45 protein-coding genes, 1 pseudogene and 1 riboswitch are annotated in these 40,962 nt (G+C 46.7%); of the genes and pseudogenes, 8 read left to right on the top strand and 38 right to left on the bottom strand.

Annotated features, from left to right (window positions below):
* Positions 1-44: 44 nt before the first annotated feature.
* Both GBH70_RS00780 and GBH70_RS00775 read right to left on the bottom strand, forming a co-directional pair.
* Positions 45-602 carry a YpmS family protein gene (locus GBH70_RS00780; protein WP_151679234.1) on the bottom strand — a complete coding sequence of 186 codons (558 nt, stop codon included), beginning with the start codon at positions 600-602 and terminating at the stop codon, positions 45-47.
* 43 nt (positions 603-645) lie between these two features.
* Complete coding sequence (locus tag GBH70_RS00775; protein ID WP_151679233.1) at positions 646-1,419, bottom strand: SGNH/GDSL hydrolase family protein; 774 nt, start codon at positions 1,417-1,419, stop codon at positions 646-648.
* A 198-nt stretch (positions 1,420-1,617) separates the two neighbouring features.
* Between GBH70_RS00775 and trhA the strand changes: the two genes are divergently transcribed.
* Positions 1,618-2,256, top strand: coding sequence for a PAQR family membrane homeostasis protein TrhA (gene trhA / locus GBH70_RS00770; RefSeq protein ID WP_151679232.1), 639 nt, complete (start codon positions 1,618-1,620; stop codon positions 2,254-2,256).
* 43 nt (positions 2,257-2,299) lie between these two features.
* Here the strand turns inward: trhA and GBH70_RS00765 are convergent, their stop codons facing one another.
* The 10 genes from GBH70_RS00765 to mntR form a co-directional block, all read right to left on the bottom strand.
* On the bottom strand, positions 2,300-2,788 hold the full coding sequence (locus GBH70_RS00765; protein ID WP_151679231.1) for a dihydrofolate reductase: 489 nt from the start codon (positions 2,786-2,788) through the stop codon (positions 2,300-2,302).
* Positions 2,785-3,579: a thymidylate synthase gene (locus tag GBH70_RS00760; protein WP_151679230.1), complete on the bottom strand. Its 795-nt coding sequence runs from the start codon at positions 3,577-3,579 to the stop codon at positions 2,785-2,787. The genes GBH70_RS00765 and GBH70_RS00760 overlap by 4 nt, the downstream gene beginning before the upstream one ends.
* Before the next feature lie 33 nt (positions 3,580-3,612).
* A complete protein-coding gene (locus tag GBH70_RS00755; RefSeq protein WP_151679229.1) occupies positions 3,613-4,218 on the bottom strand; it encodes a YpjP family protein in 606 nt (201 codons plus the stop codon).
* 143 nt (positions 4,219-4,361) lie between these two features.
* Positions 4,362-4,796, bottom strand: coding sequence for a BrxA/BrxB family bacilliredoxin (locus GBH70_RS00750; RefSeq protein ID WP_151679228.1), 435 nt, complete (start codon positions 4,794-4,796; stop codon positions 4,362-4,364).
* A 22-nt stretch (positions 4,797-4,818) separates the two neighbouring features.
* Positions 4,819-5,943: a conserved virulence factor C family protein gene (locus tag GBH70_RS00745; protein WP_151679227.1), complete on the bottom strand. Its 1,125-nt coding sequence runs from the start codon at positions 5,941-5,943 to the stop codon at positions 4,819-4,821.
* Positions 5,944-6,006: 63 nt separating this feature from the next.
* Entirely contained in the window at positions 6,007-7,896 is a 1,890-nt protein-coding gene (locus GBH70_RS00740; RefSeq protein ID WP_151679226.1) for an ABC-F family ATP-binding cassette domain-containing protein, read from the bottom strand.
* On the bottom strand, positions 7,893-8,543 hold the full coding sequence (locus tag GBH70_RS00735) for an HD domain-containing protein (protein WP_151679225.1): 651 nt from the start codon (positions 8,541-8,543) through the stop codon (positions 7,893-7,895). The genes GBH70_RS00740 and GBH70_RS00735 overlap by 4 nt, the downstream gene beginning before the upstream one ends.
* Before the next feature lie 84 nt (positions 8,544-8,627).
* On the bottom strand, positions 8,628-9,125 hold the full coding sequence (locus tag GBH70_RS00730; protein ID WP_151679224.1) for a hypothetical protein: 498 nt from the start codon (positions 9,123-9,125) through the stop codon (positions 8,628-8,630).
* A 13-nt stretch (positions 9,126-9,138) separates the two neighbouring features.
* On the bottom strand, positions 9,139-10,824 hold the full coding sequence (locus GBH70_RS00725; RefSeq protein ID WP_151679223.1) for a formate--tetrahydrofolate ligase: 1,686 nt from the start codon (positions 10,822-10,824) through the stop codon (positions 9,139-9,141).
* A 401-nt stretch (positions 10,825-11,225) separates the two neighbouring features.
* On the bottom strand, positions 11,226-11,645 hold the full coding sequence (gene mntR / locus GBH70_RS00720) for a transcriptional regulator MntR (RefSeq protein WP_151679222.1): 420 nt from the start codon (positions 11,643-11,645) through the stop codon (positions 11,226-11,228).
* Between the two features lie 309 nt (positions 11,646-11,954).
* Between mntR and cspD the strand changes: the two genes are divergently transcribed.
* On the top strand, positions 11,955-12,158 hold the full coding sequence (gene cspD / locus GBH70_RS00715) for a cold-shock protein CspD (protein WP_013859190.1): 204 nt from the start codon (positions 11,955-11,957) through the stop codon (positions 12,156-12,158).
* Between the two features lie 66 nt (positions 12,159-12,224).
* Here the strand turns inward: cspD and GBH70_RS00710 are convergent, their stop codons facing one another.
* The 3 genes from GBH70_RS00710 to GBH70_RS16585 form a co-directional block, all read right to left on the bottom strand.
* Positions 12,225-12,401: a zinc-finger domain-containing protein gene (locus GBH70_RS00710; protein WP_151679221.1), complete on the bottom strand. Its 177-nt coding sequence runs from the start codon at positions 12,399-12,401 to the stop codon at positions 12,225-12,227.
* A gap of 233 nt (positions 12,402-12,634) precedes the next feature.
* On the bottom strand, positions 12,635-12,763 hold the full coding sequence (locus GBH70_RS17475) for a hypothetical protein (RefSeq protein WP_259370066.1): 129 nt from the start codon (positions 12,761-12,763) through the stop codon (positions 12,635-12,637).
* A gap of 14 nt (positions 12,764-12,777) precedes the next feature.
* Positions 12,778-12,918 carry a hypothetical protein gene (locus GBH70_RS16585; protein ID WP_172967562.1) on the bottom strand — a complete coding sequence of 47 codons (141 nt, stop codon included), beginning with the start codon at positions 12,916-12,918 and terminating at the stop codon, positions 12,778-12,780.
* A 315-nt stretch (positions 12,919-13,233) separates the two neighbouring features.
* Here GBH70_RS16585 and GBH70_RS00705 point away from each other — a divergent pair, with 315 nt between their 5' ends.
* Entirely contained in the window at positions 13,234-14,157 is a 924-nt protein-coding gene (locus GBH70_RS00705; protein ID WP_151679220.1) for a DMT family transporter, read from the top strand.
* On the opposite strand, the gene GBH70_RS00700 is transcribed toward GBH70_RS00705, so the two are convergent.
* Entirely contained in the window at positions 14,154-14,423 is a 270-nt protein-coding gene (locus GBH70_RS00700) for a DUF6123 family protein (RefSeq protein WP_151679219.1), read from the bottom strand. The genes GBH70_RS00705 and GBH70_RS00700 overlap by 4 nt on opposite strands.
* A 98-nt stretch (positions 14,424-14,521) precedes the next feature.
* On the opposite strand from GBH70_RS00700, the gene sspL reads away from it, so the two are divergent.
* A complete protein-coding gene (gene sspL / locus GBH70_RS00695; RefSeq protein ID WP_151679218.1) occupies positions 14,522-14,662 on the top strand; it encodes a small, acid-soluble spore protein L in 141 nt (46 codons plus the stop codon).
* Positions 14,663-14,807: 145 nt separating this feature from the next.
* On the opposite strand, the gene GBH70_RS00690 is transcribed toward sspL, so the two are convergent.
* The 5 genes and pseudogenes from GBH70_RS00690 to miaA all read right to left on the bottom strand — a co-directional run.
* Positions 14,808-15,707, bottom strand: coding sequence for a 5'-3' exonuclease (locus GBH70_RS00690; RefSeq protein ID WP_151679217.1), 900 nt, complete (start codon positions 15,705-15,707; stop codon positions 14,808-14,810).
* Between the two features lie 66 nt (positions 15,708-15,773).
* A complete protein-coding gene (locus GBH70_RS00685) occupies positions 15,774-17,036 on the bottom strand; it encodes a methionine gamma-lyase family protein (protein ID WP_151679216.1) in 1,263 nt (420 codons plus the stop codon).
* 252 nt (positions 17,037-17,288) lie between these two features.
* The gene (spoVK, locus tag GBH70_RS00680; protein ID WP_151679215.1) at positions 17,289-18,230 is read right to left on the bottom strand and encodes a stage V sporulation protein K; all 942 of its coding nucleotides are present in this window, start codon (positions 18,228-18,230) and stop codon (positions 17,289-17,291) included.
* 285 nt (positions 18,231-18,515) lie between these two features.
* Complete coding sequence (gene hfq / locus GBH70_RS00675) at positions 18,516-18,743, bottom strand: RNA chaperone Hfq (protein ID WP_151679214.1); 228 nt, start codon at positions 18,741-18,743, stop codon at positions 18,516-18,518.
* A gap of 27 nt (positions 18,744-18,770) precedes the next feature.
* Positions 18,771-19,507 (bottom strand): annotated as a pseudogene (miaA, locus tag GBH70_RS00670) (tRNA (adenosine(37)-N6)-dimethylallyltransferase MiaA); the annotation flags it as partial.
* 162 nt (positions 19,508-19,669) lie between these two features.
* Here miaA and GBH70_RS00665 point away from each other — a divergent pair.
* The 4 genes from GBH70_RS00665 to GBH70_RS16570 all read left to right on the top strand — a co-directional run bounded on the left by GBH70_RS00665 (position 19,670) and on the right by GBH70_RS16570 (position 21,175).
* On the top strand, positions 19,670-20,290 hold the full coding sequence (locus GBH70_RS00665) for a hypothetical protein (RefSeq protein ID WP_151679213.1): 621 nt from the start codon (positions 19,670-19,672) through the stop codon (positions 20,288-20,290).
* Positions 20,291-20,468: 178 nt separating this feature from the next.
* Positions 20,469-20,645, top strand: a complete 177-nt coding sequence (locus GBH70_RS16575; RefSeq protein ID WP_172967425.1) for a hypothetical protein — start codon at positions 20,469-20,471, stop codon at positions 20,643-20,645.
* 106 nt (positions 20,646-20,751) lie between these two features.
* The gene (locus GBH70_RS00660; RefSeq protein ID WP_151679212.1) at positions 20,752-20,961 is read left to right on the top strand and encodes an aspartyl-phosphate phosphatase Spo0E family protein; all 210 of its coding nucleotides are present in this window, start codon (positions 20,752-20,754) and stop codon (positions 20,959-20,961) included.
* Positions 20,962-21,037: 76 nt separating this feature from the next.
* A complete protein-coding gene (locus tag GBH70_RS16570) occupies positions 21,038-21,175 on the top strand; it encodes a hypothetical protein (RefSeq protein WP_172968264.1) in 138 nt (45 codons plus the stop codon).
* A gap of 30 nt (positions 21,176-21,205) precedes the next feature.
* On the opposite strand, the gene GBH70_RS00655 is transcribed toward GBH70_RS16570, so the two are convergent.
* The 17 genes from GBH70_RS00655 to GBH70_RS00575 all read right to left on the bottom strand — a co-directional run bounded on the left by GBH70_RS00655 (position 21,206) and on the right by GBH70_RS00575 (position 40,956).
* A complete protein-coding gene (locus tag GBH70_RS00655) occupies positions 21,206-21,415 on the bottom strand; it encodes a Fur-regulated basic protein FbpA (RefSeq protein WP_151679211.1) in 210 nt (69 codons plus the stop codon).
* A gap of 80 nt (positions 21,416-21,495) precedes the next feature.
* Positions 21,496-21,598, bottom strand: a riboswitch (SAM riboswitch).
* Between the two features lie 103 nt (positions 21,599-21,701).
* Complete coding sequence (gene mutL, locus GBH70_RS00650) at positions 21,702-23,603, bottom strand: DNA mismatch repair endonuclease MutL (protein WP_151679210.1); 1,902 nt, start codon at positions 23,601-23,603, stop codon at positions 21,702-21,704.
* A 15-nt stretch (positions 23,604-23,618) separates the two neighbouring features.
* On the bottom strand, positions 23,619-26,216 hold the full coding sequence (gene mutS / locus GBH70_RS00645; RefSeq protein WP_151679209.1) for a DNA mismatch repair protein MutS: 2,598 nt from the start codon (positions 26,214-26,216) through the stop codon (positions 23,619-23,621).
* Positions 26,217-26,352: 136 nt separating this feature from the next.
* On the bottom strand, positions 26,353-26,892 hold the full coding sequence (locus GBH70_RS00640; protein WP_151679208.1) for an outer spore coat protein CotE: 540 nt from the start codon (positions 26,890-26,892) through the stop codon (positions 26,353-26,355).
* A 235-nt stretch (positions 26,893-27,127) separates the two neighbouring features.
* Positions 27,128-27,556, bottom strand: coding sequence for a regulatory iron-sulfur-containing complex subunit RicA (gene ricA / locus GBH70_RS00635; protein ID WP_151679207.1), 429 nt, complete (start codon positions 27,554-27,556; stop codon positions 27,128-27,130).
* A complete protein-coding gene (gene miaB / locus GBH70_RS00630) occupies positions 27,556-29,103 on the bottom strand; it encodes a tRNA (N6-isopentenyl adenosine(37)-C2)-methylthiotransferase MiaB (protein ID WP_151679206.1) in 1,548 nt (515 codons plus the stop codon). Before miaB ends, ricA begins: the two co-directional genes overlap by 1 nt.
* Positions 29,104-29,228: 125 nt before the next feature.
* Complete coding sequence (locus GBH70_RS00625; RefSeq protein WP_151679205.1) at positions 29,229-30,479, bottom strand: peptidase U32 family protein; 1,251 nt, start codon at positions 30,477-30,479, stop codon at positions 29,229-29,231.
* A gap of 12 nt (positions 30,480-30,491) precedes the next feature.
* Entirely contained in the window at positions 30,492-31,400 is a 909-nt protein-coding gene (locus GBH70_RS00620) for a peptidase U32 family protein (protein ID WP_253693296.1), read from the bottom strand.
* Between the two features lie 306 nt (positions 31,401-31,706).
* Complete coding sequence (gene spoVS / locus GBH70_RS00615; RefSeq protein WP_013859169.1) at positions 31,707-31,967, bottom strand: stage V sporulation protein SpoVS; 261 nt, start codon at positions 31,965-31,967, stop codon at positions 31,707-31,709.
* Between the two features lie 386 nt (positions 31,968-32,353).
* Positions 32,354-33,154 (bottom strand): TIGR00282 family metallophosphoesterase, encoded by an 801-nt coding sequence (locus GBH70_RS00610; protein ID WP_151679203.1) that lies wholly within the window; start codon positions 33,152-33,154, stop codon positions 32,354-32,356.
* A 189-nt stretch (positions 33,155-33,343) separates the two neighbouring features.
* Positions 33,344-34,906, bottom strand: coding sequence for a ribonuclease Y (rny, locus tag GBH70_RS00605; RefSeq protein ID WP_151679202.1), 1,563 nt, complete (start codon positions 34,904-34,906; stop codon positions 33,344-33,346).
* 461 nt (positions 34,907-35,367) lie between these two features.
* The gene (recA, locus tag GBH70_RS00600) at positions 35,368-36,414 is read right to left on the bottom strand and encodes a recombinase RecA (protein WP_151679201.1); all 1,047 of its coding nucleotides are present in this window, start codon (positions 36,412-36,414) and stop codon (positions 35,368-35,370) included.
* 281 nt (positions 36,415-36,695) lie between these two features.
* A complete protein-coding gene (locus tag GBH70_RS00595; protein WP_151679200.1) occupies positions 36,696-37,934 on the bottom strand; it encodes a competence/damage-inducible protein A in 1,239 nt (412 codons plus the stop codon).
* Positions 37,935-38,118: 184 nt separating this feature from the next.
* On the bottom strand, positions 38,119-38,697 hold the full coding sequence (pgsA, locus tag GBH70_RS00590) for a CDP-diacylglycerol--glycerol-3-phosphate 3-phosphatidyltransferase (protein WP_151679199.1): 579 nt from the start codon (positions 38,695-38,697) through the stop codon (positions 38,119-38,121).
* A 64-nt stretch (positions 38,698-38,761) separates the two neighbouring features.
* Complete coding sequence (locus tag GBH70_RS00585) at positions 38,762-39,670, bottom strand: helix-turn-helix domain-containing protein (RefSeq protein ID WP_151679198.1); 909 nt, start codon at positions 39,668-39,670, stop codon at positions 38,762-38,764.
* A gap of 16 nt (positions 39,671-39,686) precedes the next feature.
* Entirely contained in the window at positions 39,687-40,478 is a 792-nt protein-coding gene (locus tag GBH70_RS00580; RefSeq protein WP_151679197.1) for a DUF3388 domain-containing protein, read from the bottom strand.
* 217 nt (positions 40,479-40,695) lie between these two features.
* A complete protein-coding gene (locus GBH70_RS00575; RefSeq protein WP_151679196.1) occupies positions 40,696-40,956 on the bottom strand; it encodes a DUF3243 domain-containing protein in 261 nt (86 codons plus the stop codon).
* Positions 40,957-40,962 lie beyond the last annotated feature (6 nt).

The raw sequence follows: 40,962 nt of genomic DNA, 5'->3' as shown, positions 1-40,962 counted from the left end.
GTAAATGGCCGGCTGTGCATTTTTTGCAAGCCGGCCTTTGGCTGTTATTTTGGAAAACTAAGCGTAAACGATATATCGTTGTTCTTTAAATCAAATTTGTCGGCTTTGATCCGGGCATCATTCTCCAATTCCATCTTTTGCAATTGGATATATACCAATTTTTCACTTGGCTTGATAATCACCCATTCCGGCAGTTTGTACGTTGTTTTCACAAATTTTAAAATATATGATACCGGCAGATGAATGGAACCGAGGGATACGGATTTCTGTTTTAAAACCAAATCCCCGTTTTTTAAAGCTTCCGGCTCAAAAGTCATCGTATATCCCAGTTTTTCGGAAAACACGCTGACCGTTCCGTAAAAAACAACTTCATTATCCAGAAACACTTTTTCTTTCATCTTTTTTTCCTGCAAAAAACGGTTGACCAGCGCCGTTAAGTCAGCTTTATCCGTTTCTACATGGAAGTCGACTGTTTTGCCGGGCCTTGGCTGTTTCGGCACATGTCCGTCCGGCACAAAAAGGAAAAATGCCAGCAAAACGGCTATTGCCGCCACCGCGGCAGCCAGCGCAAAAAAGGCGGTTTTCCATGGATTTTTTTTCATTCCATATCAATCCTTTAATCCTGTACTGTTTTACAGCAGGTTCTTATTTTGGTATGCCCAAAAAATTGCCTTTCAGCAAATAATGGTAAATCCTTTTGGACATCAGTTTATAACCTTGATCATTCGGATGGAAATGGTCGTCGTAAAGAAGATCCTCTTCCTTGCGGTCAAAAATATCCGAAACCGGAATAAATATCGTGTTTTTATATTTTCCTGCCACCTTTTTGCTTGCCGCATTCCAATCCGCTAAAATATCATCAACTTCTTTAATATCCGAAAACCATTTGGAAAAAGGATTATAAATGCCGACAAGCGCAATTTTTACGTTCGGGTTGATTTTGCGGATCTGCCGGAAAATTTCATTCAAACGCTGCTCATATCCGGGGATCGCAATCTGGAATGCCTGTTTATTCAAGTTGGGGATGTTTTCGCGGAAAACTTTCATAATATCATTTCCGCCAATGGTTATAATAACAGCATCGGATTCCCGGATGGACTTTTGGATATTTTTATCCTGAAGCCGGGCCAGCAGCTGGTCTGTCCGGTTCCCTTTTACGCCGTAGTTTGTAATGGTGGTTTTTTTTACCCCTTTCAGGCCATCGAGCTCATTTTTCAAATAATACGTGTAACCGCCGCGCCCTTTGCTGTCCCCAACTCCCTCTGTCAAGGAATCGCCGATCGAAACAATGCGTACGGGAACCGGCACCACCTTTTTTTCACCACTTGCCGGTTTGAATAAAAGGTTATGAATGCCGATTGAACATCCCGACATAGCGAGGGACACAGCGGCAATAAGAGGAATGAACCATTTTTTCACTTTTGACACCACTTTTATTAGACTTCTGTTTTCGCAATGCTTCCATTATATCATGAAAAAAATGCACCGGGTGTTGATTTGTGCTCAAATTTTGCAGCCGGTTTTTCCTGAAAAGGGGCCATCACCGTTTCCATTGCACATCTTTTACCCTGGCACTATAATAAGAAGAAGTACGCACTTGAAGGTGGGATATTTATTTTGGCAACTTCAACATACTCACACAGTTGGAAACAGGAACTCGCCAATGCGATTACGCACGGCATCGGATTTTTGCTCAGCATTCCGGCAATGGTCATGCTGATTATGTTTGCCGCGCAGAAAAACAGCCCGCTTTATATGGCAAGTTTCCTTGTTTTCGGCATTTCCATGCTGCTCCTTTACTTGTTTTCGACTTTACTCCACAGCTTTTATTGGACAAAAATCAAAACATTTTTGGCGATTTTGGATCATTCCGCCATATTCCTGCTTATTGCGGGCACATACACCCCAATCGTGCTGATTACCCTGCACGGAACTTTGGGCTGGATCTTGTTTTCCATCGTGTGGAGCATGGCTGTGATCGGCATTGCCGGCAAATGTTTTCTCATCCACCGCTTTAAACTTTTATCCACGATTCTTTACTTGATGATGGGCTGGTTTGTCATCATCGCCATTAAGCCTCTGTACACCGGCTTGTCCGCTACAGGATTCTGGCTCCTGCTCACGGGCGGCATCTGCTACTCTGTCGGAGCCGTGTTTTACACTTGGAAAAACCTTCCTTATTCCCATGCGGTTTGGCATTTGTTCGTCATCGCCGGCAGCGCATTTATGTATTTCTGTATTTTATTTTACGTTTAGTATTTCCGCAGTGAAAAAACCATGGAGCCAGCCTCCATGGTTTTTAAGGTTTGCGTACAAACACTTGGAATTCGTAGTCGTACGGGTTGTTTTCATCTTTTACCCCTTTTGTGCAGGAAACCATTTCCCATTCGTCCCAGTTCATGGGCGGAAAATATGTATCACCTTCTATATCCGCATATATTTTTGTGCGGTACAGCTTGCCGGCCTCTTCCAGCAGAAGTGCAAAAATTTCGGCGCCGCCCGTCACAAAAATTTCACTGTTGTGCGTATCTGCCCATTTCAAGAGGCCTGCCTTTCCTGAAACAACAACGCATCCTTCCGCTTTAAAATCCGGATCCCTCGTCATGATGATATTCGTCCTCCCGGGAAGCGGCCTGCCGATAGATTCAAATGTCCTTCTTCCCATGACAACAGGGTGCCCCATCGTCAGTTTTTTAAAATACTTGAGGTCTTCAGGAAGATGCCACGGCAGGCGGTTGTTTTTCCCAATTACGCCTTTCTCATCTTCCGCCCATAAAAACGAGATCATACGCTCACCACTCCCGGAATATGCGGATGCGGACGATAATCTTTTAACGTAAAATCTTCATATTTGAAATCAAAAATATCTTTCACTTCAGGATTCAACACCATTTTCGGCAGCTTCCGCGGCTTGCGCGTCAGCTGCAGTTTTACCTGCTCGATATGATTCAAGTAAATATGGGCATCGCCGAGCGTATGCACAAACTCCCCGGGTTTAACCCCGCAAACCTGCGCGATCATCATTGTCAGCAGCGCATAAGAAGCAATGTTAAAAGGCACGCCGAGAAAAATATCGGCAGAACGCTGGTAAAGCTGGCAGGACAGTTTGCCGTTTGAAACATAAAACTGGAATAAACAATGGCATGGCGGAAGCGCCATCTCATCGATTTCCCCGACATTCCATGCATTGACAATTAACCGCCTCGAATTTGGGTTGTGTTTGATCTGGTCAATTACTTGGGCAATCTGGTCTATCGTCCTCCCGTCGCGTGTTTTCCACGACCGCCACTGCTCCCCGTAAACAGGGCCCAAATCGCCGTTTTCATCCGCCCATTCATTCCAAATGCGGACACCGTTTTCCTGCAAATATTTTACGTTCGTGTCCCCTTTCAGCATCCAGAGAAGTTCATAAATGATGGATTTCAAGTGCAGCTTTTTTGTCGTCAAAAGCGGAAAACCATCCTGCAGATTAAATCGCATCTGGTAACCGAAAATGCTGATCGTCCCGGTACCGGTGCGGTCTTCTTTCTTCACGCCGTTTTCAAGTACATTCCGGCAAAGATCCAAATATTGCTTCATAATTTGATTCCACCCTTTTTAAACATTCAAATATTATACTTTCATCCATTGCGGCGGCATGTTTTTATCCCAATAAATCGTGCCAAGATGGCGGTGCGTTTGGAAATTGTCGAAGGCGACATGGTAGTGGAAGTTGAAATAGTATCCGTCACCGGGCGGATGTTCGCGCCGTACGTGGAAGCGAATCACATCTTCTTTTGTTTCTGTATTGTATATATGGAAAATTTTTTCACCGGTGCCGGCGCTCGGCTGGTCCGAAACCGCTAAAAGAGGCAGTTTTTCCTGGGGATAATTGCGTACAGTTTCTGCAATCGCCGTTTCAATATTCGGCAATATCACTGCACAAAATTCATCTTCAATCACCGGCCTGATTTTCGCCCCGAATTTCCGGTAAGCCTGCTCTTCCGCTTCATCTAAAAATTCGCTGACCAACTGGCTGCTATATTCTTCATCGGTAAGTTTCCGTTCCGTAACAGCATTCGAGCGACTTGATAGATTGGCGGCTGTTTCCGTGCTTCCCTGCTCAATATTATTGTCGGCCTTGTATAAATAGTTCCAAATGGCATGGGAAGGAGGCACCAAACCAAATGTTAAAACAGAAACAAGGACCACAGCCGATTTTTTCAGCCACTTTTTCATCATTTTCCCCTCCCTCAGCCTTAAGATTCCGATATGAATTTATTATATAATATTTAATTGGCACTTGCATTAAGCAGGTGCAGAAAAAAGCAGACCCCTTTGCGCATGCCGGGGATGCCGCACAGAAAGAGGCCTGCTTTTTTTCAGCAGTACTGCCTGAAAGCCGTATGCAGATTTTCAATGATTTCTTCCACTTCATGCCCTTCGATATCGCTTCTCGGGATAAAATGGACGACTTCTTTCCCTTGAAGGAGCGCAACAGACGGGGAAGAAGGCTCAATACCGGTAAAATATTCGCGCATTTTTGCCGTTGCTTCTTTATCCTGCCCTGCAAAAACGGTCACCAAATGGGCCGGTTTCTTTTCGGATGTCCGGATTGCTTCCACAATTGCCGGGCGCGCCAGGCCGGCTGCACAACCGCAAACGGAGTTCACGACAACCAAAGTCGTGCCCTCTGCCTTTTCCATATATGTTTCCACTTCTTCCAAGGTGCGCAGTTCTGTAAAACCGTTGCTTGTCAGTTCTTCCCTCATCGGCGCGATCAACGCCTTCATGTATTCTTCATATGCCATCGACATCTTTCATTTTCCTCCTTTATCTTTAAGATTGGGACTGCCTTGCTTCCGTCATTTGCTTCCAGACCGAACCTTTTGCTTTCTCACCTTTTGTAATCCTTTCGATCGCCATTTTGACCTGGAGCCTGACCTCAAATTCAGGGTCATTCTCGGCTTCTCTTAAAGCAGGCAGGACCGTTTCATCGCCTTCTTCATACAAAAACATCGCGGCACGCCAGCGGACGATTTTGCTGCTGTCTTTTAACGCTTTTGCCATCTCATCGCACGCTTCTTTAAAGCCGAGGTCGCTTAAGGCATCCCCCGCAGTCCGCCGAACGCTTGCATTTGCATCGTGCAGGCCTCGGTACAATAGCGGCAGCACTTTTTTGTCTTTCACCATGCCCAAATAAACGACGGCTAGCCTTCTGATCGATGGTTTTTCATCCGAAAGAGCTTTTTTAAGCACCGGGAGATCAGAAAGTTCCGGATCTTCCATTTCTTCAAGCAGCCGGTATCTCTCCCTCCAGTCATCCGTTTCAAGCATATCGGATGTCAATTTCAGCCGTTTTTTGGCCCCGGGCTGCGGCGCCTGATGCTTCGCCTCATTGACAAGCCTGTCAAGCTTTTCTTTCGGGTAAGCGGCAATGATTTCTTCCGTGACATCACGGCCGATCTCGTCAAGATCTCCGTAACGTATGCCAAAATCTTTCCATTTCCGCAGGAAGACATAATTTTCGCCTTCAAGCTGTGCAGCTGCGAGCGCCTCGGCAAAATAAGCCGGGAGCCCGAAACGTTTTTCCTGTTCGCCGTCGGTACATTTCACTTGGATGGGAATGCCCTTAAACATTTGCACGACTACCTGGATTTCGCCGTAATGTTCATTAACAAGCGCACCGCTTCCGCTTTCCCCCTCCGTTTCTCCGAAAACTTCGCGCACTTTCGGCAGTATATCCTGCCAGTCAGTTTTCCCGTTCCGCTCCACCGCAAGAAAATCGGCGACATGGTAAACGCCCTTGACGCCGTCAATATTTAAAATTTCGCGGATCAACGGGGGCACGCCTTCTTCCTGCCCTTTTTTATAATTGTTGCGGGAGCCGTCTGGGAGCTCCTCAGTCAAAATGACTTTCATCGTATTCGGGCTCGGCGTCGGTTCGATCGCTTTAATTTTCATGTCCACACCGCCTTTCCCAATCAATCTACTAGCATTTTACCATATTTACGGTGGATACACGAATTAGATGTTTCCATCCTGCAGCTCTGACAGGTAGCTCCAGCGTTCAATCAAATATTCCAGCTTTTCATTTTCAGCTTCAAGCGCCTTCATCATTTCCTGCGCTTTCACAAAGTCCGACCCCGCTTTTTCAAGTTCTGCGTTTAAAGCAGCAATTTTTTGCTCGCACGCTTCAATCTTCCCGTCAAGTTCTTCCCATTCCCGCTGTTCTTTGTACGAAAGTTTTTTTCGTTTTGTTTCCTTTTTCGGCTGCGGGCCGGGATGCTCTTTCAGCTTTGCTTCCGGTTTTTGCACGTCAAGTGTACTTTCAAGGTAATCGCTGTAAGAACCGAAAAACCGGCTGATTTTTCCGCTTCTTTCAAAAATGAGCAGCTGCTCTGCCGTTTTATCCAAAAAATAGCGGTCATGCGAAACGGAAATGACAACGCCCGGAAACTGCTCAAAATAGTCCTCAAGAACGGTCAGCGTCTCGGTATCCAGATCATTTGTCGGTTCGTCCAAAAGCAGCACATTGGGGTGTGTCATCAACAATTTCAGCAAATACAGCCTGCGTTTCTCGCCGCCTGAAAGCTTCCGGATCGGAGTGCCGTGCGTGTGCATGCCGAAAAGGAATTTTTCAAGCATCTGCGCAGCGGAAATCGTTTCCCCGTCTTTTGTCGTTACCGCGTCACCGGCTTCGCGGATATACTCAATCATCCGCTTGTTTTCATCCATATCAGACGTTTCCTGCCGGTAATATGCAATTTTTACGGTTTGCCCGGTTACGAGTTCCCCGCTGTCAAGCGGAACCACCCCTGCCAAAATATTCATCAGCGTCGATTTTCCGCTTCCGTTTTTCCCTGTGATCCCGATCCGGTCGCCCGGTTTGACAAGCAGATTGAAATCTTTAAGAATCGCCTCATTTTCGAACGCTTTATAAGCATGCTTCAGTTCAAAAACCTGCTTGCCTAGCCGGCTTCCGGCAAGCGCCATATCCACTTCATTTTGCTGTGGAACTTTACCAAGGTTCGATTCAAGTTCTTCAAAGCGCTGGATCCTCGCTTTTTGTTTAGTCGAGCGCGCTTTTGCCCCGCGCCTTATCCAGGCGAGTTCACGACGGTATAAGTTTTTCAGCTTTTCTTCCTGCAGCTGCATTTCTTCTTCCCGCCGCGCTTTAGCTTCAATAAAATCCTGATAATTTCCTCTATAGCTGTAAAGTTTCCCACGGTCGAGCTCGAAAATCCGGTTTGCCGTCCGATCCAGGAAATACCGGTCGTGCGTCACAAATAAAACGGAATAGGGGTATTTCGCGATAAACTCTTCCAGCCACTTCACCGCCGGATAATCGAGATGGTTGGTTGGTTCGTCCAAAATGAGCAGATCAGGCGTTTCAATCAGCACCTGGGCAAGGGCTGCCCGCTTTTTCTGACCGCCTGATAAGCTCGAAATTTTCTTTTCAAAATCGCGGATACCGAGTTTCGAAAGGATCGCTTGCGCATTGGCGCCCGCTTCCCAAGCGCTATGAGCATCCATTTCTTTTTGCAGCCGGAACAGTTTTTCCTGTAAGACAGCATTTCCCGGATCCTTTTGCATTTCAATCAGCGCCTCTTCATACGATTGCAAAAGCGCCATCAAAGGGGATCCGCTATGATACACCTGTTCAAGCACCGTTAAATCGGGCTGAAGCTCGGGATCCTGTGGCAAATAACCGATCGTGTAATCATTCGGGCGCGTCAAATCCCCGAGGTCTGCATCGTCATGCCCGGCAATGATTTTTAAAAGGCTCGATTTTCCCGACCCATTGACACCGACAAGGCCGATCCGTTCCTGCTCCCCGATACGGAAAGACAGATGGTCAAACAGCACTTTATCTCCGTATGATTTTGAAAGCCCTTCGACTGATAACATTTTCATTGTCCAACATTCCATTCTTTATAAAAATGCTGTAAAAACTGCTTCATAAACCGGTGGCGCTCCTCCGCAAGGCTTTTGGCCGTTTCGGTATGGAGCCTGTCTTTTAGAAGCAATAGTTTTTCATAGAAATGATGGATCGACGATGTTTTCCCGTTCCGGTATTCTACAACCGTCATCGCGCTTCTGACAGGAAGAGCCGGTTCATAGAGCGGCTGGCCCTTTTTCCCGCCGTATGCGAATGCGCGGGCAATTCCGATGGCGCCGATCGCATCAAGGCGGTCGGCATCCCGGACAGCCATCGCTTCAAAACTTGTCAGTTCCGCTTCGTTTCCACCTTTAAAAGAAATGGAAAAAACGATCTCGGCGATATGTTTTTTTGTCTCCTCCACTAGCGGAAGCCCGCCCAAAAAACGGTGCAGTATTTCTTCACCTTCTTTTTTGCCGGCATGCATTTTTTCATCAGGGATATCGTGCAAAAGGGCGGCCGCTTCAATGATAAACCGGTCCCCTTTTCCTTCTTTTTCCGCAATATATAATGCGAGCCGGCGGACGCGGTCAATATGGTGCCAGTCGTGCCCGGAAGCATCCCCGCTGTGGAAAGTGCGGGCAAACTGTTCAATATGTATTAAAATTGAATTTCCTTGCATATGCGCTCCTTTCTTCGTGCTTTTTATTTTACCATGTTTTTATCTGGCGAATAAAAAAGCTGCACGGTGCAGGGTGCAGCTTTTTTACGGGCTGGATTTCAAATGGTGCAAAGTTTTGACGGCATGGTGGAGCATTTCCAGCAAATCATCCATCAGATCTTCCGTAATCAGCCGGTTAAAATCAATGATGACTTCTTCTGACGTGCCGGAGAATGATGAATAAACGGACCTTTCTTCAAAATGGCGGCCACCCCACAGCGAGCGGATGATGCTTTTATAGGCGTCAGATTTTTTCGTGTTTTGCCACGAAAAAGTAATCCAGGCATAAGCACCTGCTCCATTCCCGGAAAACCCGTCCAAAATTTCCGCCGCCAGCTGTGCAAACGGTGCAAAAAGCCGGACCGTTGCGCTTGCCTCCCTCCAGGCGGGAAGCGTAAGCGTAATCCTATAGTCCCGCGACATCCCGGCCAAATCGACGATATCGTTCCGCCCGATAATGGCTGCTTCCCCGCTTAAATCGAGGTCATAAGCCGCCCCTTCAAAAACCGTCTTCATATTTTCAAAAGCAGTGGGGTCAAACATCGCTTTTCCCCCATTAAAAGAGTCCGATTGCCCTGCCGTTTTCATCGACATCCATCTGGTAAGCAGCCGGCTCTATCGGCAGCCCGGGCATCGTCAATACGTCCCCCGTTAAAGCAACAATAAAGCCGGCGCCAAGCTTCGGCACAAGCTCGCGGACATGGATGGCAAAATCAACCGGGCGCCCGGTTTTTTTCGGGTCATCGGACAAAGAATACTGCGTTTTAGCGATGCAAACCGGGAGATGCCCCCAGCCGAAGCGTTTAAAATCTTCCATTTGCCTGAGCGCTTTCGTTGAAAATTCCACACCTGTTCCGCCGTATACTTTCCGGACAATCGTTTCGATTTTTTCTTCAATGGTTGACTCAAGCGGATAAATCGGACGGAAATTGTTCCGTTGTTTTGCGGCTTCAAGCAATTTGTTTGCAAGGTCGATTCCTCCAGCGCTCCCTTTTTCCCACACTTCCGTAAGCGATACCGGGATGTCCCGTTCGCTGCACCAATTTTTTAAAACCGCAATTTCCGCTTCTGTATCTGAAGCAAACCGGTTGATCGCCACAACAAACGGAAGCCCGAATGCCACAATCGTTTCCACATGTTTTTGCAGATTTAAAAGGCCTGCTTGAAGCGCAGCAGTATTTTCAACCGCCAACTCTTCTTTGCGTACACCGCCGTGCATTTTTAAAGCACGGATCGTGGCAACAATCACGACGCCGTCCGGTTTAAGGCCGGCTGTCCTTGCCTTTATATCAAGAAATTTTTCCGCGCCGAGGTCCGCACCGAATCCTGCCTCTGTCACAACATAGTCCGCCAGTTTTAATGCCGTCTTTGTCGCCATTACGCTGTTGCAGCCGTGTGCGATATTGGCAAACGGGCCGCCGTGGACGATCGCCGGCGTATGTTCAATCGTCTGGACAAGATTCGGTTTCAGGGCATCTTTTAATAAAAGTGCAATTGCCCCTTCCACGCCGAGGTCGCCGACGGTAACAGGTTTTTTTTCGTAATTATAGGCAACCACGATTTTGGCAATCCGCTGTTTTAAGTCATTCAGATCTTCCGCAAGGCATAAGACCGCCATCAGTTCAGAAGCAACTGTGATGTCAAACCCGTCTTCGCGCGGAACACCGTTGCCTGGTCCGCCAAGCCCGACAACAACATGGCGGAGCGCCCGGTCGTTTAAATCAACAGCCCGTTTCCAGACGACGCGGCGCGGGTCAATCTGCAGAAAATTCCCCTGGTGGATATGGTTATCAAGCAGCGCGGAAATCGCATTATTGGCAGCCGTGAGCGCATGAAAATCGCCTGTAAAATGAAGATTGATATCTTCCATCGGCACGACCTGGGCATAGCCTCCGCCGGTTGCGCCCCCTTTCAGTCCCATGACCGGACCGAGCGAAGGTTCCCTTAGAGCAATCACCGTTTTGTGCCCGAGCCTTTTCAGGGCATCCCCGAGGCCGATCGTCACCGTCGATTTTCCTTCGCCGGCCGGTGTCGGATTAATGGACGTGACGAGAAAAAGCTTTCCGTCTTTTTTTGTTTTTAACGCATTGATTTTATCGTATGTAATTTTTGCTTTGTATTTTCCGTAATACTCAAGATCATCTTCTTCAAGCTGCAAGTTTTTCGCGACGTCTTTGATGGGTTTTAGCACTGCATGCTGTGCGATTTCAATGTCAGTCTTTCCGGTTGAATGGCTTGGCAATGTCAGATCCCTCACTTTGTCAAAATCAGCATACACTTTTTATCATACATGGCTATTGATGCAATTGCACCTATAAAATGAATTTTTTTACCATAAAAAACACGAAATGTTCGGATTTTCGCCAAGGTTTCGGCCGGATTTCAGAGAATTCGCGGAACTGCTCCGGGAAAAGCAGGCAGGGCGAGGCGTCCCAGATTGGTACGCAAAAATTGAAGCATTGCAAAAAAGAAAAATACAGTTGGGAATAAAATGGATCAGGGAGGGAATTTCAGGGCGGAGTATATGGTTGCGACGTTTTTGATAAAAGCATAGGTTACTGGTGCAGCCATTGTATAATGTCCATACCCGCCTGCAAATGTACGGGATGCAGACGGGATAGACAGAAAAACAGCCCGGGAAGCTTAATCTCCGTTTTGGGCCTGCAGCCGGTTCAGCGCATCAATCCTGCTCGGGTCCTCCTCAAAATACTGCACCAAATCCCCGATGCGGTCAATGGAATTCCAGCTTAAGTGGTGTTCAATACCTTCCACATCTTTATATATATTGTCTTCGTCCACCCCGATGATCCGCAAAAACTGCTCAAGCAAATGGTGGCGGTCGACAAGCCTCTTTCCGATTTTTTTGCCTTTTGGGGTGAGGACTAAACCACGGTATTTTTCGTAAACAAGGTAATCATCTTTATCAAGCTTCTGTACCATTTTTGTCACAGAAGAGGGATGGACGGAAAGCGCTTCGGCAATATCGGAAACACGCGCATATCCTTTGCTTTCAATTAAAATAAAAATTTGTTCAATGTAGTCTTCCATACTAGGTGTCGGCATCCCCGGGCCCCCATTCTCACTGCTATTTATTGTATGCTTTTCCCATACAATACCATCAGTTTACTATAATCGCGGACGATATACAAGAAATCGTTTGACCACGGGTAAGTTTTAAACCGCTTGCAAATTTAAGAATTCACAACCATTTTCCATAATTTTGATTGTCTAAATCTTGACTCCAGATGCCGGTTGGAGTATATTTATTATAACATTAAACAAGTGATTTCATCGACCTTGATGGCGGTTTTTCATCTGTTTAATGCAACATTTTTTGGCACGAATGTGCTTTTGATTTAGGAGGATTAAGAAATGCAAAACGGTAAAGTAAAATGGTTCAATAACGAGAAAGGCTATGGTTTTATCGAAGTTGAAGGCGGAGACGACGTTTTCGTTCACTTCACCGCTATTCAAGGCGAAGGGTTCAAAACATTGGAAGAAGGCCAAGCAGTTTCTTTCGATATTGTTGAAGGCAACCGCGGGCCGCAAGCTGCGAATGTAACGAAACTCTCATAATGATAGAATGCAATAAGGCTGGCCGTCCGCGTCAGCCTTTTATTTCATTCTCGATTGTGAAAGGGATCACGATAATTGATCCCCGTATTTTTTCAACTGCTCACCGACTGTGCATTGGCGGATGCAAAACTGGTGGGCATATTTTTTTCCGCGCGTTTTCCTGAAATGGGATTTTATGAAACAGCCTTTGCAATACGTATTCAAAATCTCATCCACTTCCCGGACCAGTTGTTTCCTTTCCATTTGAACCTACCTTTCTGCTAACCCAGTATATACGAAAAAATTTTTCCCGTAAATAAATTTCTCTGGTCGTTCCAATTTAACATGACTGTGGATGAACGTGCCGTTTAATGCCTGGCCCGCCAGTTTATTCGCTTCTTTATTTTTGTTTTCTCGGAACCGGTTCATATTCCGGCTTGATGCCAAGTTTTTTAGCGAGCGCTTTAATTTTGTCCAGCCACCTGTTGTGAGCTTCGTCATAACAGTTCCCAGACCAATTGCATCAGCACGCCTTGAACGTCACCCCTTACGGCAACAGGATGCGTTTTACGGATAGTAATATAAAGCGCCGCGTATTTCGCTTCGCTGTTCGGTTTCAGCTCCAATATCCGTTTTTCCCTCACATGGTACATTTTTCATCATACACAGCAACCCCAATCCCTGCACGGTTTGTTGTTTGATCAAACCTGCCGTCAAAATAGATGGTGACATTCCCCGTTTTCATTTTGATTTCTTTTTTCAACTTTTGCGGCCCATCCATTCCCTATCTCATCGTGGACGGCCAAAGCGCCTGTCTTGCAGTTTTTTTGAATTTCCAAAATAATGCTTTTGATCGTTTCCCCGTCTGCCCATTCCGACTCAAACAGGAGCACCGGCCCGTTACGCGGCCTGTATTGCCAAATGCTCTTAAAAATTCATATCACCACTCTTTCTCCATTACTTACGCGCATTCCTATTGTCATGCCCTATATAAATGATTATAGTTAAATTATGCCGAAAATTGCATCTTTATAAACAAAAATGAACAAAAAACCAAATGATACATAGTGCTAAAACCATTTAGGGGGTATAAGCATTGAATAAAAAAAGATTTTCCGAAATTGCACTTTTATTTGTCGCCTTTGTATGGGGATCAACATTTGTGGTCGTACAAGATGCCATCCAATCGCTGCCGCCGTTTATCTTTAATGCCGTCCGCTTTGGGCTCGCCGGCCTGTTTTTGCTCGCCGTATCCTTTTGGAAAGGGGCAGGCGGAAAAGGAAGTGTTGGCAAATCGGTTGCAGCCGGCGCCATTTTGGGATGCTGCCTGTTTATCGGATATACGTTCCAAACGGTCGGCCTGTTGTACACGACCCCGGCAAAAGCGGGTTTTATAACCGGGCTAAGCGTTGTGATGGTTCCGCTGTTATCCGTTTTTTTTCTCAAAAAACGGCCGGGGGCCTTGTCAGCAGCGGGATCCGTATTTGCCGGCTGCGGCCTTTATTTATTGGCTGCCAAAGATGCGTCAGGGCTGTCTGCGGGTGACTTGCTTGTATTGATATGTGCCGTCGGGTTTGCTTTTCATATCATCATCACCGACCGGTTTGCCCAACAAATATCACCTTTGCTTGCTACAACCGTTCAGTTGCTGGTGGTTTCGGCATTCAGCTGGATCGGAGCCATCTTTTTCGAAAACTGGAAAGCCGCGCTCGTACCCCGTACCCTGTTCAGCCCGAAAACCGTTTTTGCGTTGTTTGTGACTGCATTTTTAGCGACAGCCGCAGCCTTTTTTATCCAGACGGCCGCCCAGCGCTATACTTCCCCGACAAGGGTTGCGCTCATTTTAACCATGGAACCGGTTTTCGCTGCTCTGACTTCATTTTTTTGGGTACACGAACGGCTTACCCCTTTGGCTGAATTTGGCTGCCTGTTCATTTTTGCAGGCATGGTGCTTGCGGAGCTGCCGAACGTTTTCAAGACGAAAAAAGCGCTGCTTGCCGGAAGCAAAGGAAAAAGTTAAATTTTTTCAAGAAGCCCGAACCTTTCAATACAGGCATAGGCTTCTTTTTTTGTCCCCACTTTATGCTGTTTAAATGTTTCAAGCAATGAAATATAAAAACTGCCGTCAAATGCTTTCTGCACCTTCAGCGTGATTTCGACCGCCGCTTCGGCAACCGCATCAGGCGCGTTCGCGTACTGTTTGCCGAAATAAATGAAATGGATGGCATCGTTTTGAAACTTAAATCCTTTACCCTTTAAAAATAAAAGATATTCCCCTAAAGACATCTGTTTTTCCTCCATTGCATTTATCGAACATTTTTTGTTAGCCGGCGTGGTGAAAACTTACCCTAAAAGTTGGGCATCCTAATGCTTGGGGTGATAAGATGGTAAAGAAAAATAACCTGAACCTCGGAAAAACGGCAAATTCCGTAACACCGCAGGGCATTGCGCAAGATGCGGGTTTCGCTCCGGACCCGAAAACGCAGCTTGAAAACCGTGCAAAAAAGTCGAATACGAGAATTTAAGGGCACTTTTTGTACGGAAAAACAGCGTTCAGGATTTGAATGCTGTTTTTCCTTCAGTTTTATTGCCGCATATTGTTCATAATAAGCGAAATCCATACGCGGCAAATTCTACGGCTACCAGCATCAATACGCACAGGACTGCCTTTTAAGAAATTAAGCTCGTATTCATTCCGGCGGTAATCAAATGGCGTTTCACCGTTTTCAGTTCAAGTTCATCAATCAGTTGCATAAACGTTTCCGGGATCCGGCCGAACCGTGCTTCTTCCAAGGAAAACGCCACCGGCACATTGCAATGGATTTCAGCAAGTTTCCGGGAAAGATGCAGCATATCGAGATCTGCTTCAATTTTTTTACGCTGCGATGTCGTAAGGTCCCCGAGATGTTCCAAAATACCGCCAACACTGCCATATTGGCCAATCAGTTTGAACGCCGTTTTTTCGCCGATCCCTTTTACACCTGGATAACCATCGCTCATATCGCCCATCAGCGCCTTTACATCAATAAACTGGCGCGGCGTCACCCCATACTCTGCGGTAAAAGCGTCTTTTGTATAACTTTTATAATTTCCATACCCTTTTTGAAGAAGATGGACTTCGATATGGTCGTCAAGCAACTGCAACATATCGCGATCGCCGGTTAAGATCGATACATCAGCGTCTTCCTGGAACCGCTTCGCAAGTGTACCGAGGCAGTCATCCGCTTCATACCCGCTCACGCCGACATTCGGTATTTCGAAAGCTTCCACCGTTTCTTTCGCAATGTCAAATTGCGGAATCATCTCAACAGGCGGCGCTTCCCGGTTCGCCTTATAGCCGCCGAACATCTCATTCCGGAATGTTTTACTCCCCATATCCCAGCAGACCGCAACATGCGTCGGCTTTTTATTTTCAAAAGCGAGCAGCAAATGGCGCAGGAAACCCTGCACACCGTTTGTCGGCATACCCTTTGAATTTACCATATACTGACCGGTTACCGCCGTGGCATAAAAAGCGCGGAAAAGAAGCGCCATCCCGTCTATTAAAAGCAAACGCGGCCTTTCATCCATATGATCACCTCTTATGACGTCATTTTTTATTATAACATGCTGGAACCCTGCGGCATTGGAAAAATGCTAGACGAGATTGTGCTCCATCATCCGGTCCAACGCCAGCAATACGGCCATTTTGACATGCGCATATGTCAGCCCTCCCTGCACATAAGCGGTATACGGCGGGCGGAGCGGACCGTCGGCGGACAATTCAATGCTTGCCCCCTGGATAAACGTGCCGGCCGCCATAATTACATCGTCCTCATAACCCGGCATATAACTCGGATACGGCGTCACATACGAATTGACCGGTGAGGCGGATTGGACAGCCTGGCAGAATGCCACCATTTTATCCGGATCCCCGAATTCGACAGACTGGATGAGATCTGTCCGGCGCGCATTCCATTTCGGATGGGTATTCATCCCAAATTTTTCGAGCATCGCCGAAGTAAACACCGCGCCTTTTAACGCCTCAGCGACGACATGCGGCGCCAAAAAGAATCCCTGGTACATTTCCAGCAGGCTGTACAGCGACGCACCTGCTTCACGGCCGATGCCGGGGGAAGTCATCCGATAGCTACAGGCATCGACCCACTTTTTCTTCCCGACAATATAGCCGCCGGTTTTGGCGAGCCCGCCGCCCGGGTTTTTGATAAGCGAACCGGCCAACAGATCGGCGCCGACATGGCATGGCTCTTTTTCTTCCACAAATTCGCCGTAACAGTTGTCGACAAACACGATAACATCCGGCTTGATTTCTTTCACAAAACGGACCATCTCCCCGATTTCACCCACGGAAAATGACGGCCTCGTTGCATATCCTTTTGAACGCTGGATGGCGACCATTTTTGTATTCGGGTTGATCGCTTTTTTCACCGCTTCAAAATCGACATTGTCGCCTTCTTTTAAGTTTACATAATTAAATATTATGTTAAACTCTTTCAGCGAGCCGCTTCCATTGCCGCGTATGCCTGTAATTTCATCCAGCGTATCATAAGGTTTTCCTGTTATGTATAACAGTTCATCCCCCGGGCGGAGGATACCGAAAAGCGCAATGGTAATCGCATGCGTGCCGGAAATGATCTGCGGGCGGACAAGACCGGCTTCCGCGCCGAATACATCGGCATAAATTTCTTCCAGCGTATCCCTGCCGATGTCATCATAGCCGTATCCGGTTGACGGGTAAAAATGCGTATCGCTGACCCGGTGCTTTTGAAAACTTTGCAGAACCCGGAACTGGTTTGTTTCCGCCCGCCTTTCGATCGCTTCGTGGACCGGCCGTATTTGTCGTTCGACTTCTTCCGCAACCGGCTGGAGTTTCGCGCCGTGTTTTAAATACTGAAACATATTGTACACCTTTCTATTTTTATATTGTTCCAACGCACCCAAAACCGGGTGCCCCGGGAGCACATAACCACTGCATTGGTATGTCTCTGCTTCTTCCTTAAAAATAAGCTCCCTTAAGATTGTATCACTTTTTAAAACAGACAGCAGCTTTCCTTCTTTCGAACGGGCCCGCTGCTTCTATGGTGATCAACAGTAACCGCCAATACAGCAAAAAAGGCACCATGCAGCAAGCCGCAGGTGGCGCCCGGTATGTCAGTCCGGAAAAACGAGGTCGCTGCTGCGGAGCGTCATCAACTCATGGCGGTCATATGTGGCCTGCATCAAAAGCCGCATGGCCTGGGCCCGCACCGATTTTTCAATGACGTTCCGGACATACCGCCCGTTAGAGAAACTGGCCGGGTTGCTCGTTGTTTTGACAAAAGCAAGATGGTCGCGAAGCTTTCTCTCCGCATCAATGCTGAGCGTATACTCTTTTTCTTTCAGCATTCTTTTCCCGATATCCATTAATTCATCAACCGTATAGTCGGGGAAATTGAACACGATCGGAAACCGCGAATGGAGCCCCGGATTCAAGCTTAAAAAATAGTCCATTTCATTCGAATAGCCGGCCAAAATTAAAATAAATTCATGCTGCTTGTCTTCCATATGTTTTACAAGAGTGTCGATTGCTTCTTTGCCAAAGTCCTTTTCACCGCCGCGTCCGAGTGAGTAGGCTTCATCTATAAATAAAATGCCGCCGATTGCTTTTTTGATCAAATCCCTCGTTTTTTGCGCCGTATGGCCGATATATTCCCCGACAAGGTCTGCCCTTTCTGCTTCAATCAAATGCCCCTTTGACAGCACATTCATTTTATGGAATAATTTCCCGATTAAACGGGCAACAGTCGTTTTCCCTGTACCGGGGTTACCTTTAAACATCATGTGTAATGCCTGTTTGCCCGTCTTTAACCCTGCCGCTTCCCTTTTTTTGTTAATGTAGATCCAGGCATAAACTTCCTTCACCATTTTCTTGATCTCTTCCATCCCCACCAGTGCGCCTAGCTCATCTTCGATTTCTTTTAAAATTTCGTGTTCCGCTGATAAATCCTTTTTGGTTATTTCTTTTTTCGGCTGGGGAATCACGGCCTCCCTTTGGCCCGCATTCAGGACAATATTAATTTGACCATTATTTTTCATACGAATCGGTTGATCCATAACCGCCACCTCGCAATCTACACACAATATACGCGAATTGGGCCGGGAGTGTGACAAATGCCCAAGTGCAGGAAATATTTGCAAAACCGCCCAGGTATACCCTGTTTTTCCCGAAGAGTATGGATCCAGAAGCAAAAACAGAGATTGGGGGTTTACGGGGGATTTTGTCGGTTTTTGCGCTTTCCCAAGAAATAAATCATCTGTACCAGTTTATGCACATAATAAGCAAAACAGTACGCGGGGCATATTAAAAATGCCCGGCGGCCGCCGGGCAATTATTTCCATTTATTCTTCAAAATTGATCTGAACATTTTTTTGCGGCTGGAACGTAGAAATGGCGTGTTTAAAAACAAGCTGCTGCTTGCCGTCCGTCTCAATCAGAACCGTAAAATTATCAAATCCTTTTACCTGGCCACGAAGCTGGAACCCATTCATCAAAAAGACCGTAACAACGGTACCGTCTTTCCGCAATTGATTCAAATACTGGTCCTGAATATTGATGGCCTTGTTCATCTCGCATCCTCCTCCTCTTTCTCTCCATTATAAACTATTCGATTTTATTTGTAGCTTTCCTGCTATAAAAGCGGAAATTTCTTCAAACTTTTTTCCTTTTCGGCCTCGTTTGTTATATCAAACCATTCAATCTCCATTTTGTTGCGGAACCAGGTAAGCTGCCTTTTCGCAAAACGCCGCGTATTTTGTTTTAACCGGGCTATCGCCTCATCAAGGGTTATGAGCCCATCAAAATAATCATACAGCTCTTTGTAGCCGATCGCCTGGATTGACTGGGCACCGCGCAAATGTTGGCCAGCAATTTTTCCACTTCGGCTATTAATCCCTGTTCAATCATTTTATCGACCCGTTGATTAATGCGCGCGTACAATTTTTCCCTTTCCAGTGTGAGGCCGACCAAAGCGGCATCATACAACATCTCCTCTTTTTGCTCCTTGCGGTATTCATGCATCATTTTGCCGGAAAAATGGTATATTTCCAGCGCCCAGATCACTCTTCTTACATTGTGCGGATGGATCTTGCCGGCGGTTTCCGGATCGAGTTCTTCCAGCATCTTGTAGAGCATCCCGGCCCCTTCCCGCTCCGCCAGTAATTCCAGCTCCCTGCGGTATTTAGCGTCGCCGGAAATGTCCGAAAAACGATAATCATATAAAACCGATTGTATGTAAAGCCCAGTGCCGCCGACAATCATGGGCAATTTGCCCCGGGATGCAATTTCGATAAATTTTTCCCCGCACCAATTGCTGAAACTCGGCAACCGAAAAGGGAACATCCCTTTCTTTATCCTACCATAAAGCATTCAAACAGAACATTTATATATTTTCCCCTTCTGAATAAATTTTATTCATTTCCTTCCAGCGGTCATAGAAAGCAGGGGAAAGGGAAAACTATTCAGGCATAAATTAAAAAAAGGAGGGTATTTTTAGATGAATAGAAAACAAACATGGACAGGCTTGACCGCTATTTTGATATTGGCATTTTTTGCCGTACCTTCCGCATACGCCCAGCACGGCGGAAAGCCTTACACCCATCACCAAATGGCGCCGGTTCAAAATATGCAGAAATGGTTGCAGGAGGGATACACCAAAAAAGAGGTTTACCATGCCGCCTTCATCGCCGAACATAGCGGCAAAAAAATGGAGGCAGTCCTGCAATACTATAAAAAACACAAATCATGGAAAGAAACCGCTACACACTTCGGCGTGGACGTTGGAAAAATCCGGGCCGAACACCATGAGGCAAAAGAACATTTTTATGCGGCAAACAAAGAAAACATCATCCGGTATCTAGCCCAGTATAACGGAAGAAGCCGGGCAGATATTGAAAAATATGCTCGGCGTGAAGAAGACCGCCACTTTCTTATTCTAGCATCGGCGTTGGCCAAGCTGGGGCATAAAAATCTGGATACAGTCATGAAGATGCACCGCAGCGGGAATGATCCACAAGAAATCATCGAAAGCTTAAAAGTGGACCGGCATGCGCTATTTAAAGAAGTGAGGAGCATACACGAGGCCATTCAAGGAACCTCCACAAGACCGCCCAATTAAACAAGCTGCAGCAGCCTTTTCGGGTTGCGGCTGTTAATGCTGGAAAAAGTGCCCCAAAATGGTGCCGTCCAAACTTTTTTGTAAAAATTCCCATAATACAAAAATCCTGCTTCACATTTGGTCCATTTATACTATATAATAAGGGTTGATCACAAATGATAGGCAGGTATTATGATAGATGGTCAAAGAGGAAGAAACCTTATTATTCATTATTGAATTGGGGCGCCTTCTGGATGATTACCGGAAATGCCCATATGAAAGCGTAAAAAAGAGTATTTATGAAGATATTCTTTTGATTGGGTGCGTCATCCATCCCGATCATGACGAAATTCCTCTCGGCCGATCCGAAGAATAGCCTCTTTCCAATCCGCAAACATTCTCCAAAACGGATCTGATTGTCCCGCTCCGTGAAAATTTTTGCTTAATTGTTTCCCCCCATATTTCCGGAAAGGAACGTTTGTATGCCAAAAAACAACCGTAAACCAAACCAAAAAACTTCTAATTTGTCCCGCAACATCAACATAATCCGGAAAAAGATGATGCAATTTGCCGTGCAAAAAGGTTTTAACCACCCGGAAACCATCCGCCAGAGCCAGCTCCTGGACAAGCTCATTTATGAATACCAGCTGTACATGCTCCAAAAAGGCAAAGATGCTTCGTTCTCCGATTAAAACGTCTCCATTTCCGCCGGATATTTCCCGTTTTTACGGCAACACTATGGGCAGCTGAATGAAAGGAGGCGAGATTGTGAAAAAGGGCATAAATGGTTCAACCCGCGTTCTTATTATAAAATCCGCGGGAAATACCTTGGAGGAAAAAGGAATTTCCGAAACGCACAGGCAGCTCAATGCCGCCTATTTTGAAATGGAACGGTTGACCGCCTAAGGGAACAGGATTTAAAATGACCTTTCCGGTTTATTTTTTCCGTTTCCAATGGATCGATTCCCAGCCGCTGTGGGGATGCACCTGCGATTGGATATGCCGGTATTCCTGTTCAAGTTCGTGAAGCGTGAGTTCAAACAGGTGCTTCCCTCCTTTTTTATAAATATGGAAGGCAATCAGCCGGTCAATCAGTTCATTCCTCCTTTTTTCAGCTGCCAATTCCCTGTCTTTTATATTGCCCATTTGTATCGCTCCTTTTATTTAAAAATAAAACCCCGCTTCAAAAATAAGAAGAGGGGTTCTTCAAATGGGCATGTCACCTCAACTTATCTTCAAAGCCTCAGGCTTATTGGAATTAGCACCGTGCCGTGCAGGCCGGTTGCTGAGGTTTCATCGGGCCAATCCCTCCACCTCTCTGGATAAGTTAATCGATGTAAATGTATGTTGGTTTTATTATATGCATATTAATCCGATGTGTCAAGTGCGATTTAATATCCTCCCCCAATTTCATAAGGGGATTTTGCTCAAACTACATCACCCTCTTAAACATCTTCTCAAGATCGTAAACCGAGTAATGAATGATAATCGGGCGACCGTGCGGGCATGTGAACGGGTCGGACGACATCCGGAGGGCGTCCAGAAGCGCCTGGATTTCGTCATTGCGCAAGTGCCGGTTTGCCTTAATCGAGCCTTTGCAGCTCATCATGATGGCCGCTTCTTCGCGCAATTTTTTGATATCCACTTTTTTCACCAAAAGGACCTGTTCAATCATTTCTTCAATGACTTCTTTTTCCTCGTTTTTCGGGAACCATGTCGGATGCGAACGGACGATAAAGCTGTTATGCCCGAACGGTTCCAAAAAAACGCCGACTTCTTTCAGCGCATCAAGGTTTTCCTGAATTTTAATCGCCTCGTCCGTCGAGTATTCAAGCGTCAGTGGCACAAGCATATCCTGCAGTTCTTTTTTGACCTCTCCCACTTTTTCGCGGAAATATTCGTATTTGACCCTTTCCTGGGCGGCGTGCTGGTCAATGATGTACAGGCCGTTTTCATTTTGCGCGAAAATATATGTGCCGTGCATCTGGCCGATCGGATACATTGGCGGAACGCGCGGCGCCGGATTCTCAACGGCAATCGTCTGTTCTGCTTCTTTATAATCGAATGCCGTATCCGTTTCCCGGACCGTTTCCGGAAAAACCGGATCCTCTGGCGGCTTTGAAAGCGGAGAAGGAGTTTCCGGACTTTGTCCAGGGTTCGGCATATACAGTTTTTTCATTTCTTGTTCGGGCAGCAAAGCATCTTTATGCGAATAAATCGGAAAACTTGGTTTTACGGGGGCTTCCACATTTTTCGGCCCCTCTTTTTCCGGCAGATGGTCAAGCCGGAATGAAACCTGCTCCTGCTTTGGCTTCTCCGCTGCCCGGATCATGCCGGTAGGGATCAATTCCTGCTTCTTAAATGCGGCTTTGATCGTTTCCGAAATGATTTGGCAAAGCTCTTTTTCTTTGCTGAGACGCACTTCAAGCTTTGCAGGGTGGACATTGGCATCTACGAGAACCGGATCCATTCTCACCGAAAGCAGCGCAATCGGATAACGGCCGATCGGAAGCAGCGTATGGTACCCTTCCAAAATCGCCTTGGCAAGCGGGTAATTTTTTATGAACCGGCCGTTGACCATCGTAGAAATATAATTGCGCGACGCCCTTGTGATTTCCGGAAGGGCAATATAACCGTTGAGTTCAAAATCAAGCGTTTCCGCATGGATTGGAATCATCTTTTTTGCAATATTGACCCCGTAAATGGCAGCGAGCACCTGGCGCACATCGCCGTTTCCATTTGTCTGCAAAAGCATCTTCCCCCCATGGCGGAGGCGGATTGACACTTCCGGATGGGCAAGCGCCAGGCGATTGACGACATCGGTAATATTGCCGAGCTCGGTGTGGATCGATTTCATATATTTTAGCCGTGCCGGGGTGTTGAAAAATAAATCCGTGACTGTCATTTCCGTCCCTTTCCGGCTTGGCGCCGTTTCGTGAGAAAGCCATTTTCCTCCTTCTATTATGGCTTTTATGCCCGGCCCTTCACCGGTTGACGTTACGATTTCCACGCGAGCAACGGACGCAATGCTCGGCAGTGCCTCACCGCGGAAACCAAGCGAACGAATACGGAATAAATCATGCTCGTTTTTAATTTTACTTGTCGCATGGCGCGAAAATGCTAGCTCCACATCATCCGCTTCAATGCCAGTGCCGTTGTCGATGACATGGATTTTCTGGAGGCCGGCTTCTTCCACATCGATTTCAATCACGGTGCTTTGTGCATCAATCGCGTTTTCCACCAACTCCTTGACAACAGATGCTGGCCGTTCCACCACTTCTCCGGCAGCAATCCTGTTGGAAAGCCACTCGTCCAATTGGGCAATTTTCCCCATCGCGGACAACACCACCTATTTTTTTAATTTTTTCTGGATCTCATATAGGGCGTTCATCGCCTGCAGCGGCGTCATTTCAAGCAAATCCAGTTCTTTGATTTGCTGGATCACTTTTCTTTCCTTTAAAACAGGCTCCTTATGCCTGATTTCTTCCGGCTCTTCAAAAAATGACAGCTGGGCCGGCGCTTCATGGGCAGCAGCCGTTTCGCGAGCAGGCAATTGCTTTTCGCCCCCGTCGTGGTTCTCAAATTCATGCAAAATTTTCTCGGCACGCTTGATCACGCCATCCGGTAGGCCGGCCAATTGGGCAACATGGATCCCGTAGCTTTTATCGGCCGGGCCTTCTTTGATTTTATGGAGAAAAACGACTCTTCCGTTTTGCTCCATGGCACTGACATGGATATTTTGCAGTTTGTCCAATTCTTCGGAAAGCGCGGTCAGCTCATGGTAATGGGTGGAGAAAAGCGTTTTTGCCCCGATTTTATCATGGATATATTCGATCATGGCCTGTGCAAGCGCCATACCGTCATATGTAGAGGTTCCGCGGCCTATTTCATCAAATAAAATCAAACTGTTTTTTGTCGCGTGGGCAATGGCATTTTTCGCTTCGAGCATTTCCACCATAAACGTGCTCTGCCCGGAAATTAAATCATCCGCAGCACCAATTCTTGTAAAAATTTGGTCAAAGATCGGCAGTTCCGCTTCGTCAGCCGGCACAAAGCAACCCATTTGCGCGAGGATCACTGTCAACGCAATCTGCCGCATATATGTGCTTTTCCCCGACATATTCGGCCCAGTAATCAAAAGGATTTCACGTCGGCCATCCATCAGGCAGTCGTTCGGCACATAGCTTTGTGAATCGAGCACTTTTTCGACAACCGGGTGGCGGCCGTCTGTGATTTTCAATACGCCGTCTTCACGGAAAACAGGTTTCGTATAATGGCGGTTTTCACTTACGGTTGCAAAACTTTGGAGCACATCAATCATGCTGACCGCTTTGGCAAGGCTTTGCAGGCGCGGAATAAACTCTTTTACGTGTCCGCGAATTTCCGTAAACAGCTCGTATTCAAGATCAATGATCCTTTCTTCCGCCTGCAAAATGAGCGCTTCTTTTTCTTTGAGCTCGGGGGTAATAAACCTTTCGGCGTTTGCAAGCGTCTGCTTACGTTCGTAGCGTCCTTCTTCCAGCAGGTGGAGATTCGCTTTTGTCACCTCAATATAATAGCCGAACACACGGTTGTAACCAACTTTCAGCGACTTAATCCCGGTCCGTTCCCGCTCCTCCTGTTCGAGGCTTGCAATCCACTGCTTGCCGTTTTTGCTCGCGTCCCGGTAACGGTCGAGCTCTTCATCGTAGCCGTCGCGGATCATGCCGCCTTCTTTAACGGAGACAGGGGGATTGTCTGCAATCGCGCGTTCAAGCAGATCTGTCAGTTCCTCGCACGGATCAAGAAGCGAGGCAAGTTTTTCGCTTTCCGCATTCCCTAAGCTTTCAATCAACGCGCGGATACCCGGAACCTGCTGGAGCGAGCATTTTAGCTGAATGAGGTCGCGCGCATTCACATTGCCGAACGCAACCCGGCCGGCAAGCCTTTCCAAATCGTACACTTCTTTCAGCCGTTCCCGGATATCCTGCCTTTCAAAGTAATGGTTGAGGAAGGTTTCAACCATGGCGAGCCGCGCTTCGATTTTTTCACGTTTCAAAAGCGGGCGGTCGATCCATTGCTTTAAAAGGCGTGCGCCCATAGCCGTCATCGTTTCATCAAGCAGCCAAAGGAGTGACCCCTTCTTCCCCTGTGCGCGGATTGTTTCTGTCAGTTCAAGATTGCGCTTTGAGTAATAGTCGATTTTTAAATACTGGCGGACTTCATACACTTCTACCGGCTGCAAATGGTCAAGGCTTCTTTTCTGTGTCCGGTATAAATAGTTTAATAACCTTGTAACAGACAGCCTCAGATTTTCTGTGCCCGCACCGGCCAAAAGCTTTGTAAAATCTTCCTTTTCCGTTGTGTCCGTTTCATATGAAATCGTAATATTCCCGCTGTTCTTCATCAATTTACAAAAATCTTCAGGGAAATCCGGATCAACAACCGCTTCTTTTGCCCCGATCGAATTAAGTTCATTGAAGGTCTCTTCAAATGGGCCATCCAACACCGTTGCGCGGCTCTCGCCTGTCGATAAATCAATATAAGCAAGCGCAAACCCCCCATTTGGGATGGCGGCAATAGACGCGATATAATGATTCTCCTTCTCGGAAAGGGATTTTCCTTCCATCATCGTCCCCGGGGTAATCAGCTGGATCACTTCCCGTTTGATAACCCCTTTTGCCAGTTTCGGGTCTTCCATTTGCTCGCAAATCGCCACTTTATAGCCTTTTCCGACCAGTTGCTCAATATAGGCAGTTGCTGAATGGTACGGTACCCCGCACATCGGGATTCTCTCTTCGCCGCCGCCGTCCCTGCTTGTCAACGTAATTTCTAATTCCTGGGAAGCCTTGATGGCATCTTCGAAAAACATTTCGTAAAAATCGCCGAGGCGGAAAAACAAAAAGGCATCCTGATATTCCGCCTTCACTTGTAAATACTGCTGAATCATTGGGGTATACGCAGCCATTCTTACCAAATTCCTTTCCTGCTTTCAACTTCGTTTATTTCAATACTGTTTATTATAACATATTTGCATGTGTACCTTCATAAATTGAATATACAAGAAAAAACTAGGAGTGCGATGATCTCCTAGTTGAATGCTTTTATTCTTCTTCGCTGCCCACTAAAAAGTCTGGATTCAGTTCTTCAAATTCATCGCCGGATTCTTCTTCCCATTCATCATCGCCGCCGCAGCCGTCCGGATGGATAGCGACACAAACTTTTGTTTCCCCGATCACTTCAACGAGGAATTCTCTTTCAACACTCACAATAATTTTATTCCCGTTTGGCGAAATGACCGCTTCGATGCAATTTGGCTGCTGCAAGACGCTTGCGATGACTTCTTTGTCGTCAAGGCAATCTGGGTCCCGGTAATTTAATTTGACGGTATCGGTGTATTCAACTTTTTCCGTCATCACCGATGTCCGCGTATTATCGTTATGGGAATACCAAATGTTGACATCGTAAGAGCCGCGGATTTCAACTTCTTTATCCACTTTCTTAGCTTCGTACTTATGGTTGATAATCCAGCAGCCTAAAATGCTCGAAGGATGATGCGGCGGGCATATCGTATGGTTGGACTGCGTAAATTTGCGCCCTTTCGCAACAACTGCTTTTGTAATGATTTCTCTATATTCTGCCATTCGAGCGAACCCTCCTCAATTATTTTCAATTCATCCTATGCTTTTACCCAGGCCGGTGTGCCAAACTTTTTTCCTGTCCCGGATATAAAGGTATTTTTAAGTTATGCAGAAGTTTTGGGGAGGTGCCCGGAAGTTTTAAAAAGAAAGATAGATTACATCAACCGCTCTGCGCCGGTTCTCCAAGAGGCTGCGTTAAAAAAAGCGGTGAGCACCGAAAAAGGCGCGCACCGCTTTTTTAGTGGATTTTGCCGGAAGAATATTTCACCTGTGAACCGGTCTGCCCTTTTAAAAGGTCTCCTCCCGTAGAGATAATGATTTCGTCCGTCACCGTATTGGAAATCGTATTCGCAACCAACTGGAGAAGATCATTCACATCCACCTGGGATTGCTTAAATTCCTGGACAACCGGGATATCGTTCAACTTTTCTTCCAGCGTATCAATTTTTTCTTCCACCTGTTTTAATGCTTCTGTTTTTCCATAATGCTGCAAGTTTACGGCCTGCTTTTGCAGGGCTTTGATACTGGCAATTAAATTGCGGACTTTCTCATTTTCATTGATTTGCGCCTCCGCACGTTTAAAATAGTCCACTTCGTCCGTTTCCGCAATCATTTTCGCGAGTTCCGCCGCTTTTGCAACAATATCATTTTTCGTAAACTTCGCCATCACGCTTCCACTCCGACCGCATCGGCGGCACCGACCATTTCCCCGTCCAGCGACCAAGTTTTGGCTTTTGTAATTTTGACCTTTACCAATTTTCCAATCGCCGATTTTGGCCCCTTGAAGTTGACCAGTTTATTTTTGCGGGTATAGCCGGCCAAAATATCCGGATTGTTTTTACTTTCGCCCTCAACCAGCACTTCAACGGTCTGGCCTTCGTATTTTTCCATTGCGGCTTTAGAGTATGCGTTCACCACTTCGTTCAGGCGCTGCAGCCGTTCTTTTTTGACTTCCACCGGGATGTTGTCTTTCATTTTTGCTGCCGGCGTGCCTTCACGCGGGGAATAAATAAAAGTATAGGCCGTTTCAAACCCGACTTCTTTATAAAGCGACAATGTTTCTTCAAACTGCTCTTCCGTTTCATTCGGGAAGCCGACAATAATATCGGTTGATAATGAAACGTCAGGAATCGCAGCTTTGATTTTGCGGACAAGTTCCAAATATTGTTCCCTTGTATATTTGCGGCCCATAATTTTCAAAATTTCGCTTGAACCTGATTGGACCGGGAGATGGATATGTTCCATCAAATTTCCTTTTTTCGCCAAGACTTCGATGAGGCGGTCGTCAAAGTCGCGCGGATGGCTTGTCGTAAAGCGGATGCGCGGAATATCGATTTTCCGGAGATCGTCCATCAAATCGCCGAGCCCGTATTCGATGTCTTCAAAATCTTTCCCGTACGCATTCACGTTTTGGCCGAGCAAAGTGATCTCTTTATAGCCTTGCGCCGCCAGTTCCCGCACTTCCTGAATAATGTCTTCCGGGCGCCTTGAACGTTCTTTGCCTCGCGTATACGGCACGATGCAGTACGTGCAGAATTTATCGCAACCGTACATGATATTGACCCATGCTTTGATATTGCCCTTGCGCACTTTCGGCAGGTTTTCGATGACATCCCCTTCTTTGGACCACACTTCCACAACCATTGCTTTCGACATATACGCTTCTTTTAAAATTTGCGGCAAGCGATGAATGTTATGGGTACCGAAAATCATATCGACATGCGGGTGCTTCTGTAAAATTTTATTGACAACGGACTCTTCCTGTGACATGCAGCCGCATACACCGATCAGCATATCGGGTTTTTCCGTTTTCAAATGTTTCAAGTGCCCGATTTCGCCGAATACTTTGTTTTCGGCATTTTCACGGATTGCGCATGTGTTCAAAAGGATCACATCAGCATCTTCAACCATATCAGTCGGTTTATAACCGAGCTGCATAAAAATGCCGGCCATGACTTCCGTATCATGCTCGTTCATTTGGCAGCCATACGTCCGGATATAAAACTTTAACCCTTCCCCCATGCCTTTCAAGTCTTCGTCGATTTGAAAATCTTTATAATATTGGACTGCTGCCCTGCTTCGTTTTCTCGCTTCTTTTAAATTTGGCGGGATATAGACAGATTGGAAATATTTACTGTAGTCCTTTTCGGATTTTTTGTCCGCAGGCTCCACTGATTTCACTCGCTGCTGCTCTAAGCGCTGTTTCTCGTTCATGGTAATCTCCTTTCTTTTTTACACTTGCCGATTGTTCGGCCAATGTAAAAGCCGGTTGCCCGGCAAATCATGCAATGCTTATACGTACTAGTATAAATGGTTTTTTCTTCTAACACAACAAGCCATTATCCACGGGCTGTACTCATCGGCGTTTTGCGCGTCCGCATTAAATAGTAAGGCTGAACAGGATGGTCGACGATTGTTTTTACAATCATCATTGCATTCGGGGCGCGCTCGATGCGGTTTCCGTCTTCATCCCACATCTCACGGATCGTTTGTTTGAAATGGACAAATTTCGGCCCGTAAAACTCAACTTCTTCCCCCACGCCAAAATTGTTGCGCTGCTGGAGCGTGGCTATTTTGGTTTCCGGGTCATAATCAAGCACCTGCGCCGTAAATGTATATTTCGGAATTTTGCGCGGGCGGCCGAACAACTGCTGATTTTCATCCGGCTCCCCGAAATAAAAACCTGTCGCCAGCTCCCGTTGTGCCACTTTCCAAATTTCTTCTTCCCACGCCGGGTCAAATTCAAATTGTTCCGGATCTTCGCAGTACGTATCGACTATCGCGCGGTAAACGTTGGTTACGGTCGAGACGTAGTGGATCGACTTCATTCTCCCTTCAATTTTAAAACTATTAACGCCTGCTTCAATCAATTCCGGGACGTGGTGGATCATCGTCAAGTCCACTGCGCTCATTGAAAACGGCTCGCCGTCAGCGGTTAATTCATTTGCCCCCGCCCCACCGATATTTTCAAATAATTCATATTTCCACCGGCACGATTGGGCACAGCCGCCGCGGTTTGCATCGCGGTTCGCCATATGGTTCGACAGCACACAGCGCCCTGAATACGAGATGCACATTGCCCCCTGCACAAACGCTTCGATTTCCATATCGGTATGTTTACGGATTTCGCGGATTTCTTCGAGGCTGACTTCGCGTGCAAGTACCACCCGTTCCAAACCTTCCTGTTTCCAAAATTCCAGCGTTTTGTAATTTGTTGCGGAAGCCTGCGTCGACAAATGAACGGCGAGGCCCGGTGCTTCTTCCATGCATATCGTAATAAAGCCCGGATCGGATACGATAGCGGCGTCAATTCCGATTTTCTTCAGCGTACGGAAAAATTCCCCTGCACCTTTAAAGTTGCCTTCATGGCCGACCATATTTGCGGCCACATACACTTTCGACCCGTGCGCATGTGCGAATTCAACTCCTTCTTTCATTTCATCATAAGTAAAATTACCTGCCCTTGAACGCAAACCGTAAGCCTGTCCACCGATATAAACAGCATCTGCACCATAGCGGATCGCCATTTTGAGTTTTTCCAAGTTCCCGGCCGGCGCCAGAACTTCCGGTTTATTGATAATTTTCCTCATGTTGTCTCCTCCTTACTGTACTTCATCCGGCTTTCTTAAGAAAAACCCGGTGCCAAGTTTCCGTGTTTTCGGTTGCAGATCCGAAAGTTCTGCTGAAAATCGGGCCGCATCAAACATGCCGGAAAGCAGCGCTTCTTTTGCCCGGACATAAAGTGCGGCTATATCTACAAATTGCTGCCCGCAGGTTAATATCCCGTCAAGCTTCCACGTATCAAGACCCGCGTTATGCAGTTCAGGCAAATAGGCGATCAGCGCAATATCCTCTGCTGAAAAAATATGGGTCCCGTTTTCATCCTGATAGATCGGATACTGGTATTCCGGGTCTTTCATTTCCCGGATGTTTAGGCCTGCTTCCCGGGACGTTGCGGCATAGAGATGCGTAAATTGATAGTAATTCGTCAGCAGTCTCCGTTTCGAGTGATGGATGCATGTCGGCCCGTACACCTGCACTTCCACTGGTTTATCCAGTTGCGACTGGATTTCTTTTAATTCAATAAACGTACATTCTCTTGCCGCAACTGCGCCTATTGCCCCGCGCTCCAACCAAAACCTGATTTGGTTTGCAGATGTGACGAGTGTCTGCGCATCATAAATATACGGGAGGTTAAGCTCTAACTCCTTTAACAGCATAATGACGCCCGGATCTCCGGCAATGATAGCGTCCACGCCCGCATTTTCAAGAAATGCCAAGTATTTTGGGAGCTCTTCAATGTGATCATTATGCATCAGCCCGTTTACGGCTGCAACTACTTTTCTATTGTATTCATGCGCAAGTTCTGCGATCTTACGGATATCTTCATTCATTAATGCTCCGGGCATGCGCAGCCCGAAACGGTTTCCCCCGATGTAGAGGGTATCAATCCCCGCATTGATCAGCGCTTCAGCCTGTTCGACTGATTCAGCGGTCGCAATGATATTAATCAACTTTATCCCTCCGTTTTAGCGCCCGTTTTCCAGGCTGTCCTCTATGTACATAAAAATAGCGCAAAAAACATAGCGCCGCAATTATACTTTACCATGTTTCCAGTATGATTTTGGTGACAAGTTATGACATTTTCCGCAATCTTGCCGGGCCGCCGAAAATACTGCAATATCGTTTGCATTACTTTGGCTGTGAAAAGGAACGAAAGGCCCGCTTTTGCTTCCCCCGCTTCCTGACCGTTTATCCCGCAGAATCATAAAAAAATCGCTGCCTGCAGCTGCAAACAGCGTACTCTTCCATCTATATCAGCGGGGTTCAACGATTAGTTTAATTGCAGTTCTTTCTTCCCCTTCAATCTGAATGTCCGTGAAAGCAGGTATGCAGATTAAATCCACGCCGCTCGGAGCCACAAATCCTCTTGCGATCGCGACCGCTTTCACGGCCTGATTGATGGCGCCTGCCCCGATTGCCTGGATTTCCGCTCCCCCTCTTTCACGAAGAACACCGGCAAGAGCACCAGCTACAGAATTAGGATTAGATTTTGCTGAAACTTTTAATATTTCCATTCCTTCTCCTCCTTGTTTACTTCCGTTAACCGAATGTCCGTTCAGAGTGACAATTCATGCCCAAACGCAAAGTTTTTCTGCTTGCCCGATGGCCATTTCAGTTGAAATGCACTCGCTGTAAACGGGGTGCTGCGCTAAAAGTGCAGCAGAACCGTCCCCGTCATGTTAGGTTGCTGATTTTCCTATGGATCCGTGCGGGCAAATGAACGTCTCTTGCTCAAGTTCTTCCCGGGGGAGATGCCGCCCGCACAGCAGGGAAAATCATTCCACTGCTACTATATTCCCCGTCTACGGGAGTTATGCAAGTAAATACAAGTACACCGTGGTTTTTCAAATGGAAGATTACGCAAATTCCACGCCTAAATAGATGTTGCAAAAAAACCCGCTTATTCTGAAATAAATGGGTGGTCTTCATTGATTAAAATATTTTTGATAGAAACTGCTTTACCGGTTTTTTTATCGAGTTCAATGACACAAGCGCTCAATATTTTTCTTCCAGATTTCGCTACTTCAAAACGGACCGGCAGCGAAGTCAGAAATTTCTTTAGCACTGCATCTTTATCCATGCCGAGGATCGCGTCATAAGGCCCCGTCATGCCGACATCCGTCATATAAGCCGTGCCGTTCGGCAATATTCTGGCATCTGCCGTTTGGACATGCGTATGCGTACCGACAACAGCGGAAACTTTTCCGTCCAAATGCCAGCCCATTGCCTGCTTTTCGCTAGTCGTCTCTGCATGGAAATCAACAAAAATGAAATGGGTCCTTTTTCTAACCATCGAAACGAGTTCTTCCGCTTTCCGGAACGGGTCATCAATCGCATTCATAAACGTTCTTCCCTGCAAATTCAAAATGGCAAATTCGGCCCCTTCCGCTTTGACAAACACCAAGCCTTTACCTGGTGTCCCGTCCGGAAAATTCGCCGGGCGCACCATCCATTTGGCATCCTCGATAAATTCAAAAATTTCTTTATTGTCCCAGGCATGATTGCCGAGCGTAACGGCATCCGCCCCGGCTTCCAGCAGCCCACGGTAAATTTTTTGGGTGATTCCCCGCCCTCCGGCTGCATTTTCACCGTTTACAATGGTCAGCTGCGGCTTGTATTTCGCTTTTAATTTTTGCAAATACTCATTGACCATATCGCGTCCCGGAGACCCGACAACATCCCCTATAAATAAAATCTTCATGTATATCCCTTTCTTTGCTGTGTAAGTGGATTTCATCTTTTAGATGTTAAGCATGTCCGATGATCAGGAAATCCGGCTGGCCCCGGTGATTTCGCTCAGCCCTCGTTTTCCGCAGGAGCCCCGTAATTTGTGATCATCAATGGTAAATAATTACAGATTTAAAAAAATAAGCGGTGAGCACGTCACCGCTTATTTTGCATATTCAACAGCCCGCGTTTCCCGAATGACCGTTACCTTAATATGGCCGGGATAATCCAGCTCATTTTCGATTTTTTTGCGGATATCACGCGCAAGACGATGGGCTTCCAAGTCGTCGATCTGTTCCGGTTTCACCATGATCCGGACTTCTCTCCCCGCCTGGATGGCAAAAGATTTTTCAACGCCTTCATACGACTCGGCAATTTCCTCCAGCTTTTCGAGGCGCCGGATGTAATGTTCGAGCGTTTCACTGCGCGCCCCCGGCCGTGCCGCCGACAACGCATCGGCCGCTGCAACGAGCACGGCAATGACCGACGTTGGTTCTGTATCGCCGTGGTGGGAAGCAATACTATTGATGACAACCGGGTGTTCTTTATATTTGGTTGCCAATTCCACGCCGATTTCTACATGACTCCCTTCCACTTCATGATCGACTGCTTTGCCGATATCATGGAGCAGACCGGCACGGCGGGCAAGCATTTCGTCTTCTCCGAGTTCGGCTGCCAGCAAACCGGAAAGGAACGCCACCTCAATCGAGTGTTTCAGGACGTTTTGCCCGTAGCTGGTACGGAATTTCAACCGGCCCAGTATTTTGATTAAATCAGGATGAAGACCGTGGACACCGACTTCAAAAGTGGTTTGTTCACCAACTTCGCGTATATGTTCATCCACCTCGCGCCTTGCTTTTTCAACCATTTCTTCAATGCGGGCCGGATGGATGCGGCCGTCTTGAACCAGTTTTTCCAGTGCAATGCGTGCCGTTTCCCGGCGCACCGGATCGAATCCCGAAAGAATAACCGCTTCCGGCGTATCATCGATAATCAGGTCAATACCTGTCAATGTTTCCAGCGTCCGGATATTGCGCCCTTCCCTTCCAATAATGCGCCCCTTCATTTCATCGTTCGGCAGATTGACAACCGATACCGTCGTTTCGGCAACATGCTCGGCTGCGCATCTTTGGATTGCCAATGAAAGGATATTTTTTGCCTTTTTGTCGGCTTCTTCCTTCGCCCGCGTTTCAGCTTCTTTTACCATTAAGGCCAAATCATGCGAAAGCTCCTTCTCCAGTTTTTCGATGATGATGGCTTTTGCCTGCTCGCGGTTCAGGCCCGAGATTCTTTCCAGTTCAGACTCCTGCTTTTTAACCATCTCCTCCAATTTGCTTTCCATCTCTTCAATATGTTGTTGTCTCAGGTTTAAAGAATCCTCTTTCTTTTCCAGCATCGATTCGCGCTTGTCCAGCGATTCATCTTTGCGGTCGAGGTTCTCTTCCTTTTGCAATAAGCGATTTTCCTGTCTTTGCAATTCATTTCTTCGTTCGCGCAGTTCCCGTTCCACATCTGTACGAAGTTTATGATTTTCATCCTTCGCTTCAAGCAGGGCTTCTTTTTTCAGACGGTCGGCTTCACGTTTTGCGTCACCCACAATTTGATCGGCCGTATTTTTAGCCGCTGCGATCTTTGCTTCGTAAATCGATCTTCGGATGAAATAGCCAACAACGACACCGACGATAAGGACAAGCAAAAGGGAGATGATCCATATGAGAGACTCCATCAATCTCACCTCCTCTTGCTATGAACTTTTTCTACGCTAAAAGATGTCGGCTTTACGTTAATCCATAAGGTTTACAGTATACAACGCTCAGCTTAAAAAGTAAAACGTCCATCCCGGAGAAAATCCCCACACCGATGTATATGCATTAAAACCAAATCATGAGTTTCCTCCCTGTGCGGTTTAAATGCCGCACGGCGGAATGATTCTTCCAGCCGTTCGCAAAAAGGCAATCCGGTAAGATATCCGAACCCCTTTCCGGAATCTGTCCGGAAACGGAGTAAGCTTTTCGCGCAGGAGAAAGTCATTTTTAGAAAATAAAATATACACATTAATTTTAAAGGTGGGAATATTTATTGTCAAGTGGAGCACATGGAATAAATTAGTAAATTTTTCTAAGTGGGCTACAGCCGCAAAAAAAGCGCCGGAATGCGTTCTGCATTTTAGGCGCTCTTTTTTGCGTATTATTCCAAATGGAATTCTTCCTGTTCTTCCGTATTTTCTTCGGCGGCCGGCTGGCTGTTTTCCGCCAGGCCGTAGTGCTCGCGGATTTTCATGGCAATCTCGTTGCGCAGATCCGGATTCTCTTTTAAAAAGAGTTTTGCATTTTCGCGGCCCTGGCCCAGCCTTTCATCATTATACGAGTACCAAGCGCCGCTTTTTTGGATAATATCGAGTTCGCTGCCCATATCAATGATTTCGCCTTCTTTTGATATGCCTTCCCCGTACATAATATCCACTTCGGCTGTTTTAAACGGCGGCGCAACTTTGTTTTTAACAACTTTAATTTTCGTTTTGTTCCCGACAATGTCGTTGCCCTGCTTGATTTGCTCGGCGCGGCGCACTTCAAGGCGCACGGACGAGTAAAATTTCAGCGCGCGGCCGCCCGGCGTTGTTTCCGGGTTTCCGAACATTACGCCTACTTTTTCGCGGATTTGGTTGATGAAGATAGCGATGGTGTTGGATTTATTGATGACGCCTGATAATTTGCGCAAAGCCTGGGACATGAGGCGCGCCTGGAGGCCTACATGGGAGTCCCCCATTTCCCCTTCAATTTCCGCTTTTGGCACGAGTGCAGCAACCGAGTCAATCACAATAATGTCGACAGCACCGCTGCGGACGAGCGCTTCGGCAATTTCCAACGCCTGTTCGCCCGTATCCGGCTGGGACAGGAGTAGTTCATCAATATTGACGCCGAGCTTTTGGGCATAAACCGGATCAAGCGCGTGTTCCGCATCGATAAAAGCGGCTTGTCCGCCCCTTGCCTGAACTTCCGCAATCGCATGGAGGGCAACAGTTGTTTTACCCGAACTTTCAGGCCCGTAAATTTCGATCACGCGGCCGCGCGGATAACCACCGACGCCCAGTGCAATATCAAGCGCAAGGGAACCGCTCGGGATCGTGAATACGGCCCTGTCCGTCTGTTCGCCCAATCTCATGATGGAACCTTTTCCGAATTGTTTTTCTATTTGTTTCAGAGCCTGGTCTAAGGCTTGTTGACGATCATTCACAAAATTTCCTCCTTTTTATTCATCACGGACTCTCGCAAGCAATGAACCTATACATATACTATACCCGTTTTTTATCCGTTTGCCAAGAAAAATATCGAACGTCCATTCGTGATTTTTTTGCTCCAAAACTTTAAAAAAAATCCTTTTTTCCCTGCGGAAAATCGAATTTTTCAAAGAAAAAGCCGCCAAAAATTAAAATTTTGCCGACATAGCTAAAAAAAACCTCTTCCGTGAAAAACCCGGTTGCCTTGCGGAAGAGGCCTTTATGGGCAAACCCGATATTATTTGCCCAGCATCTGCAAAAGATAGTAACAGCCGTATTTCACCGTCCTGCGGCGGACATTGTTGCGGGAGCCGGCAAGTTCCAAAAGATGGGCCCCGGTTTCTTTTCCCTTGACCGTAATGCCGATCCAAACCGTGCCAGGGGGATGGCCTTCAAGCGAATCCGGGCCGGCTACACCGGTAAAACTGATTCCGATATCCGCGCTCAGCAGCCTGCGGACATTTTCCGCCAGCTCTATCGCACATTCTTTGCTTACGGCGCCGTATTGGTCGAGCGTTTCCTTCTTCACATTTGCCAGTTTCATTTTCGCTTCATTTGAATAAACAACAATGCCACCTTTCAACATTGTGCTCACTCCCTGAATGGCGGCCATTTCCGATTCAAACATGCCGGCTGTGAGGCTTTCCGCGCATGCGAGCGTCAGCTGTTTTTCGGACAGTTTTTTCAACAGTGCCTCCATTAGTGTCGTTTCATTGTAGCCGTAAAAATATTGCCCGACAATTTGCAGGATTTCTTTCTCTTTTTCATCGATCATTTTGTTCGCGATTTCGGCTGATTCGTGTTTTGCCGTAATCCTGAGCGTCACTTCCCCTTCCGATGCGAGCGGCGCGACCGTCGGGTTCGATTGGCTGTCAATGATGTGCTGTACCTCTGTTTCCAGCTGCGATTCTCCGATCCCGAAAAAACGAAGCACACGTGACTCGATTCTTTCAATCGTTTCAAGTTCTTCCTGGATCGCCGGGCTGCCGTAATTGATAAACATCGGCTCCATTTCATGCGGCGGCCCCGGCAGAAGCATATAATAATGGTTTCCTTGTTTGGCGAACATCCCGGGCGCCATCCCGTGGTCATTCGGAAGCACTTTTGACCCTTCAATAACCAACGCCTGTTTTTTGTTGTTTTCGGTCATGTTCCGTTTTGTGCGGGCAAAGAATTGCTTAATGGAACGCATCGCAACTTCATCCGTCACGAGCTTTTTCCCGATATGGAAAGCGATCGTTTCTTTCGTCAAATCATCCTTTGTCGGCCCCAGCCCGCCGGTAAAAATGAGCAAATCGGCGCGTGCCTCGGCGGTTTTAATTGCCTCTTCAAGCCGCCCCGGATTATCGCCGACAACCGTCTGGTAGTAGACATCCACCCCGATTTCTGCCAAATGCTCCGCAATAAACTTCGCGTTCGTGTTGACGATCTGGCCAAGCAGCAGCTCTGAACCGACCGCAATAATCTCAGCATTCATTCCAATTCCTCCCTTTGATAAGCAGCAGAAAGATTATGTAGTCCTGTCGCCTCGGAACTTTGTGGCTGTTAAATGTCATAAGCGTGCAGCCAACTGGCAGGAACCGCGCAAAAAAAGGTGCTCTTTTCCTTTATCCAAAAATATATGCAAAAAAACAGTGAAAGGCGGACTTTCACTGAATTGTTCATTTTGAGTGGGCGAATACTTTCCGGTTTAAATAAAAATAATCAATGCCGGACCAGATTGTAAAGACAAGCGCCACCCACAAAGCAACGAGATCCATGCGGAAGGACAACGCCGCAAACGGGAAATTATGCAGAAGCAATAAAAGGATGGCAATAATCTGCGTCCATGTTTTAATTTTGCCAAGCATATTGGCTGCCACAACTTCACCGCCCTCGGCCAGAATCAGCCTTAAGCCTGTCACGGCAAATTCGCGGGCGATGATAATAATCACAATCCATGCCGGCGCAAGCTGTAGGCCGACAAGCAAAATAAACGCCGTGGAAACAAGCAGTTTATCGGCAAGCGGATCGAGAAACTTGCCAAAATTCGTGACAAGATTCATTTTGCGCGCATAATGTCCGTCAATCCAATCCGTCATCGAAGCAACCGCAAAAATCACCGCACCGACAAAATGGGTGACAGGGATTTTGGTATCCAGCCATTCGAGTGTGCCCCAATGGAAAGGCACCGCCATCACCATTAAAAAAATAGGAATTAAACATACGCGAGAAACAGTAATTTTATTCGGCAAATTCACTGAACTTTTCCTCCAACTGATCTATATATATATTTTCCGCAGAGAAAGCCCCCATTATATAAGCTTATTCCGTTTGTGTTGCATGAAACTGGATCACAATAACCTGGCGTACTTCTTTGGAAGCAGGAATATCGTATTTTAATTTTTTGCCGTTAATGTAGACTTCCGTGTTCACGGTATTTCCGATCGTAATCGTTACTTGTTTTTGTTTCGTGAGGTCGGCATTCTGGCTGTCGCCGTCATTCAATAATTTTTGGAAATTGGTTGAGCCGTCGCTGTTTTTCACCTGTATCCACGACTGCCCGCCTTTGGCTTTTAACTCGAGCTTAAATTGACCGGTACCGCTCAGCTTGTAAGTCGATGTATAGCCGCTTGATGAAATAGCTTCCAATTTCTGCCCCGTTTGCTGGTTTGCATTTTTTTTCGTTTCCGTAGAAATTGTTTTCGTACTTTTTGCCGTATTTTTTGTGCCTGTGGTGTTTTCGGATGTTGCCTTGTCAGAAGATTTCACATCACCTTGCTGCACGCTCACATTGCCCGAATTGCCGCTGCTTAATTTTTCCTTGCTGTTGTTTCCAGCAAAACTGGAAACAATAAACCACAGCAAAAACAAAATCCCGATAATCACAACGACTACAATGATCCTCGGCAGCACGTTCATCAATTTTACCGTATCCGGAGCCGCCGTTTTTCTCGTCTGTACACGGGTAATCTGCTCCGGAAATTCTTCATGTTCGATGCTCGGAATTTCGTTTTTAAACTCCTCAAATAGCTCTTCCGGCTGAAGCCCGACTGCCTCGGCATACTGCTTAATAAATGCCCGGACGTAAAATTTTCCAGGCATTGAATCATATTTTCCTTCTTCGATATTTTTTAAATACCTTTTTTGGATTTTGGTCATCTCCTGCAGATCATCCAGGCTGATGCCCTTTTCTTTTCTTACTTCCTTTAAACGATTCCCTAATTCCGTCATGGTAACACCTGCCAATCTAGTAATCAAATCCGCCAAATCCGCTTTGAAACATCCGGTTATTTTGCAGCATGTCGTATGTAATCTCCTGTGACGGATCTTCTCTCAGCTCAATAATATAGTCGAAATCGTCCAATGAGTATTCCGAGTGCTGCACAAAAATATCAGGGTGTTCCACCACTTTTACAGCCGGCAGGCGCATAATTTCGCGAATGAGCTGCCAGTGCTGTTCGTTTGCCCTTTCGGCGGATACGATCCCATCCATAATAAATATATTATTGACGTTGTATTCATCATCGATCAGGCTGCTTCTGACTGTCTGCTTGATCATCGTGGAGGAAAGAAAAATCCATTTTTTATTAGCGCACACGCTTGCCGCCACAATTGACTCGGTTTTTCCGACGCGGGGCATGCCGCGGATTCCGATCAGTTTATGGCCTTCTTGTTTAAAATGCTCAGCCATAAAATCAACAAGGATACCGAGATCATCACGCACAAACCGGAATGTTTTCCTGTCGTCGTGGTCCCGCTGAATATACCTGCCATGGCGCACTGCAAGCCTGTCCCGAAGTTTGGATTCCCTGATTTTCGTTACTTTTATCGTTTCCACTGTTTGCAAGATCGATTCGAGGCGACCGACCTGTTCCTCATTTTTTACAAGAAGAAGCAGGCCGCGCTTTCTATCGTCAACGCCATTAATGCTTTTGATGTTAATCGCCAACATACCCAAGAGAGAAGATATATCGCCAAGAAGCCCCGGGCGGTTGATTTTAATTTCATATTCCAAATACCATTCTTTCCTGTCCTCCACCTGGACCCCTCCCGCAACCGGATACTCACTAACTATATCTAGGTTATATGATATATGATTTTATATCAATAAGAAAGTGATAGCTCCAAAAATCACAAAAAAACATGAATTTTGTCGAGGTGCGTGCAAATCCTGCAAAAAAAACCGGCGGCATCTAAACAATTTACGGCTTTGGAGAAAAGCCGTAAATTGTTTTGGTATGGCACCGGCACCTTTTTTATGATTGGGATTCGTCATTTTGGACGAGTTTGACCATGACATTGGCAATCGCTTGTTGCTCTTCCTGTGATGCTACCGACCAGAGATCGGCCAGGACACGTTCTTGCTCATTTTTCGGCTCCACTTGCGCAGCAAGGTAATCCCCGACCTGTTCCGCAAGCTTGCCGATCGTTTCTTGGGACATGCCTTGCTGCTGTGCCTGGTGAAGGCGGTCCCCCAAAAAGTTCTTCCATTGGTCCCAGTTTTCTAATACACTCATTGCGCA

The sequence above is a fragment of the Weizmannia acidilactici genome, from assembly GCF_008974225.1.
GTDB lineage: Bacteria > Bacillota > Bacilli > Bacillales > Bacillaceae_C > Weizmannia > Weizmannia acidilactici.
Note: the sequence above shows the minus strand (reverse complement) of the source record. Positions and strands in the feature narration are given on the sequence as shown.

Excerpts from the sequence above, each read along its gene's own strand:
- GBH70_RS00780 (WP_151679234.1), bottom strand. The coding sequence starts at position 602 with ATGAAAAAAAATCCATGGAAAACCGCCTTTTTTGCGCTGGCTGCCGCG.
- GBH70_RS00765 (WP_151679231.1), bottom strand. The coding sequence starts at position 2,788 with ATGATCTCGTTTTTATGGGCGGAAGATGAGAAAGGCGTAATTGGGAAA.
- GBH70_RS00760 (WP_151679230.1), bottom strand. The coding sequence starts at position 3,579 with ATGAAGCAATATTTGGATCTTTGCCGGAATGTACTTGAAAACGGCGTG.
- GBH70_RS00755 (WP_151679229.1), bottom strand. The coding sequence starts at position 4,218 with ATGAAAAAGTGGCTGAAAAAATCGGCTGTGGTCCTTGTTTCTGTTTTA.
- GBH70_RS00750 (WP_151679228.1), bottom strand. The coding sequence starts at position 4,796 with ATGTCGATGGCATATGAAGAATACATGAAGGCGTTGATCGCGCCGATG.
- GBH70_RS00745 (WP_151679227.1), bottom strand. The coding sequence starts at position 5,943 with ATGAAAATTAAAGCGATCGAACCGACGCCGAGCCCGAATACGATGAAA.
- GBH70_RS00740 (WP_151679226.1), bottom strand. The coding sequence starts at position 7,896 with ATGAAAATGTTATCAGTCGAAGGGCTTTCAAAATCATACGGAGATAAA.
- GBH70_RS00735 (WP_151679225.1), bottom strand. The coding sequence starts at position 8,543 with ATGCAAGGAAATTCAATTTTAATACATATTGAACAGTTTGCCCGCACT.
- GBH70_RS00730 (WP_151679224.1), bottom strand. The coding sequence starts at position 9,125 with ATGTTTGACCCCACTGCTTTTGAAAATATGAAGACGGTTTTTGAAGGG.
- mntR (WP_151679222.1), bottom strand. The coding sequence starts at position 11,645 with ATGCCGACACCTAGTATGGAAGACTACATTGAACAAATTTTTATTTTA.
- cspD (WP_013859190.1), top strand. The coding sequence starts at position 11,955 with ATGCAAAACGGTAAAGTAAAATGGTTCAATAACGAGAAAGGCTATGGT.
- GBH70_RS00710 (WP_151679221.1), bottom strand. The coding sequence starts at position 12,401 with ATGGAAAGGAAACAACTGGTCCGGGAAGTGGATGAGATTTTGAATACG.
- GBH70_RS16585 (WP_172967562.1), bottom strand. The coding sequence starts at position 12,918 with ATGGATGGGCCGCAAAAGTTGAAAAAAGAAATCAAAATGAAAACGGGG.
- GBH70_RS00700 (WP_151679219.1), bottom strand. The coding sequence starts at position 14,423 with ATGTCTTTAGGGGAATATCTTTTATTTTTAAAGGGTAAAGGATTTAAG.
- sspL (WP_151679218.1), top strand. The coding sequence starts at position 14,522 with ATGGTAAAGAAAAATAACCTGAACCTCGGAAAAACGGCAAATTCCGTA.
- GBH70_RS00690 (WP_151679217.1), bottom strand. The coding sequence starts at position 15,707 with ATGGATGAAAGGCCGCGTTTGCTTTTAATAGACGGGATGGCGCTTCTT.
- GBH70_RS00685 (WP_151679216.1), bottom strand. The coding sequence starts at position 17,036 with ATGTTTCAGTATTTAAAACACGGCGCGAAACTCCAGCCGGTTGCGGAA.
- spoVK (WP_151679215.1), bottom strand. The coding sequence starts at position 18,230 with ATGGATCAACCGATTCGTATGAAAAATAATGGTCAAATTAATATTGTC.
- hfq (WP_151679214.1), bottom strand. The coding sequence starts at position 18,743 with ATGAACAAGGCCATCAATATTCAGGACCAGTATTTGAATCAATTGCGG.
- GBH70_RS00665 (WP_151679213.1), top strand. The coding sequence starts at position 19,670 with ATGAATAGAAAACAAACATGGACAGGCTTGACCGCTATTTTGATATTG.
- GBH70_RS16575 (WP_172967425.1), top strand. The coding sequence starts at position 20,469 with ATGGTCAAAGAGGAAGAAACCTTATTATTCATTATTGAATTGGGGCGC.
- GBH70_RS00660 (WP_151679212.1), top strand. The coding sequence starts at position 20,752 with ATGCCAAAAAACAACCGTAAACCAAACCAAAAAACTTCTAATTTGTCC.
- GBH70_RS00655 (WP_151679211.1), bottom strand. The coding sequence starts at position 21,415 with ATGGGCAATATAAAAGACAGGGAATTGGCAGCTGAAAAAAGGAGGAAT.
- mutL (WP_151679210.1), bottom strand. The coding sequence starts at position 23,603 with ATGGGGAAAATTGCCCAATTGGACGAGTGGCTTTCCAACAGGATTGCT.
- mutS (WP_151679209.1), bottom strand. The coding sequence starts at position 26,216 with ATGGCTGCGTATACCCCAATGATTCAGCAGTATTTACAAGTGAAGGCG.
- GBH70_RS00640 (WP_151679208.1), bottom strand. The coding sequence starts at position 26,892 with ATGGCAGAATATAGAGAAATCATTACAAAAGCAGTTGTTGCGAAAGGG.
- ricA (WP_151679207.1), bottom strand. The coding sequence starts at position 27,556 with ATGGCGAAGTTTACGAAAAATGATATTGTTGCAAAAGCGGCGGAACTC.
- miaB (WP_151679206.1), bottom strand. The coding sequence starts at position 29,103 with ATGAACGAGAAACAGCGCTTAGAGCAGCAGCGAGTGAAATCAGTGGAG.
- GBH70_RS00625 (WP_151679205.1), bottom strand. The coding sequence starts at position 30,479 with ATGAGGAAAATTATCAATAAACCGGAAGTTCTGGCGCCGGCCGGGAAC.
- spoVS (WP_013859169.1), bottom strand. The coding sequence starts at position 31,967 with ATGGAAATATTAAAAGTTTCAGCAAAATCTAATCCTAATTCTGTAGCT.
- GBH70_RS00610 (WP_151679203.1), bottom strand. The coding sequence starts at position 33,154 with ATGAAGATTTTATTTATAGGGGATGTTGTCGGGTCTCCGGGACGCGAT.
- rny (WP_151679202.1), bottom strand. The coding sequence starts at position 34,906 with ATGGAGTCTCTCATATGGATCATCTCCCTTTTGCTTGTCCTTATCGTC.
- GBH70_RS00595 (WP_151679200.1), bottom strand. The coding sequence starts at position 37,934 with ATGAATGCTGAGATTATTGCGGTCGGTTCAGAGCTGCTGCTTGGCCAG.
- GBH70_RS00585 (WP_151679198.1), bottom strand. The coding sequence starts at position 39,670 with ATGACGGAATTAGGGAATCGTTTAAAGGAAGTAAGAAAAGAAAAGGGC.
- GBH70_RS00575 (WP_151679196.1), bottom strand. The coding sequence starts at position 40,956 with ATGAGTGTATTAGAAAACTGGGACCAATGGAAGAACTTTTTGGGGGAC.